The 42476-nt window shown below is 40.2% G+C and carries 34 protein-coding genes; 16 read left to right on the top strand and 18 right to left on the bottom strand.

The window, feature by feature from the left end; translation table 11 throughout:
• Positions 1 to 659: 659 nt before the first annotated feature.
• The 6 genes from ACRD69_RS22965 to ACRD69_RS22940 all read left to right on the top strand — a co-directional run bounded on the left by ACRD69_RS22965 (position 660) and on the right by ACRD69_RS22940 (position 6145).
• Positions 660 to 1403 carry a polyphosphate polymerase domain-containing protein gene (locus ACRD69_RS22965; protein ID WP_430817500.1) on the top strand — a complete coding sequence of 248 codons (744 nt, stop codon included), beginning with the start codon at positions 660 to 662 and terminating at the stop codon, positions 1401 to 1403.
• Between the two features lie 14 nt (positions 1404 to 1417).
• Positions 1418 to 2116, top strand: coding sequence for a DUF4956 domain-containing protein (locus tag ACRD69_RS22960; protein ID WP_430817499.1), 699 nt, complete (start codon positions 1418 to 1420; stop codon positions 2114 to 2116).
• 1 nt (position 2117) lies between these two features.
• Positions 2118 to 2765 (top strand): DUF2490 domain-containing protein, encoded by a 648-nt coding sequence (locus ACRD69_RS22955; protein ID WP_430817498.1) that lies wholly within the window; start codon positions 2118 to 2120, stop codon positions 2763 to 2765.
• Positions 2766 to 2776: 11 nt separating this feature from the next.
• On the top strand, positions 2777 to 4201 hold the full coding sequence (locus ACRD69_RS22950) for a CotH kinase family protein (RefSeq protein WP_430817497.1): 1425 nt from the start codon (positions 2777 to 2779) through the stop codon (positions 4199 to 4201).
• A 127-nt stretch (positions 4202 to 4328) separates the two neighbouring features.
• A complete protein-coding gene (locus ACRD69_RS22945; RefSeq protein WP_430817496.1) occupies positions 4329 to 5435 on the top strand; it encodes a sensor histidine kinase in 1107 nt (368 codons plus the stop codon).
• Complete coding sequence (locus ACRD69_RS22940) at positions 5432 to 6145, top strand: LytR/AlgR family response regulator transcription factor (protein ID WP_430817495.1); 714 nt, start codon at positions 5432 to 5434, stop codon at positions 6143 to 6145. Before ACRD69_RS22945 ends, ACRD69_RS22940 begins: the two co-directional genes overlap by 4 nt.
• 8 nt (positions 6146 to 6153) lie before the next feature.
• On the opposite strand, the gene mnmL is transcribed toward ACRD69_RS22940, so the two are convergent.
• The 3 genes from mnmL to ACRD69_RS22925 form a co-directional block, all read right to left on the bottom strand.
• Positions 6154 to 7092 carry a tRNA modification radical SAM protein MnmL/YtqA gene (mnmL, locus tag ACRD69_RS22935; RefSeq protein WP_430817494.1) on the bottom strand — a complete coding sequence of 313 codons (939 nt, stop codon included), beginning with the start codon at positions 7090 to 7092 and terminating at the stop codon, positions 6154 to 6156.
• 715 nt (positions 7093 to 7807) lie between these two features.
• Entirely contained in the window at positions 7808 to 8893 is a 1086-nt protein-coding gene (locus tag ACRD69_RS22930) for a lactonase family protein (protein ID WP_430817493.1), read from the bottom strand.
• 8 nt (positions 8894 to 8901) lie between these two features.
• Positions 8902 to 10044 carry a hypothetical protein gene (locus ACRD69_RS22925; RefSeq protein WP_430817492.1) on the bottom strand — a complete coding sequence of 381 codons (1143 nt, stop codon included), beginning with the start codon at positions 10042 to 10044 and terminating at the stop codon, positions 8902 to 8904.
• 278 nt (positions 10045 to 10322) lie between these two features.
• On the opposite strand from ACRD69_RS22925, the gene ACRD69_RS22920 reads away from it, so the two are divergent.
• The gene (locus ACRD69_RS22920; protein WP_430817491.1) at positions 10323 to 11933 is read left to right on the top strand and encodes a dipeptidase; all 1611 of its coding nucleotides are present in this window, start codon (positions 10323 to 10325) and stop codon (positions 11931 to 11933) included.
• A gap of 181 nt (positions 11934 to 12114) precedes the next feature.
• Here ACRD69_RS22920 and ftnA read toward each other — a convergent pair whose 3' ends face one another.
• The 4 genes from ftnA to ACRD69_RS22900 all read right to left on the bottom strand — a co-directional run bounded on the left by ftnA (position 12115) and on the right by ACRD69_RS22900 (position 16044).
• Positions 12115 to 12627 (bottom strand): non-heme ferritin, encoded by a 513-nt coding sequence (gene ftnA / locus ACRD69_RS22915; RefSeq protein WP_430817490.1) that lies wholly within the window; start codon positions 12625 to 12627, stop codon positions 12115 to 12117.
• A gap of 205 nt (positions 12628 to 12832) precedes the next feature.
• The gene (locus tag ACRD69_RS22910; RefSeq protein WP_430817489.1) at positions 12833 to 14050 is read right to left on the bottom strand and encodes a cation:proton antiporter; all 1218 of its coding nucleotides are present in this window, start codon (positions 14048 to 14050) and stop codon (positions 12833 to 12835) included.
• A 113-nt stretch (positions 14051 to 14163) separates the two neighbouring features.
• Positions 14164 to 14739 carry a PhnA domain-containing protein gene (locus ACRD69_RS22905; RefSeq protein WP_430817488.1) on the bottom strand — a complete coding sequence of 192 codons (576 nt, stop codon included), beginning with the start codon at positions 14737 to 14739 and terminating at the stop codon, positions 14164 to 14166.
• A 6-nt stretch (positions 14740 to 14745) separates the two neighbouring features.
• A complete protein-coding gene (locus tag ACRD69_RS22900; RefSeq protein ID WP_430817487.1) occupies positions 14746 to 16044 on the bottom strand; it encodes a cysteate synthase in 1299 nt (432 codons plus the stop codon).
• Between the two features lie 232 nt (positions 16045 to 16276).
• Here ACRD69_RS22900 and ACRD69_RS22895 point away from each other — a divergent pair, with 232 nt between their 5' ends.
• Positions 16277 to 17770, top strand: a complete 1494-nt coding sequence (locus ACRD69_RS22895; protein WP_430817486.1) for a sulfatase family protein — start codon at positions 16277 to 16279, stop codon at positions 17768 to 17770.
• Between the two features lie 65 nt (positions 17771 to 17835).
• Here ACRD69_RS22895 and ACRD69_RS22890 read toward each other — a convergent pair whose 3' ends face one another.
• From ACRD69_RS22890 to ACRD69_RS22880, 3 genes are all read right to left on the bottom strand, one after another.
• Positions 17836 to 19548 (bottom strand): acyl-CoA dehydrogenase family protein, encoded by a 1713-nt coding sequence (locus ACRD69_RS22890; RefSeq protein ID WP_430817485.1) that lies wholly within the window; start codon positions 19546 to 19548, stop codon positions 17836 to 17838.
• Between the two features lie 160 nt (positions 19549 to 19708).
• Positions 19709 to 20728 (bottom strand): electron transfer flavoprotein subunit alpha/FixB family protein, encoded by a 1020-nt coding sequence (locus ACRD69_RS22885; protein ID WP_430817484.1) that lies wholly within the window; start codon positions 20726 to 20728, stop codon positions 19709 to 19711.
• 76 nt (positions 20729 to 20804) lie between these two features.
• Positions 20805 to 21677, bottom strand: coding sequence for an electron transfer flavoprotein subunit beta/FixA family protein (locus ACRD69_RS22880; protein ID WP_430817483.1), 873 nt, complete (start codon positions 21675 to 21677; stop codon positions 20805 to 20807).
• Positions 21678 to 22127: 450 nt separating this feature from the next.
• Between ACRD69_RS22880 and ACRD69_RS22875 the strand changes: the two genes are divergently transcribed.
• Complete coding sequence (locus ACRD69_RS22875) at positions 22128 to 22562, top strand: methionine-R-sulfoxide reductase (protein WP_430817482.1); 435 nt, start codon at positions 22128 to 22130, stop codon at positions 22560 to 22562.
• A gap of 170 nt (positions 22563 to 22732) precedes the next feature.
• On the opposite strand, the gene ACRD69_RS22870 is transcribed toward ACRD69_RS22875, so the two are convergent.
• Both ACRD69_RS22870 and ACRD69_RS22865 read right to left on the bottom strand, forming a co-directional pair.
• Positions 22733 to 24205: a M28 family metallopeptidase gene (locus ACRD69_RS22870; RefSeq protein WP_430817481.1), complete on the bottom strand. Its 1473-nt coding sequence runs from the start codon at positions 24203 to 24205 to the stop codon at positions 22733 to 22735.
• Positions 24206 to 24372: 167 nt separating this feature from the next.
• Positions 24373 to 24834 (bottom strand): hypothetical protein, encoded by a 462-nt coding sequence (locus tag ACRD69_RS22865; protein WP_430817480.1) that lies wholly within the window; start codon positions 24832 to 24834, stop codon positions 24373 to 24375.
• A gap of 200 nt (positions 24835 to 25034) precedes the next feature.
• On the opposite strand from ACRD69_RS22865, the gene ACRD69_RS22860 reads away from it, so the two are divergent.
• On the top strand, positions 25035 to 25742 hold the full coding sequence (locus ACRD69_RS22860; protein WP_430817479.1) for a (Fe-S)-binding protein: 708 nt from the start codon (positions 25035 to 25037) through the stop codon (positions 25740 to 25742).
• Positions 25743 to 25747: 5 nt separating this feature from the next.
• Here ACRD69_RS22860 and ACRD69_RS22855 read toward each other — a convergent pair whose 3' ends face one another.
• A complete protein-coding gene (locus ACRD69_RS22855; protein ID WP_430817501.1) occupies positions 25748 to 26530 on the bottom strand; it encodes a Rossmann-like and DUF2520 domain-containing protein in 783 nt (260 codons plus the stop codon).
• Between the two features lie 420 nt (positions 26531 to 26950).
• Between ACRD69_RS22855 and ACRD69_RS22850 the strand changes: the two genes are divergently transcribed.
• Complete coding sequence (locus ACRD69_RS22850; protein ID WP_430817478.1) at positions 26951 to 28663, top strand: mechanosensitive ion channel family protein; 1713 nt, start codon at positions 26951 to 26953, stop codon at positions 28661 to 28663.
• Here the strand turns inward: ACRD69_RS22850 and ACRD69_RS22845 are convergent.
• The gene (locus tag ACRD69_RS22845; RefSeq protein WP_430817477.1) at positions 28660 to 31053 is read right to left on the bottom strand and encodes a TonB-dependent receptor; all 2394 of its coding nucleotides are present in this window, start codon (positions 31051 to 31053) and stop codon (positions 28660 to 28662) included. The two genes, ACRD69_RS22850 and ACRD69_RS22845, sit on opposite strands and share 4 nt — an antisense overlap.
• 262 nt (positions 31054 to 31315) lie before the next feature.
• Here ACRD69_RS22845 and ACRD69_RS22840 point away from each other — a divergent pair, with 262 nt between their 5' ends.
• Positions 31316 to 33016 carry a chloride channel protein gene (locus ACRD69_RS22840; protein ID WP_430817476.1) on the top strand — a complete coding sequence of 567 codons (1701 nt, stop codon included), beginning with the start codon at positions 31316 to 31318 and terminating at the stop codon, positions 33014 to 33016.
• Positions 33017 to 33107: 91 nt separating this feature from the next.
• On the opposite strand, the gene ACRD69_RS22835 is transcribed toward ACRD69_RS22840, so the two are convergent.
• A complete protein-coding gene (locus ACRD69_RS22835; RefSeq protein WP_430817475.1) occupies positions 33108 to 34151 on the bottom strand; it encodes a tRNA dihydrouridine synthase in 1044 nt (347 codons plus the stop codon).
• 23 nt (positions 34152 to 34174) lie between these two features.
• Positions 34175 to 34558: a co-chaperone GroES gene (locus ACRD69_RS22830; protein ID WP_430817474.1), complete on the bottom strand. Its 384-nt coding sequence runs from the start codon at positions 34556 to 34558 to the stop codon at positions 34175 to 34177.
• Between the two features lie 275 nt (positions 34559 to 34833).
• On the opposite strand from ACRD69_RS22830, the gene ACRD69_RS22825 reads away from it, so the two are divergent.
• Both ACRD69_RS22825 and ACRD69_RS22820 read left to right on the top strand, forming a co-directional pair.
• Positions 34834 to 35397 carry an NUMOD4 domain-containing protein gene (locus tag ACRD69_RS22825; RefSeq protein WP_430817473.1) on the top strand — a complete coding sequence of 188 codons (564 nt, stop codon included), beginning with the start codon at positions 34834 to 34836 and terminating at the stop codon, positions 35395 to 35397.
• A gap of 246 nt (positions 35398 to 35643) precedes the next feature.
• The gene (locus ACRD69_RS22820) at positions 35644 to 37341 is read left to right on the top strand and encodes a chloride channel protein (protein WP_430817472.1); all 1698 of its coding nucleotides are present in this window, start codon (positions 35644 to 35646) and stop codon (positions 37339 to 37341) included.
• 429 nt (positions 37342 to 37770) lie between these two features.
• Here the strand turns inward: ACRD69_RS22820 and ACRD69_RS22815 are convergent, their stop codons facing one another.
• Entirely contained in the window at positions 37771 to 38463 is a 693-nt protein-coding gene (locus ACRD69_RS22815; protein WP_430817471.1) for a hypothetical protein, read from the bottom strand.
• A gap of 806 nt (positions 38464 to 39269) precedes the next feature.
• Between ACRD69_RS22815 and glyA the strand changes: the two genes are divergently transcribed.
• The gene (gene glyA / locus ACRD69_RS22810; protein ID WP_430817470.1) at positions 39270 to 40550 is read left to right on the top strand and encodes a serine hydroxymethyltransferase; all 1281 of its coding nucleotides are present in this window, start codon (positions 39270 to 39272) and stop codon (positions 40548 to 40550) included.
• Between the two features lie 354 nt (positions 40551 to 40904).
• On the top strand, positions 40905 to 41660 hold the full coding sequence (locus tag ACRD69_RS22805) for a sulfite exporter TauE/SafE family protein (protein WP_430817469.1): 756 nt from the start codon (positions 40905 to 40907) through the stop codon (positions 41658 to 41660).
• A gap of 520 nt (positions 41661 to 42180) precedes the next feature.
• Here the strand turns inward: ACRD69_RS22805 and ACRD69_RS22800 are convergent.
• Positions 42181 to 42476: hypothetical protein (locus ACRD69_RS22800; protein WP_430817468.1), on the bottom strand; the 296-nt coding region annotated here is incomplete at its 5' end.

Raw genomic sequence — 42476 nt, 5'->3', positions numbered from 1 at the left:
TTTAAGGTAATTCCAAAGTTCACATTCCGCTGGAGTTGCTCTGTTTCTCAATAGTTTTCTCCTATAAATCATTTCTGGCCGGTTACTTTTCATATCTTTCTTATATTGTTGAAAACTAATTTATAAAGAAGACTTAAAACCACCTCCCCTCTCCTTCGTCGAGGTACTCCTCCTTGCCAGGAGGAGAGCTGATTTACAGCTTGGTAAAAAAAAATAGTTTAGCAGTTTAATCGTTCAACTTAGTAACGCATAAACTCATAAACAATTTGACGGTTCGACAATTCGACAGTTTATCAGTTCGACAGTTTATCAATTCAACAGTTTATCAATTCGACTCCCGATGTCTATCGGGATAATCAGTTCGACAGAAAAAAGCCCTTCATTCCAATAGAACAAATGAACTGATTCGTAGATGAAAAATCCGGTCCTGTTGATTACATTCCTTACTGATGGTGCGCAAGGGTACATTTGATCTGACAAAGCCGATTTATCAGCTGTCTTTTTACTCATTTAAAAACCCGGATACGATGAAGCATTTTAGGTCACAGACAGATCGCTTTTTACGCATACTTCCTTTTCTGTATGTACTTGCGATAATCATGCTGCTAATCTGGACAGTTATAATCCACTCCTGATTTCACCACTATAATTCAACAACTATGACTTTACCTTATATGAAAAGCATTAGTCTAAAAGATATAGAACAGGTTAAATTGATGAACCGTATAGATACAAAATACTGTTTTCATGCCAGGCGGCTTAATGAAATTCTAAAACGTATCAGCAGGTTTTACTATATCCTTGAAATAGAGCAAAAGCAAATACTATCCTATTCGACAACCTACTTTGACACTTCCCTCAACAGTATGTATAAAGCCCATCATAACGGGCACCTTAACCGGTATAAAATAAGACATCGAACCTATGTTGACTCGGGTATTTCCTTTTTAGAGATAAAGCGTAAAAATAATAAAGGGCGAACAATTAAAAACAGGATCCCAACCAATACTGAGATCAATGCTTTTGACCATGATGCACAGTTGTTTCTATCCAATAACTGCCCGTTCACCACGAACGACCTGCATCCGGCCATTCGCAATCAATTTCATCGCATCACCCTGGTTAGTAAATCTTTTGACGAGCGCTGCACCATTGATTTCAATATCAACTTTCAGAATAAAGACCAGGAGATAAGCCTGGACCATCTGGCTATTATTGAGGTAAAGACCGACGGAAGCCGTGCCAACTCCGCATTAAAAAGTCTTTTATCGTCCATGGGCATTAAAAAAACCGGCTTCAGCAAATACTGCTTTGGTCGTGCTTTAACTGATGACAATTTAAAACACAATGCTTTTAAACCAAAGATCCGTCGACTCACAAAAACATTGACTATTAACAATTAATCTAAATCACACACATGGGCATTGAACAATTCATACAAACAGGACTTGCACAAGTTACTGAAACAGCTAATCAACTACCTGATTGGGAAGATAACCTGCGTTTACTGGGTATAAAACTCATTAACGTTAATGATTTCACTGAACTTCTTCTCAGGCTCGCACTAAATACCATCCTGATATTCATAGTGGTCCATTACATGTATGCCAAACGAAGCCGTCGTAAAGATTTTTATTTCAGCTTTATCGTTATTGGGGTAATCGTATTTCTATTGTGTTTCCTGCTCAGCAACGTTAAGCTGGAACTTGGCTTTGCGCTTGGCTTATTTGCCATATTTGGCATTTTACGCTATCGAACGGATGCCATACCAATCAAGGAAATGACCTACCTGTTTATTGTGATTGGCATTTCTGTTATCAACGCTTTATCAAATAAAAAGGTCAGCTATGCCGAGCTGGTACTGACTAATATGGTCATCGTTTTTGGCTTGTGGTTTCTTGAAAAACGTCTCGCTTTAAAGCAGGAACTATCGGTTCAACTTACCTACGAACACATTGAAAACATCCACCTGATGAAGCATGAGGAACTGCTTCGTGATATGAAAAACCGCACAGGAATCAATATCAGTCGATTCGAGATCAACAAGATAGACTTTCTGCGCGACGTAGCTGACATTACCCTTTATTACAGTGCCAATAATCATAAATGCCAATAGAATGAACAAATACAAGTCATATATCATTTTCATCCTGTTAATTGCTGTAATAGCTTTTGATGCAGAAGCACAGGATATTGAGAACACCTCACAAACACGCACTGAGTTTAAGCTCAGCTATAAACTAGCCGACAAATGGAAGCTGCAGGCCATACCTGAACTTCGATTTGATGAAGCTTTTTCCATAGATAAATGTATTCTTGAGCTCAGGACTGTATACAATCCTTTTAAACGCCTTTCATTGGGTGCCAGCTATCGGTTCATAGCCAACGAACGTTCAACAAAGGACACAGAATACCTCCAGCGATATGCTTTTGACATGCGGTATGAATACAAGCTCAAACGCTGGAAACCCGCTGTGCGATTGCGCTACACCAATTATTCAGAAGACGATGAAAATGGTGAATTCTTGCGTGCCAAAGCCGGCCTTGAATACAACATTCGCAAATGCAAGTTCACCCCTTTTGCCGGTGCCGAGCTGTTCAGGGACATGAATAACAATGAACTCTTTAAAGTGCGTTATTCGCTTGGAACAGATTATAAGATCAACAAAACCAATTCGATCAGCATGGGATATAAACTCGATTACTATATGCAACGATACGAAAACAAACACATTATGTACCTGGGTTATAAGTTTAAATTCTAAAATTCTCCGATATGAAAACTGCACATTCAATTACCTGTACTTTTTTATTCATCGCCACGTTTCTCTTCTTTGGGAGTTGCAGAAACGATGATAGCCTGACACCTGCCGAAGAATCGGGTTCAGATGAAGAAATAACTGACCCTGAATCGTATCCCGACTGGTCAGAAGAAACGCACAGTAACAGCGTAACACCCGATTATGCTATTGTTTTTCCTCAAAATACTGTTCAACGCATCGATATCAGTATCAGTTCCGATAACTGGGCTGTCATGCAGTCTGATCTGGCTGCTAACATTAGCAGCTCGGGTGGCGGACCCGGTGGTGGTCCTGGGGGTGGCATGCCCTCGACCAGTGATTTTGATCCGATCTGGGTACCTTGTTCATTTACCTATGACAATACCGAATGGTATCAGGTAGGTGTTCGCTTCAAAGGGAACTCCAGCTTACGTTCGGCCTATCAGTCAGGAAATAATAAACTATCCTTTAAGCTCGATTTTGATGAATTTGAAGATGATTACCCGGCATTGAAAAACCAACGTTTCTATGGCTTTAAGCAACTGAATCTCAATAACAACTTTGATGATTCTTCCTTGCTTCGGGAAAAAGTAGTGGCCGACCTTTTCCGTCAGTTTGGTCTTGCATCAGCACAAACCTCCTTTTGCGCATTATATGTTGATAAGGGGAATGGTCCTGAATATTATGGGGTTTATACCATTGTTGAAGAAGTGGATGATACGGTTCTGGATTCGCAGTTTAGCGATGGTAGCGGTAATTTATACAAGCCCGATGGTGATGCGGCCTCTTTCGCCTCAGGAACCTATAATAGCGAAGAAATGGAAAAGAAAACCAATGAAGACGTTGCTGATTATTCCGATGTAAAAGCCTTATATACGATCATCAACTCATCAACAAGAACCAACGATATAGAAACGTGGAAAGCGGAGCTGGAAAGCATCCTCAATGTGGATGGTTTTATGAAATGGCTGGCCGCCAATACCATTATTCAGAACTGGGATACCTATGGTCGTATGACGCACAACTATTACCTGTACAACAATCCTGCTGACGGCTTATTAACATGGATTCCCTGGGACAATAACGAGGCATTGCAATTTGGCAAACAAGGCGGCGCCCTAAGCCTCTCCATGGACGAAGTGGGTAATAACTGGCCTTTGATCAGTTACCTGGTTGATATACCCGAATACAAAGAGCTATACAATACTTATCTTGAGCAGTTTATCAATGAAGTATTTATACCGGCTGAGATTACAGAAGTATATAATGACTACTACACTTTGTTAAAAGACTATGCATATGCCGAGCGCCAGTCATATTCTTTCCTCAGCAGTGACACTGACTTCGACAACGGTATTGAAGAACTTAAAAGTCATGTTCAAAGTCGCAATGATGCTGTAACAGACTATTTAAAGCAATAAATCGGGAATGAAAAGAGGGTGCTTGAGATAACTTAGCTTTCTGAGGCAACTCACAAACAGTACAGCACCCTCTTATACTCAATCCTCCGTAAAGAACGAATCCCACTGATTCTATTATATTTGTAGTATGTCCAAAAACGATAAACATCCATCGCTACTCATCACCGAGCACCTCATATTTGCAACTATATGGCTTTTCATATTTGCCGCTCCGGTAATTTTCACCGATAATATTGATGTAACGATCTGGAAAAAGTTGTTCGGCACATGGTTACGACTACTGCCTTTCCTGGGCCTTTCACTGATCAATCATTTTGTATTGGTTCCCCTGCTGCTGTTTAAGCGCAAAAGATGGCTGTATTTCTTTACGGGGATACTCTGCACTTTTGCCTTTGTTATTCTCACGAACTACATCATACCCAAAAAACCTGAAAACAACAGGAGACCACCGGAGATGCACCAGCCTATGCCAGGCCAGCAAGGAGACAGACGAATGCCTCCGCCCCACCGGCCACAGGCGCGCGAAAAAGGTCCCGAAGCTATCCCTCCGCAGGTTAATTCCTTTATACTGGCTTTTTTAATCCTTGGTTTTGACTCCGGTCTACGCACTGTATTCAGGTGGACACGCCTTGAAAAGGAACAGGAAATACTGGAAAAGGAGAAGGTAAAAAGTGAGCTTGCTTTTTTGCGCAACCAGGTGAGTCCGCACTTCTTTATGAATACGCTCAATAACATTCATTCGCTCATTGATCTGGACACTGAAGAAGCTAAAGATTCCATCATACGGTTATCAAAGTTGATGCGTCACCTGCTTTACGACTCCAATGCCGAGCGCATTCCCATTAACAGGGAGGTGGACTTTATACGTAACTACATTGATCTGATGAAGCTTCGTTTCTCTGATAAAGTGGACATTCAGCTGAACATCAGCGAGCCAATGCCCGATGCTTTGCTTCCTCCTCTCTTGTTCACATCCTATGTTGAAAATGCTTTTAAGCATGGGATAAGCTACCAGCATGAATCCTTTATTTACATCAATATCCATTTCATTAATAATGAACTGGAGTTCAGCATACGTAATTCGAATCATCCAAGCAACACTATTGACGAACCATCGGGCATTGGAACAGAGAATTCGAGAAAAAGACTGGATATTTTGTATGGCAAAGAATACAAGCTGCATGAAGAAAGTACTTCAGAACATTACCTGATCAAATTAACATTACCACTATGATACGTTGTATAACCATTGACGACGAACCTTTAGCTTTAAAGCAAATGGCCGCTTACATTGAGAAAACACCCTTTCTGGACTTACGCGGTCAGTTTGAAAGTGCGTTAAGTGCCATGAGTTTTATGGCTGACAATACAGTAGACCTATTGTTTGTTGACATTAATATGCCCGATTTGAACGGGATGGATTTTGTAAAAACACTCAACAATGGTCCCAAGGTAATATTTACCACGGCCTACAGCGAATATGCCCTTGAAGGCTTTAAGGTCAATGCGGTGGATTATTTGCTCAAACCAATCGCGTATACCGACTTTTTAAAGGCAGCCGGTAAAGCAAAGGATCTGTATTTCTCAGATCCTGTGTCTGCAGAGTCTGTCGGACATGGTGATAACTTCCTGTTCATTAAATCTGAATACAAGGTAATCAGGATCAATTATGCCGACATACGTTACATTGAAGGTATGCGTGAATATGTGCGTATATTCCTGGACAATGAAGCACCTGTGATGGCTCTTATGAGTATAAAAAAACTGGTTGAACATCTTCCGCCTGATACTTTCATGCGTGTACACCGTTCATTTATAGTCCACCTCAATAAAATAACTACAATAGAACGCAGCCGAATCGTATTTGATAAGACTTACATCCCTATCAGCGATCAGTATAAGGAGACTTTCCAGGAATTTGTTGATAAGAAATTTCTAAAGTAATAGATGACTTATGCTTTATAGAGGCGTCCCTGCCAGGTATCCCTTTCTGCCAGGCGCTTTTCAACTTTAGCCACAAACTCAAAGTTCTTTAAACCCCAGCGGGGCGCTATCAGCAAATCGTGGGGTGCCTGACTGATAAATCGTTCCATCACAATCTGCGGGTTCATCAACTCCAGGAAGTCTACTATCAGGTCAATAAACTCTTCGGCAGTAAACAAATTGAAGTGAGCAGGATTTTCTTCGTAAATACCGGCAAAAGCACTGCCTTTGACAATCTGTAGCTGGTGTAGTTTTAAAAAGTTAATGGGTAATGCGGACACCTCTACGGCATGCTGCAACAACTGTTTTCTATCTTCTCCGGGTAATCCCAGTATCAAGTGCATGCCGACGGGGATTCCTGCAGCGGAAATTTTAGTCGCTGCCTCAATGGTCTCCTCATAACTATGCCCACGATTTATCTGCGCAAGGGTTTCATTGGATGTTGATTCAGCACCCAGTTCAATGGCGATATAATAGTCTTTGCGCCATTCTTTAAGGTGTTCCAGCAAATCATCTGAAATGCAATCTGGCCGCGTACCCAGTACAATACCTGTAACCTTGGGATGATCAAGGGCCTGTTGATATTGCTCCAACAGGTAATCAGTCTCGCCATAGGTATTACTGTAGGCCTGAAAATAGGCCAGGTATTGTTGTGTCTGGTATTTCGGTCTGAAAAAGGATGAACCTTTATCAATTTGCTCGGTAATACTCAGCTCAGGACCACAATAGGAGGGATTAAAAGTACTGTTATTACAAAATGCACATCCTCCTGTTCCCTTTGAACCATCGCGGTTAGGACAGGTAAAACCTGCATTTATTGAAACCTTTTGAACGCGCTCACCAAAAGTACGCCGTATATATGAACTGTAATCGTTATAACGCTTATTGTGTCCCCAGGGAAATTGCATATCGTCGAAATTTGAGGCGCAAAGATAAGAAAAGCTGATTAGAATATTAGGTGCTTAGATAGGTAGGTTATTAGATAGATAGACGGTTCAACAATAATCAATTTGACAGTTGAATAGTTTAATGGTTGAGAAGTTGAGTAGTTTAATAGTTGAGTAGTTTAGTAGTTTAGTAGTTTAACATCGAACCTACATCCCCGCATCGTACATCGAACATCCACACATCTCACATTAAATTTACTCATAATCGGGCATTTGCTATACCGGTGCATGGAACTGAAGTGCACGAAGAACAATTGCTGTTGCACCGTTTTTTTTACTTGCATTACAAACCCGGGGCGTCGCTATGCTTTGCCCCGGGCTATGATATGGCAGACCTTCAGCCTGCTATTTACAGCTTGGTTAAAAAATATAGTTTAGCAGTTTATTAGTTTAATCGTTCAACTTATAAACAATTCGACAGTTCGACAACTCGACCGTTCGACAAATGAATAGTTGAGTAGTTTAATTTTTCAACTTATAAACTTTTAAACTATCAACAATTCGACAGTTCGACAATTCGACTACACAACAATTTAATAGTTGAGAAGTTGAGTAGTTTAATTTTTCAACGTATAATCTCTTAAACTATTGACAATTCAACAATTCAACAGTCAATCAGTTTTCTCCCGAATAACTATCGGGATCGACAAATAACCGCGTTATACAGATCAATTGTTTAAAACAGAACACAAACAGGGCTAAACGCCTTCACCTCACTTACAAAGCTCAATAAACCACTCTGGCTATCACGTTTAAAAGCTACCAGGTTATTGGAATGTTGATTGGCAACAATGATAAATTCGCCATCAGGTGTTAATGAAAAGTTACGGGGCCATTCGCCCCTTACCGTTTCATGACCGATTGGTTTAATTGCAAGACCGGTAGCATCAAGCTGGTATATGGCGAGGGAGTTATGCCCGCGATTTGACGCATATAAAAAACGTGCGTCCTGAGAAACATGAATGTCAGCGCAATAATTATCTCCTTTAAAACCTTCAGGAAGGGTGGTGATAGTCTGACCTGTCACCCATTTATTTTCACTTTTACTAACAACTGTAACGGTGCTGTTCAGCTCATTGATGACATACATTACCTCTTTTTGCGGATGCATTGCTAAATGTCGCGGCCCGGCACCAGCTGCCAGCTTTAGGCTATCGACTATAGTAAGCTGATTGTTTTTGAGTTGATAAAACAACAGTTGATCGATACCCAGATCAACGGCAACAATTGCAGAATCATTCATAAACCAGGCCGAATGAGCATGTGGTTTGGTTTGACGTGCTGTAGGTCCTTGCCCGCTATGCTGGCCTGTAGCTAGCAGGTCACTCAGCTGGCCCGATTCGCTAAGCTTTACATAGCCCACATTGCCACCGGAATAGTTAGCCATCAACACATCGCCTTTACTGTTTACACTCACATGGCAGGGATGGGCCCCTCCGCTGATAGATGTCGATACAGGAGTTAATTTATTGACCGATACCTTATACGATTCCACAGTGCCTGTTCCTTCAATATCAAGCTCACCCACTGCAATCAGGGATTGCCTGTTATTGGCATAGGCCAGAAATGATGGGTTAGGCGATTCTGCAACCAGCTGCAGTGAGTCAAACGATCCGTCGCCATTGAACACGCCATGGTATATTCCTTCGCTGTCACCATCGGTATAGGTTCCAATATAAAATGGATAGGTTTTTATTTCTTCTTTTATTGTGCATGATGCGATCAACATGACAAGAGCTGCTAATAGTACATTTTTTTTCATATGGTGCTTTACTTTTCATTTTTTGATTTAAGAGCACGTGGTTTAAAGCGTGCTTTGGCTAACAAATAGCCAAGTGTAAAAGGCAGACCAAAGATAACACCAATCAAAACAATTATCACAAAAACAATCAACCACGATATCCGTCTTACAAAACGAATAAGGTTATCTGTGGTTTCTTCAATCAGTACTTTACCCGATTCAGTTAAATCGTCGCGCAATAATTTGCGTTGCTCATCAAGGTATTTCTGTAACTCCTCCCTTTCCTGCGACAGGTCATTAATACCATTGCGCATACCAGAGTTAAAATCATATACCAGCGGACTCAACTCCTCTCGCAGGCGCACTGCGATCACCCCCATCATTTCGGGAGATTCCTGCGCAACTACAGCCAGGCGGTTAAGCATTAGTGAAAGTGAATCAATACGTGCCAGGTAAGGCTCCATCAGGGTGTCATTTTCAAATGTCAGGAGTATCAGTTCTTTTTCCCAGGCCAGCTGCGACTTAATCTGCTCATTGTAGGCACTTATCCGGTCGGTAAAATCATTCATTACCTCGGCGCCGGTACCAATGGTTGATGTATACAAGGAATCGGGTATCTGAAGATATTCTATCAGCTCAGGGCGTGTATCAAACTTTGAAAACTGCCATTCATACAAGTCATCCGGAAGCGGATACTCCTTAACAAAGGTGGCCAGTTTCTCGTAATGTTTTCTGTGGTTGCTGCGTAGGGCCAGAGAATCAATTTTTTGGTGCAGTTCAACAGCGCAGCTTTGAGCAATGCCCGAATACCTGCCAAACAGATTATTAGCTCCCAGGTATTCGTCCATTTGCCTGGCCAGTAACCAGGTATCAATCAAAGCAATTTCAGCATCGGTTTGAAAAGCCGTTCGCGTGCAAGCGCCTGTAGCGGCCCCTTTCCATCTTATTGCTTCCACCTTAATAGCCATATCATCGGTAAGTGATATGATAGAATCGGCAGCCTGAATAACTGATCCGCTAAAGGATTTGTAATAGGAACGTACAGCCATCCGGGTGTTAAGTTCCTGGGTTGGCAATGCTTCGGTTGGTGATTCAAGTTGAAATTTAAGCAATGAGCATCCTGAAAGCAGTAAAACGGATACAAGAGTTGGCAATAGTATCTTTGTTCTCATGGGTTAGTTATTTGGTATACAGAATAGCTAATTTATGAATAATTGTAATAGAATGCTTTACAGATATTACCTGTTAAGATTTTAATCAACTACTTATTATTCCTTAACCACCAATTACAGAAATGGGTAGTTCTTTCATACGGAACTATTTGTGTCAATCAGTGGAATTTGTGCTTGCTTTTTATTGCTTAAAGCTTTTTCCCTGATGATTGTTAGCTTCCATAAGGAGACGTTTTACTATTTTTACCTCGAATGATCATGTTTAAAAGTAAAATCTCATGAAGAAACATTTCTTATTACTTGTTCTTGCGCTTGGATCTATCGCAAGCCTGCAGGCACAAAGCATATTTGAACAAAAAAACGACCCGTATTTCGGTGAAAGCTGTACCAGCATAATGGTCGCTAAAGGTGCTACAACCGATGGTTCGGTTATTACATCGCACACATGCGACGGTCGCTATCGTACATGGCTAAGCATTGAAAAAGGTCAAACATTTGACAATGACACCACAACGCCGGTATTCAAAGGAAAATTAAGAACTGAAACCCCCTGGGACATGCGTAAGGTGGAACAGGTTGGTACCATTCCACAGGCGAAGCAAACTTTCAGCTTTTTAAATACTGCCTATCCATGCCTTAACGAAAAGCAGCTGGCCATTGGCGAAACAACTTTTGTTGGCCCTGAGGAGTTGGTCAATGAAGATGGCATGTTTTTGATCGAAGAGTTGGAACGCATTGCCCTGGAAAGATGCTCAACGGCCCGTGATGCCATCCGACTAATTGGTGAGCTTATTGAAGAGTACGGTTATGGTGATTGGGGCGAATGCATTACCATTGCTGACAAGAAAGAAGTGTGGCAAATGGAAATCGTGGGTGAAGGACCCGATAAAATCGGTGGTGTATGGGCTGCTCAGCGTATCCCTGACGGTCATGTAGGTATATCGGCAAATATATCGCGCATTGGTGAAATTGATTTTAAAGACAAAGATCATTTTATGGCGTCGAAAAATGTAAAATCGGCCGCCAAAAAACTGGGTCGCTGGGATGGCAAAGAACCATTTAAGTTTTGGAAAGCCTATGGTGATACAGAGAAACCTTTTAAAATTCGTGAGTATTTTATCTTAAATGCATTAGCTCCATCATTAAACCTTGATTTTGAAGCTGATGAGATTCCTTTCTCAGTTAAGCCCGATAAGAAGGTGTCTGTTCAGGATGTAATGGCTTTGTATCGTGAAACATATGCGAACACAGAGTATGACATGACTCAAAACCTTATGGTTACCAAGAAGAAATACAACGATAATAAAGAAGAAATAGGCGTTGACACGATTAAATCACCTGTTGCTAATCCATGGATGGGCCGTGGAGAGCGTAACCTTTATAACCAGCTAAAGGAAGGTAGTGTTGAATTTCAACGTACTGTGGCTGTTTCATGGTGTTCTTACTCAGAGATTATTCAACTGCGTGATTGGTTACCTGATGAAATTGGCGGAATTGCCTGGTTCAGTTTTGATAACCCTGGTCAGTCACCACGCGTACCAATCTATTCGGGAGCAACAGAGTTACCTGAGAGTTTTAACTTCTGCGGACAAAAGCGCTACCGCGAAGATGCTGCAATATGGCAATACCGTAAAGCCAATAAGTTAGCTACATTGGCCTGGCAATCAACAAAAGATGACTTTTTAAAAGAAGTGGCTTATTTTGAAGAAAAGGGCCAGACTGAAACCAAAGAGTTAGAGGCACGCATTGAAAAGCTGATCAGTGAAGGTAAGCAAGAGGAAGCTAAAGAATTACTGAACCGATACACCAAAGACTTTGCCGGGGCAACCATGCTTCGATGGAAAGAACTGGAAGACATGTATTGGGCCCGTTTTGGTTTAGGATTCTAAAACAAGGCTGGAATATTAATATTTAAGAGGATGTCATAAATTAAGTTTCCCGCAAAGCCCGTTAAGCAAAGTGCAAAGCCAGCAAATAACTGAAATGTTAACTTTAATAATTTGCCAGCTTTGCATTTGACTCTTTTGCGTGCTTTGCGAGAACTTTTTTTTACTGACAGCCTCTTTTGTTTTATGCAGGACCTTGTGATGCAACAGTGCTTAACTTACCTATTTCTTTATCAACCATATAAAGACCACGACCATCAAAGCCTATCACGTCCATACGGTCCAGAATACCTAAAAACAAAGCTTCTTCCTCATGTTGTTCGGCCACATACCATTGTAAGAAGTTAAAGCTTGAGAAATCCTTTTCGGCAAATGCCAGTTCTACCAGGTCATTTATGCGGGCGCTTACAAGTTTTTCATGTTCAAATGTCTTTTCAAACACATTGCGCAAATCTTTAAACTCTGTTTGGGGTGCATCAATCGAACTCACCAAAGCCATACTGCCTGTTTCATTAATGTAGTTGAAGAGTTTATGCATATGCATCATTTCTTCGGCACTGTGAGCATATAAAAAACGGGCTGAACCATCAAGGCCGTTCACTTTACACCACGATGACATGGCCAGGTACAGGTTAGCTGAATAATGCTCCAACTGTATCTGCTCATTTAGCTTCTTTAATACATTGTCTTTTAACATACCTGCTTATTTTAATTATTACTGTATGCCCAATAAGTTAATACGATTCAGGCAAAATGTACAGAAGCAATTTCAGGCAAGATCATAACCTGTTTCATTAAAGCAGGCAAGCAGGGCAATCATTCAGCCCTCGATGTAATTGAAGAACTTAACAAATAGTCACATAGAATTAGTGGCGGCAAACTGATAAGCCAATAAGGTAAAGCTAGTTTTTTGAGAGTAATTTAGGGCCGAACGCCTTAATGCCAATTGCTCCCAGCGGTGCGGTAATAACAATACTCAGCACAGCCATGGCTAATATGACCTGGCCTGTTTCCATGGTAGTAGCCCCCAGTTTTCCAGCTTCAATAAGGGTTAATGGCACAGCGCCAATAGCGGCCTGAACTGTCGCCTTTGGCCAGTAGGCAATAATGCTAAACAGTTTTTCTTTAGTATTCAGATCAGAGCCCAACAGTGAGATCCATACACCGATACTACGTGCCGTTAAGCCAAGTAATAAAATTAGTAATCCACTGCCAACCAGGGAAGCATCCAACTGATTGATCTGAACCTCGGTACCAATATAAACAAAGAGCAGTATTTCAGACAAGACCCATACTTTATTAAACTTGGAAGACAATCGTTTAGCCAGTTTGCTGTACTTTTCAAGGATGATAAAACCTATGGCCATGATACCAAGTAAACCTGCCAAAGGAATTATCTCTTTAAGACTTTCCATCTCGGTTATCTCGTAAAAAACAACTGCCACAATCATAAAGATGATAACCTTTTTAGTATCACGGATATGAAACTTCCTGAAAAACCATACCAAAGCGAAACCCAGAACAAGCCCCAATAAAGCACCTAAAATAATACCGGCAGGCACGCTCCATAAAATATGCCCGACATTAACAGACGAACCGGCTGCCAAGCCTGTAAAAACACTGAATATGGTGATTGCAAACACATCATCAACTGATGCTCCGGCCAAAACAAGGGTTGGTACTTCCTTTTTCTTTCCAAATCCCTTGTCTTTCAGTTCAAGCATGGTTGGTACAACAACTGCCGGAGATACTGCTGCAATGATAAAACCAAGCATACCTCCTTCAACCCACGAAAAGTCGAAAATATAATGGGCTATGGTCATCACAGTAAGGCCTTCAATAACACCGGGAATAAAACTCATATTAATAGCCGGTCGCCCCACCTTGTGAAGGGTTTCACGGTTTATACCTAATCCGGCACGTATCAAAATGACAATTAACGCTGCTGTTTTCAATTCTTTTAACAGGATAGCCACTTCAGGATCAACAACATTCAACACACTGGGCCCAACAAGAATACCCGCCGCTATTAAACCCAGGATACCCGGTAATTTAATCAACGAAAACACGTAATAAAGCACCAATGCCAGGGTGATGATTAAAGCGATATTTAGCAGCATGTATAAGGCGTTTAGGGGTTGGAGCATTTAGGAGTTGAAAAGCATAGTGATACAGGAAAAACAGATGCTCCCTTTTAAACGCTTAAACTTCTCAACTACTAAACAATCAATATTTAGTTTTTCTTTACGTATTTGGTCAGGATATAAATGTGCTGACCATTTACTTTTCCTTCAATGTGTTCCGGATCACCGTGGGATAAAATGATGTTACGAACCGCTGTACCGCGTTTGGCCACAAAGCTGGTCCCCTTCACATTCAGGTCTTTGATCAACACCACTGTATCGCCGGCTTTTAACTCAGCTCCATTGCTATCGATGTACTTATCCACCTCATCATCAGACAAACCATCACCATCAGCTTTGGCCCATTCCATCGTCTCGTCGTCAAGGTAAAGCATATCCAGTAAATCCTGGGTCCAGTCAGCCTTTAAACGGTTCAGTAATCGCCAGGCCATTACCTGAACAGCGGGCTCAGTACTCCACATGCTGTCATTGAGGCATCGCCAGTGATTGGCATCCATTGAGTCAGGATTATTTATCTGCTCATGGCAGGTTGAACAGGTCAGTATGCATGCAGCTGCATCAGCACTTCCTGCAGGAGGAACCTGGTAAACACTTAATCCATCTTCACTCCCGCACAATTCACATTTTGACCCGCTGCGGGTCATCAATGTTTTTTCTACACTCATTAAAGCTTATTTATTAAATAACTGGCCTAATACCTGTTTAACATCTTCCATTTCAGGTGTGATATCAAACACGTGAGCCGGTTTCAGGTAAATGATCTCTTTATCGCTTTTAAAACGCTTCTCACCACCACCGGTGATATTCAGTATAATACAGTCATCCTTATCAACAACACCGTCTTTGACAGCTTGTATCAGGGTAGCGGTTGCCACAGCTGCTGCCGGGTGAATATCGTTACCTTCGGTTTCTTCAAAAATTTGAGCAGCTTCTTCTGCTGCCTGGTTATTAGCAGCCAGCACATCACCCCCTGCTTCTTTCATTGCATCGTATAAGCCACCAAATACAGCATAAGGAGGTTTACGGTTCGATAGCACTTTGGCATCAATTTCTTCAACCTGCTTACGCGCCACATCATCTTCCAATGGCAGCATTTTACGTGAATTGGCTTTCCAGGCATCGTGAATAGGTAAGAAAGGTATATTCTGAGATACCATCAGCTTCATATAATGATTACCAAAACGGCCGTCTTCGATCAATCGCTTGTTAGCTTCCCAGGCTGCAATGGCGCCTGTTCCACTTCCTACAGCCTGGAAGTAATACTTAGGAATACGTCCTATGGTTGTTACAGCCGACAAAGTGGTGGTTCCCATACCGTCACGGCGGGCTACATTTCTAGCTCCGCCCTCAGCCACAAAACCATCCAGTTCGCATGCCATATTTGATAAATGGATCGCATCAAAATAATCGCTGCCCGATTTGGTGACAACCAGTTTCACATTATCCTTGATTGGCTCATCAAACCACATGGCGTCAATGTTATCTTCAGGCACGCACAATAACAATGGAATATTATTGTCGGAACACACACGTGCAAAAGCACGGGCTGTATTACCTGCAGAAGCCACCACTAAAACAGTACCTCCATCGTTTTTTAAACGCCCGCCTACTGAATAAGCTTCCGTTTCTTTAAAGGAACATGTGCGGAAGTTAGCGCCTTTCTCGGGCCAGTATCCACTAAACGTAATGTGCAGATCAGACAGACCAAGGTATTTGGCTAAGCCTTCACTTTTATATGTAACAGGAGCCGATGAGCCATCCAGCATTTTGTGAACTGGTAACCAGTCGGCAAAACGAAAAACGCCATAAGAAGCATCTTTCACCTCAATTTGTTTCTTGTCATAAATAGCCCTTACCAAGCTGCATTCATGCTCATTGGGAGCATCCAGGGTCCATCCTTCATCTTCAAATTGATTACCGGTCTTAACAGACTCCAACTTGTATGAAGTGGCATTGAATTCTTTAGTCATAGTAAACTAGTGTTCTTTGAGCCACAAAAATAGAAGTTTTGCCCGGCTTGAAGAAAGATAGAGAAGAAAAACATAGTGTTTTAATAGATCAAGCTTTAAGAATCCTGATTAAGTGTCTATTAAACCCACGATGCGATGTATCAAAAATTAACAATGACACCCAATGTAATACACCAGTATACCACACCTTCAATCATCCTTGTGTAATTTTACCTTATAAAACATTTGTAAGATGAACCTTAAAATAGCCACACTTTTAGTTGTAAGCCTGCTCATTTTTGGCTGCCAAAAGAATAAGCATCACCAGCACCCTAACATTATTTACATATTGGCCGATGATATGGGATATGGCGATGTAAAAGCCCTTAATGAGGCCTCAGGAATACCAACACCCCATCTTGATAAGATGATTGCCAACGGCCTCTGTTTTACCGATGCCCACAGTAATTCTGCTGTCTGCACACCAACCCGTTATGGTACCTTAACAGGGCGCTATTGCTTCAGAAGTCGTTTAAAAAGCGGAGTGCTTGTCGGGCATGAACCGGCTTTGATCGAAGACAGTGTAACAACGGTAGCACAACTATTGAAAAGGGCCAGCTATCAAACCGCCTGCATCGGCAAATGGCATTTGGGCCTGAACTGGGTCAGGAAAGACACCGCTCTGCCGTTGTTTCATGGTGGAAATCTTTGGGATATTTTCAATACAGATAACGTTGATTATGCAAGGCGTGTCAATGGAGGGCCCTGTGATCTTGGCTTTGACTATTCATTCATCATCCCGGCATCTCTTGACATAGCGCCATATGTATACCTTGAAAATGATAAGGCAACAGCACCGGTCAGCAGGCAAGTACCCTTTTATAAAGATGAATCAGCGAGAGGCATCTGGTATCGACGCGGCGATGTGGCTGAAGATTTTGACCACACGACTGTTCTTCAGACAATAACAGAAAAGGCGGTGCATTACATTGAAAAAAGTGATGATCATCAACCTTTCTTTCTGTATTTCCCTCTCACATCACCACATACGCCATGGTTTCCTGCTGAGGAATTCAAGGGTCGCTCTGAAGCAGGTGTTTATGGCGATTTTGTATGCATGACAGATGCTGTGATTGGACAAATTATGAAAGCCCTCGAGTTAAAAGGTATTGCAGACAATACCCTGTTGATTTTCACCTCCGACAACGGCTCACATTGGCTACCTGCTGATATTGAACAGTTCGATCATAAAGCCAATGCCACATTCAGTGGTATGAAATCAGACGTATGGGAAGGTGGCCATCGTGTTCCGTTTATAATTCACTGGCCTGATCAAATAGCATCACCTCGGAAAAGTGATGCCCTTATCAGCTCTACCGACTTTTTAGCCACGTGTGCCCAACTAACCGACCAGGCTATTCCTAAAACAGCATGTGACAGTTATTCCTTTTTAGCCGGTATTACTGGAGAAAAGCATACTGAGGACGTTCGCCAAACGATGGTGCATCATTCTGTCAACGGAACGTTTGCCATACGTGAGGGCCATTGGAAACTCATTGACGCCAAAGGTTCAGGGGGATGGTCACTACCCGAAGACAAGTGTGATGCTTGCCCGCCTCAACAGCTTTACAATATGCTGACTGATGCTGAAGAGAAGAAGAACCTGTACCATGATAAGCCTGAAGTAGTGAGCCGCCTGAACAAGCTGCTGAATCCATACAAAAAGGGTAATGAGGTGAAGAGATAGATACTCACATATAAAAAAAGGCCATTCTAAACTGAATGGCCTTTCCTATCTATATCTAATCGCTATTAAGCGTCTGCTAAATCAGGCTTATAAAATCCAAGATCATCAATAGATGAGTTAAAGATGAAACCTGCTTTTGCATGGTTATCAGCTTTACCACGGGCGATGAAGATCTCTGCAGATGTTTTGAACGAATCATTACGCTGAGTATCGTGTAACAATAAGTACCCCATAACAATGTTACCAGCCATTTCCACCATACGGCGCGCCTGATAATCTACATACTCCAGGTCTTTAACACCAACAACAGTCTTAACAACACGTTCGTACTCATCGGTCATACCAATTAAAGTGCGACGCAATGCATGTAACTCAGGCTTTAATTCCATCATTTCGAACTCACGGATACGGTCAAGGTAACCACCGGTTGTTACACCGCGGATAGCAGCCACAACCTGCAACTGAGTTGTTCCTTCGTAGATAGAAGTAATACGTGCATCACGATAAATACGCTCAACCGGGTAATCCTTCATAAAACCAGAACCACCATGAATCTGCACTGCATCGTAAGCCAACTGGTTACTGTACTCTGAAGTCATACCTTTTAATAGTGGCGTAAAGAAATCAGCCAGCTTCTGGTAACGCTTCATCTCTTTGCGCTCTTCCGGCTCAAGCTTACGCTCTTCTGAAATATGCATGTATGTTTTGTAGATGTCAACATAGCGCGATGTTTCATACAATAATGTACGACCAGCATCTAACTTAGCTTTCATTGTTGACAACATTTCGTAAACTGCAGGGAACTGAATAATAGGCTTACCAAACTGCTCACGCTCTTTAGCATACTCCAAAGCCTCGCGATAAGCAGCCTCACACACACCTACCGACTGGGCACCGATACCTAAACGGGCGCCGTTCATCAAGGCCATTACGTACTTGATCAATCCCATTTTGCGGTTACCAACCAACTCAGCAGGGGCGTCTTTGAACACTAACTCACAGGTAGGTGAACCTTTGATACCCATTTTGTTCTCTAAACGACGAACGATAACCGATTTGTGATTACGGTCGTAAATAAACATTGATAATCCGCGACCATCTTGTGTACCTTCTTCTGAACGGGCCAATACCAAAGCAATGTGTCCGTCACCATTGGTAATAAAGCGCTTCACACCGTTCAATACCCATTTACCATCTTTCATTTCAGCTTTTAACTGAACAGCCTGAAGGTCAGAACCAGCATCTGGCTCAGTCAGGTCCATTGCCATGGTTTCACCATGCGATACACGAGTTAAGAAACGCTCTTTCTGATCCTCATCAGCGAATTCGTTGATTGTCTCAGCACAATCCTGTAATCCCCAGATGTTAACAAAACCAGCATCGGCACGTGATACAATATCAGCAGCCATGATATAAGGAACGATCGGAAAGTTCAAACCATCGTACTTACGAGGTAAAGTGATTCCCATCAAACCGGCTTTCACCAAAGCATCAAGGTTTTCTTGTGTTCCCTTGGCATAAACCACTTCATTATTTACAATTTTCGGACCTTCCTGATCCACACTTTCAGCATTTGGAGCAACGATATCGCCACAAATCTCCCCTACAATCTCCAATACTTTATCATAACTATCCATGGCATCTTCAAAATCCATGGGTGCATAGTCATACTTATCTTTGTCAGCAAAATTGCGCTCTTTTAAAGCTACAATCTTCTTCATCAACGGATGTTCCAGGTGGAATTTCAAATCCGGGTTATCTGTGAAAAAATTTGCCATTTTGTTTTTTATTTTGATTCCCTCGCGGGATTCTGATCCAACAATTGTTTTAGTTTTTGAGACTGTTAGATGATCGATGATCAGACTTTTAGAGAAGAACATATTTTCTCCTGACTAGTGGTCTCTTATCTACATGTCTATTTGTCTCATGTCTATAAGTCTATTTCGTGTTCTGCTTATAGAACTTGATTAATTTAGGCACCACTTCACCAACATCACCAGTAATGGCGTAATCAGCGATCTTATTGATCGGTGCATTCGGATCATTGTTAATGGCAATGATCATAGACGACTCTTCCATACCTGCAGTGTGCTGAATCTGACCAGAGATACCACAAGCGATATACAACTTAGGACGAACAGTAACACCTGTCTGACCAATCTGACGCTCATGAGCAGCATAACCGGCATCTACAGCAGCACGTGAAGCACCTACCTCACCGCCAAGCACTTCAGCCAATTCTTCCAACTGAGCAAAGTTCTCTTTAGAACCTACACCGTAACCACCGGCTACGATAATTGAAGAGTTTTTGATATTCACCTTTGATTTTTCCATGTGGCGCTCAATAACCTTCACCACTAAATCTTCTGGTTTTAATACTTTATCTACATCAATGTTGTTAACTTTTCCTTTGTAGTTAGCATCGTAGATCTCCTTCTTCATCACACCCTCACGTACTGTTGCCATCTGTGGACGACAGTCGGGGTTGATAATAGTTGCTACAATGTTACCACCAAAAGCGGGACGGATCTGGTACAATAAGTCTTCGTACTTCTTACCGGCTTTTTTGTCTTCGTGTGGACCAATTTCCAAAGAAGTACAGTCGGCTGTTAAACCACTCACTAAAGCCGAAGATACACGTGGACCCAGGTCACGACCAAAAGTAGAAGCACCTAACAAGGCGATTTGAGGCTTCTCTTTTTCAAATAAGTTAACAATGACACTTGTGTGTGGCAATGTTGTATATGGATCCAAACGCTCGTCGTCACCAATGTGAACCACATCAGCGCCGTATGGATACAATTCCTTTTCTACTCCTTTTAAGTTGTGGCCTAACACCAAGGCCTCCAACTTACAGTTTAATTGATTAGCAAGAGAACGGCCTTTCGTCATTAATTCCAACGACACATCGGCTACTTTTCCCTCATCTATTTCGCAAATAACAAATACGTTGTTCATTTTCTTAATTTTAAGTGAATCAGTTAATCTGGCAACAAGTGGCTTTTATCCACCTATTTACTTCTGCCCTATCAACTTAACCAATAGTGTGATTAGCAATTAATTCTTTCATTAACTCATCAATCTCTTCGTCGGCCGGCGTTAGTCGCTTAGCTTCCTTAGCCTGGAACACAACGTTTTCGATTTTCTTAACCTTGGTAGGTGAACCCGATAGACCTAACCAATTTGTATCAGTCTCAATATCATTAACACTCCACTCTTCAATGTTCAGATAAGGACGATCTGCAGTTAAGTCGATATAATCTTCTGACTCACTTTGACGTTCAGTAATTGTTTGCGCGTGCTTGAATTTCATTAATAACTTAGCATTACGCGGACGACAATCAGGTGCACTTGCATTAACAGTTATAACACCTGGTAAAGGCATTTCAACAGTTTCAACACCACGCTCTAAACGACGCTTAATAACGATTTTCTTTTTATCAGCTGAAAGAACTTCTTCAGCATAAGTTACCTGAGGTAATCCTAATTTTTCGGCAACCTGAGGTCCTACCTGTGCAGTATCACCATCAATAGCCTGACGACCAGCGATGATTAAATCACATTTTTCCATCTTCTTAATGGCACATGATATAGCATAAGAAGTTGCTAAGGTATCAGATCCAGCAAAAGCGCGGTCTGTTAATAAATAACCATTATCAGCTCCTCTATATAAACCTTCACGAATGATATCGGCTGCACGCCCCGGTCCCATCGTTAAAATAGTTACTTCTGTACCCGGGTACTTATCTTTCAATCTCAAAGCCTGCTCAAGTGCATTTAAATCCTCTGGATTGAAGATAGCCGGCAATGCCGCACGATTCACTGTCCCATCAGCTTTCATGGCATCTTTGCCTACATTTCGGGTATCAGGTACTTGCTTCGCAAGAACTACAATTTTTAATCCCATTGCTTCAATTTTTGGTAAAGAATTATTATCGGTTGACAAATATATAAAATCGGTTCAATTAACAAAGTTAAATACATCGTTCTGATATCCTGTTCCTTACAAACAAGTGTTCAACATTAAAACAGTAAGGCAATTGTTTGGCATACACTCTAAAACACCTCTTACTTTTCACATTTACTGCACATTACATCCCATATCATATCGATTTCGACCCAAAAGAGTGATACAAATCAAGTATGAACAAATATCACGCAGAATTGCTCTATTTAAAATGAGTTTAAGTAACAGTGGCTAATGATAGTTATATATGGTAATGATACACATACCTCAAAAAAGCGAACATTAGCCTCAATGACTTAAATAAGCATTTAATAAATAGTATAAACGATTTGACAAGCGACCAATTTACTACCATTTTGTAGTACAAGTCAATATTAAATACCAGAAGATATGAGGTTGATTATATTATTATCAATTGTATTTTTAAGTAACAATGTTATGTCACAGGATTCAACAAAAATAAAACTCAACCCGCTGACTGAAGAAGAGAAGCGGGTGATCATCAATAAAGGTACTGAATACCCCTTTACGGGCAAGTATACTGATCACAAGGCCAAAGGTACATACGTATGTAAGCAATGCGATGCCCCGCTTTATCATTCGAATGATAAATTTGATTCCAATTGCGGCTGGCCGAGCTTTGATGATGAAATCGAGGGTGCTGTAAAGCGTGTACCTGACATTGACGGTCGACGCACAGAAATAATATGTGCACGTTGCAAGGGTCACCTGGGGCATGTTTTTATAGGCGAAGGCTTCACCAATAAAAACACCCGCCATTGTGTTAATTCTATTTCTCTGAAATTTGTTCCAAAGAATAAATAAGGCAATACCTTGTCAAAGGGTTTTTGAGAATCTCTAAAATTTAAGCTTCACGCAAAGGCCGCTAAGAAACATGCAAGGGTCGCAAAGTTTTTACCTTTTCTTTAGAAACTTTGCCTGCTTATTCTTTTGCGTTCTTTGCAAGAAATAGTTTTAGTTCCTGCCCCTGTTAATTACTTTCCATTGACTGCTGTCAATTGTTCATTGCTTTTTGTTTGTTGACTTATTAAATATGCACTCATCATATTCACATATTCCGTCAGCTTTTTATAATTGATTTTTTCAGGTGTGTCATTATGTGTGTGATAATCCTTGTGTAAACCGGTATAGAAAACAGACGTATTTGATTGAGGCCTGAAACTTGCCTGGTCAGAAGGATACCCCATCAATAAAAGCAGGAAATCCATATCATATCGTCGAATCTTCAAGGACTCTGCCTTGTCCTTGCAATATTTATCAAAACCTTTGGTAAAAGCCTTACCTGTATCTCCCTTTGCTTTGGCAAAAATGATATTATCGCATCGTTTACGATCCTTCTTATTACGACCAATCATATCCATATTGATAACCAGGTCAACATCGTGGCCGAGGGTTCTTGCAAAATGACGTGAGCCATATAAGCCAAGCTCTTCAGCGTCGAACAAGCAGAAATAGATTGTCTGTTCCGCTTGATAGCCGGCTTCTTTTAAACTCTTTGCAATTTCAATTACAGCTGCAGTACCCGAAGCATTATCATCGGCACCAGGATAATAATTACTCAGCTTTTCCCCTTTTGTTTTGCGTGAGTAGGTTGAATCAACATGGTCATAATGGGCGCAAAACACAATAGCCGCTTTGTCTGCTTGCTTACCTTCAATTTTTGCTATTACGTTACGATAGTTGGTCACAACAATGGAGTCTTGTTTTTCTGTGAAATCATATACCTCATCCATACCGGCATTTGACAGTCTTAAGTTTCCAAAGAGCTTACTGTTGGCCACCAGAACATTTAAATGCTCAATCTCCTGCAGGTAATCATCACATGCCTTTTTATCGTGCGCGTAATGCAAGTAATTAGTCAGAATATAAACCTCATATGCATCATCAGCCTTTTTCAGGCTTTTCAGATTAATGCGAAAACTCTTCTGTCTTTTCTTGTCAGGCATTAGCAGCATATAAGGATTTACTCCCTGATTTGCAGCATGGTGCGTTTTAATTTTTTGAATCCCTTCATCCAACGATACTGCATCGATCAATACACATACATTCGAATCATTTTTCAGCGTTTCATCCAGCTGTTCAGGCCTCACAAAACTGAAGGATGCTTTTTCTGTAAAGTGACTCGCTTTATTTATATGTGTTACCCCAATGGTATCGTTCCCCAAAACCAGGGTTGACGGACTTCCAAACTTACGGCTTCGTATAAAATTCTGATAATAGTTTGTTGTATCTGAAAAAACGGTCAATCCTGTTGATTGAAACTGTTCGGCAATATAGTCTGCTGCCAGACGCCCCTCTTTTGTTCCGGCTATTCGTCCGTTTAAACCTTCTGAGGCCAGGTAGTAAACGTGATCTTTGAGGGTTTGCTCTGTCACCTGTGCAAAAGCAGGTTGTTTGCCCAATAGAATAACAAATACAATTGCCAGAGCAATGTGAATGGTTTTCATATAGTATAAAGTTAAATTAGGTTACGCAGCAGCACTGCTTATGCGAAAATAATAAGTCTGGCAGATACTAAACAATAAAAACCCTTATTTATTATTACATACACAAAAAATCCCTCCCGGCATATACCGAAAGGGACTAATAATAACCTATAACTAACATCTATAATTTATGCTCTTTTCCTGATCGCACAACAAACACGCTGTGAATTATAATTCATACACAACTCGTGCATAGGGCAATACTGAGGCAAATAATCACACATTTCCACATCCACTACCTGGTCCTGAACCGGAAATACCTGGTGATTCAATGCGTGGCGAAAATGACCATATTTGACTTTGGCTGTTACACAAACTTCAAAAATGGGATTTAAGCCATATGCCTCAAACACTCGATAAAACTCATCAACGACTTCCTCTGCTTCTGAATCAGTCAAATAATCAACATTCGGAAAGAAAAGCTTTTCCATTCCTATCAAATCACCAACCTTTATTCCACTATGGTCATCATTATGATACAATTCATAATCATGCATTTCAGGAACTTTAAAAAATAAAGATAAATTCTGTTTTGATTTTGACCTTGCTTCGACCAGATCTTCTATCAATTGTTCTAAGTATCTTTTCATCATTCCTATTTTTCCACCCTAAGGCATACAACGAAAAAAATTGTATACAGTTACAAAAAGGTGCGGTTAATATTCGATTAATTTTCAGATCCTTAAATCCATTTATTATGCCAAAGTGCAGTTATTAGAATTAATTGCCATTTGTTAACATCCATTAAGTGAGTAATTTTACACAAGAAATTTGATAAAATTATACTCCGATGCTTATTGATCTATTTGTGCCTTGTTTCATTGACCAGCTTTATCCTGACACAGCATGGAACACTATAAAACTCCTGGAAAATGCAGGTTGCCAGGTCAATTACAATCCCAATCAAACGTGTTGTGGCCAGCCACTGTTTAATAGTGGAGATATTAAACACTCACAGAAACTGGCAGCCAAGTTTGTCGTCGATTTCCCATATGACCGCCCCATTGTAACACCTTCAGCATCGTGTGCAGCATATATCAGAAACCATTATAGTAAGATGGTCGGCAGTAAAGATGCACAGCGTCTTCAGCAAAACACTTTTGAATTATCAGATTTCCTGGTTAACCAGCTATCGAAATCTGATTTTGGCGCTGTATTTCCACACAAGGTAACTTACCATGATGCATGTTCGGCTCTTCGTGAATACGGATTAAAAGATGAACCGCGCCAATTGTTAAAGAATGTTAGTGATATAGAGCTGATTGAAATGCCCAAGAGAGACGAATGTTGTGGCTTTGGAGGGACATTTATGATCAAATACGCACCTGTTTCAACAGCTATGACAGAGCAAAAGGTAGAAAATGCACTTTCAAGCGGTGCTGAGTACATTGTTTCAAGTGAAGCCTCTTGCCTAATGAATATCCAAAGCTATATCAATGAGCAAAAGTCAGCTATTAAAACAATTCACCTTGCCGATATACTGGCCAGTAATCTTTAAGAAAATCATTCAACTCGTTTAATAATACTGTCAGTTAATATTTTATAGATTGCATGCAATTCCGATCCTGATTCAAGAGCATTAAGATGTTTATTGATGACCTTGTGATCTTTTCGTGATGCAGGACCTGTTTGAGTGGTTGATGGTGAGGCTTTTTGAACCTTAGATGCCGTTTCCGCTATCAGGGGATGCAGCAGATCAAAAGATAGTTTGCTTTTATGAAGCATATCTTCAGCCAATCGATACATATGGTTAACAAAGTTACAGGCATATACTGCTGCAATATGCAGGTCACCCCTTTGTTCTGAACTTGCCTGAATGACATGATCACTCAGCTCACGCCCCAGCTTCATAAGGGTTGATACAATTGTTTCAGAACTACTTTCAACAAGGATGGGGATATTTGAAAAATCAATCTCCGAATCCTTTGTGAAAGTCTGAAACGGATAAAATACTCCATGATTCCTGAAGCAATGTAATACATTAATGGAAATGCTTCCTGCCGTATGTACAACAATGCCCTTTACATCGGGCATTTTTTCAACCACATCGGCTAATACATCATCTTTAACAGAAAGTATATACAAATCGGCATGTACATTAATATCTTCCAGATTACAGATTGCATTGGCGTTTACCACATCAGCCAAAAGTTTGGCATTTTCAATACTTCGGCTATACACCTGAACAAGTGAATGATTTGCCGCATGCAGAACTTTTGCCAGATGACTGGCTACATTTCCCGAACCAATTAGTACTATTTTCATAATGTTTGTTTTACCGAAAATACAAGCTTGCTTTATACTTCTCTTCTTCTGTCAAGAATATTGATTGACCAAAATTAACGATTGTGATAAAACCATTTCGTCCTTTGATCACAACCATCGTTTTTAATCTATCAAAATTTCGCTTCTTCGCCAATATTAGTTCAGAGGCAGCATAAAAACAGTGTATTGACATAGCATATCTTAGCTATAACTTTGATATTCAGTACGTAAATCCAATGCGATCAGAACCACCATTAAGCTAATAACATAGAATATTTATAACTGTTAAAACTACTCAAATTTACTGATCCGGAATGATCATTAACCTGGAACACTCCTATTAATTACAGATTAGCAATGAATTACACCACCCTAACACAGGCATTCTAAAACCTTTTTTCTTAACTTTCATTAAAAAACAGAATGTAAGAATATCAAGCCATGCTTAAAATTACATATCTTATCGTCATCTCCTATATGTTTGTTGCCATTAATGCTCAAGATACTGATTCATTATCTGAAACACATTACAAACAAACAGTCAAACTCATTGATTCGCTTAAAAATGAACACCTGGTTTATCCTGTGACCATAGAGAACGATACGGTTTTCAATATTTATGAGAAGGTGAATTCCAGCTCAATGAGTGAACATGCAATTGTATGTCAACAAAGAATTAAAAGCTTACTTGAGTACGATTTCTTTCATGAAGACTCGCTAAAGCATGAAGATAGCCTTGATTACATCCTGGTCAAATACGGTGATTTCACCATAACAGAAATAAGTAAAATAACTACCGATAAGCTCAAATCAACGAATGCCCAGGTAACCAAAGCCTACAAGCGAAAAATAATAACATACCTCAAGAAGCAACAACCCTTGCTGCTTAGAACTAAAATATATAAAACTCTTATATACATCGGTTTATTTACACTGGCATTAATACTGATTCGCTTTTTTTTCTCATTTCTGAATAAACTGATTATCCGAAATGACAATCTAATATATCGTATTACTCACCTGATTAAGATATACCGCCTGAAGGAAGAAGATAAAAACCGTGCGGTCAATACGGTCTTACAAATCACAAAATGGCTTAAAGTACTCACTATAGGACTGTTAATATATATTGTCATGCCTGCCATTTTAAGCAATTTCCATTATACCAAAGCAGTTGGTAAAAAACTGTTCAGTTATTTCCTCAATCCCTTCTTTGATTTTATTCGTTCATTTATCGACTATCTTCCTTCACTAATAAAAATAATCGTCATTATCATCATATTCAGAGGCTTTATAAAACTGGTCAATTTTTTAATTGACGAAGTAAAACAAGGCAATATACATCTGACAAGCTTTTATAAGGAATGGGCAGCACCAACAGGTAATATTATTAAATTTCTGTTATATGCATTTCTGTTAACTATTCTGTTCCCTCTGCTACCGGGCGCCGATTCTGAAACCTTCAAAGGCGTTACTGTATTTATTGGCCTGTTATTATCATTAGGCTCAACATCGGTAATTGCCAATGCCTTAAGCGGCCTCATAATGACCTACATGCGTCCTTTTAAGATAGGTGATCGAATTGAAGCGGACACTGTTACCGGCATTGTTGTTCAAAAAAACTTATTGATTACCCGAATACGAACGCCCAAAAATGTAATTGTTACCATTCCCAATTCTAAAATACTGTCAGGACACAGTAAAAATTTCACAACAGCGGCAGAACGCTCAAATCTTATCATTCACTCTACAATTACCATTGGTTATGATGTTGACTGGCGTATAGTTCACAAACTACTATTATTGGCAGCCCAAAACACTGAAGGCATTATTGAGCAAACAGGTAAAGAACCCTTTGTATTGCAAAAGAGCCTGGATGACTTTTATGTAGCTTATGAGATAAATGCATACACCTCACAGGCAGACAAATACGTATCAATTCAATCGGAGTTGCATAAGAACATTTTAGAGGCATTTAATAGAGCCGGCGTTGAAATAATGTCGCCACATTACAGAGCCAATCGCGATGGAGAAGCAACTACAATTCCTGATAATGAATTGAATACCCCCATCTCAAACAATACATCCGACAGCAGTAACAACAATAATGAGCTTGATGGGTCAGGCAGTACCAGCAGCTTAGAACAGGATTAAAACTCTATCATCAGCCCAATGGTTGGTAAAATGGTGCCCGAAGTTGTGTTTATCTCCTTCAGTTTATACCGTTGCTCTTCAATGGGAGCACCCGGGTTTATAATGATGGGCATATTATTCTCATCGAGTTCCTGAATTAATTCAGGCGCCTGATCTGCTTTAAAGTTGTATAAATTCTGAATATCAATATAAAACCCCAATGTCATTTTCTTTAAATACCAGGATTTATCAATACGTAAATCCAATTGGTGAAAATTATCCAATCGCTTGGCATTAAATTGCGAATAATCAAGATACTGCCTGTTTTGAGCATCCCAGGCCAACACCAGTGACGACTTTTCCAGATCATAGGGTGTATAAGGCAAGCCTCCAACAAAACGCCATTTAACTCCCAGATCCCAATTTTTACCTAAGCTTTGATTTCCAGTAAAGGTAAATAAGTGCCGGCTATCCCATGATGATGCAATATAAGCATCCTCCCAATTGGTAAATTCACTTCTTACATAAGTGTAGGCCGCAATCACATTCAGTCCTTTTGTCGTACGTGTTCGAAATAACAGCTCACCACCGTAGGCTTTGCCCTTCGATACAGGCAGTACTTCTTCATCTCCAAATATTCCAAAATCGCCACCTTTACTTGCCATTGAGATAGAATCTTTAACTGATAAAGGATAATCATCATATACTTTATAAAATCCTTCAAGAGTAATGCGAGTATGCTTATTTGGCCTGAATTCCAAACCTCCGACCAGGTGATCAGATTGCAAATATTTTAATCCATTCGTTTTATTGACCAGCTCACCATCATTATTACGATAGCCCATGGTCGTGTATGCGGGATTCTGGTAATAACGTCCCACATTCATATTAAAGTACACATCAGGCAACAGCATATATGATGCAGAAACCCTCGGACTGAATTGATCAAACAAATTATTCATATCTGCTGAATAGCTGTTGGCATCCATCCGTAAGCCTGCTGATAATGTTAATCGATTATTAAAAAACGGATGTGAAACAGAGCCAAAAACTGACCATTTCACAAAATCCAATTCAGATGAATAATCAATTTCCGACGGCATATTATTTTCAAAAACCTTGAAATAGGTATCATTAAAATATTGCACATACTGGGTTCCAAACCCTACATTAATAGTGAAATCATTGGGTCGGGCAGTATATTCAACCCTGAATTTGTTTTCTATCTCATCTGATGAGTAATCGGTCAGCAGATTCTCAGGAATTTCAATATTGTCCTGGTATTTATAAGCTTCGTTATTTAAGTGGTTACGACTAAGAAATGTGGAAATATAACTACGCCCGAAATAATGTTTATAGGCGGCTCCAATGGTATAATTCCATTGGTTATTTACTGGTAGATAGTCCAGGATATAATTATTTTCCTCTGTGGGTTCGGCATTCTTGTTCAGTTTAAACTTATCAATGGCCCCAACTCCTAGAAAAGTAATTTCATTTTTATCGTCTATGCGCGTTCTGGTTTTAAACTGGAAATCGGTGAATGTAGGCAAAAACGGTAATCCCAGGGCATCAAATAAAAACTGAAGATATGAACGCCGAACTGAAACGATCATTCCTGTTTTATCGCTTAATGGAGCAGTCGTTGTCAGTGATAACTCCGAAGCACCAACCGTTCCCTTAAAATGAGGCGTATCATCCCGCACGTCTATCTGTTTAAATTCGAATACAGAACTTAGAGCGTTACCCTTCGAAACAGGAAAGGCACTTGAATAGAAGTCAACCTCACGAATAAAATCAACATTGAGAATACCTACCGGTCCCCCTGATGCTCCCTGCGTGGCAAAGTGATTGATATTAGGAATCTCAATGCCGTCAATGAAGAAGCGATTCTCTGAGGGGCCTCCTCCACGCACAAATAAGTCATTTCGAAAAGAACTGGAGCTTCCGACTCCGGGGAAAGACTGAAGAACTTTTGATATATCACGGTTTGCACCAGCACTTTTCTCGATCTGATCAATACCAATCCGCCTTAGAGAAACGGGCGCCTCCGCCTTAACGGCAAAAGGAGATGCCGTTATCTGTACTTCATCCAGTGCCTCGGTGGTACTCTCCAATGCTATTTCAATGTAATTTTTTCGTATTTGGGAAACGTTGACTTCCTCAGTGATCAATGGCTTATAGCCAATGGAAGACAACTGCAACCGGACAAAACCAGGTGAAAGATCGCGAAGTTCAAAGCGACCCAGGGAATCAGAAATAGTTCCTGTTGTTGTTTCAAAAACAACGATGTTAACAAAAGGCAAAGGCTCATTTGTATACGCGTCCTTTACCAAACCTGTAATACTGCCCTTTTGAGCAGAAACCATACCTGAATAAGCAATTAATAGTGTTAGAAATAGTATGCGGTTCATTTGTTGAATTTCTGAATTATAAATTTAAACACAATGCTGTGTAAATAGTTTATGCAAACATCAAAAAAATACAATTGAATAGCTTATCAGAAGGATGACATTACTCATTTATCGTTGCATTAACAATACATAGTTTAGCACATTAGAGACTAACTCTACATTTTTTGTTACCTTGCTAATCCAATACATGAAAATGAATCGAAAATCCCTCTTCCGACAGTTTTTAGTGTGGCGTTTAAGGCATGTCAGTAATCGCCAGTTCATGATGATATTAAGCATATTAGTAGGAATTGGCGCAGGTCTGGCAGCTGTTGTGATCAAGAATTCGGTGCATTTCATTAGTGATCTGGTTCACCACTATACGCAAAGTGGTAAAGGGTATTTATACCTTATCACCCCCTCAATTGGCATATTCCTGTCGGTATTATTTATCAAATATGTTATTAAGCGTCCTGTACGACATGGAATACCCAATGTACTCTATGCTATTTCAAAAAATCAGGGCCAGATGAACCGGCATAATATGTTCTCATCGATCATAACGAGTGCCCTGACTGTAGGATTTGGTGGTAGTGTAGGACTTGAGGGCCCTACTGTTTCAACCGGAGCTGCTATAGGCAGCAATATCGGTCAGCTTTTCCGCTTAAATTACCGGCAGATAAAACTGTTGCTCGGTTGTGCTTGTGCGGGAGCAATGGCTGCTATTTTCAAAGCTCCCATTGCAGCTATTGTGTTTGCCCTGGAGGTGATCATGCTTGATTTAACACTTGCCTCACTCGTGCCTATCTTAATGGCTTCCATATCGGCCGTTGTTACCTCCTATCTTTTTATGGGACAGGAAGTGGTTTATCCTTTTGAGGTTACAACTACTTATGAAATGATTGACCTGGCCTATTACGTGGTATTGGGCATTTTAGCAGGCTTTGTTGCCACGTATTTTACGCGTGTATACATATTAATCGAACAATGGTTTGAGAAGTTTAAAAAAAGCCGGATGCGCCTGTTGGTTGGTACTCTGCTACTGGGTTCACTGCTTTTCTTTTTCCCCTCTTTATACGGAGAAGGATATGAATTTATAAACCAGGCTCTTGCCGGCGATACCAGCCATGTATTCGATGGTTCTGTTTTTGCCTCGTTAACTGATAACTTCGCTGCCATGATCTCTATTCTTAGCATTATTATATTGCTTAAGGTAGTTGCTGCATCATTAACCTTTGGAAGTGGCGGTGTTGGAGGTATTTTTGCCCCTACACTGTTTATGGGTGCCAATACGGGGCTTTTGTTTGCCTCAATAGTCAATAAACTTGGCTTTCATCAGTTACATGTTCCTAACTTTGCTCTCATAGGCATGGCCGGACTGATAGCTGGAGTTTTGCAGGCTCCGCTGACAGGTATATTCTTAATTGCCGATCTATCTGGCGGTTATGAAATGTTCTTACCACTAATGATCACCGCCACAGCCTCATTTGCCACTACAAAAACATTTGAAAAGCACTCTGTATATACTCATCAGCTTGCTAAACGTCGCGAATTGATCACACACGATAAAGACCATGCCGTATTAACCATGATGGAAGTTAAAAACCTGATTGAGACAGATTTTGCAAAGATCAAACCCGAGGCAACACTGGGCGATCTGGTGGAAGTTATCTCAGAGGCCCATCGCAACCTGTTTCCGGTTGTTGACAGTGAAGGCCAATTACATGGTATGATCAAGATGGATGACATCCGTAAGATAATCTTTAAACCGGACCTTTACGAAACCACACTGGTAAAAGACCTGATGTACATGCCCGAATACTATATCAGCCCCGATGATACCATGGAGGACCTGGTAGAGATGTTCCGTAAATCGAGTCGCTTCAATATTGCTGTTATCGATAAGGGTAAATACCTTGGATTTATTTCACGTGCCAATGCATTTACCGCTTACCGCAATCAGTTAAAGATGTTTTCAGAGTAGTGTTTCAAGTTCGGAATCCGGAGCACCAGGCATTGTGCACTGCATACTAAATACCAGCTCTTCATCATACTAGGTTAAAGATTCAAACGACTTATTCACTCTCTTTAGCGAGTCGTCGCTGCTCTTGTTGCTTCAAAAAATCGCTTAATATCTTTTCCACTTCATCAAAACCATTGGTTTCCATGAGTTGAGCACGCAACTGAACTGCCCCCGGAAAGCTATTGGTGTAAATTTTAAAGAAACGCTTTAAGATAGCCCAAGGCTTTATGCCTTTCCATGTTTCAGAATATAAGCTGGAGTGCATTCTTAGAGCTTCCACCCTTTCTTCCATTGAAGGAGAATAGGCAGGGTTATAGAACCAGGGATTATGAAATATTCCACGACCAATCATCACACCATCGACTCCATATTCCATTACTTTATCCAATGACTCTTCAATGGACATCACATCACCGTTACCCAATAGTTTGATATCCGGATTAATCTGATCTCTGAGCTGTACCGATTTACCGATCTCATTCCAGTCAGCTTCTCCTTCAGACATCATTTTTTGGATACGTCCATGCACTATAACAGCATCAGCCTCTGATTGCAATAAATTGGATATCCATGATTCGGTAACCACTGATTTAAAACCCACACGAGTTTTTACACTCAAAGGGAGATCACTTGCTTCATGCACAGCAGTTATTATTTCACGTGCCAACTCTGGGGTATTAATCAGTGCGGAACAGGCTCCTTTCTTAATAATGTTTTTCATGGGACAGCCCATGTTAATATCAATGCCATCAAACACTGTTTCATTGGCTATATATTGGGCTGTTTTGTAAAACTTTTCAGGATCTGTTCCCCATATCTGCGCCACCAGCTTTACATTATGGCGCTTTACCAGTTCCAGCTCACTTTCATTTATATGAAAGCGGTGCACCACTTTATCTTTACCAACAGGATGACAAAAACCATCAGTTGATAAAAATTCACTGAAAAGTAAATGCAGGTTACCAGGACTGGACAGGCGCATCACTACTTCGCGAAAAACAGTATCAGTAACATCCTCCATTGGTGCAAGGGCCCAGATTGGTCCTTCGCTTTCTTTCCAGTAATTAGCTTTGTTCACTATTATTCTATCTCCCATTATAATCGTCTATCTCTTTTCCCTTATTCAAATAATCCTTCATCTCTGATCACCATTAGCACAGCCGACTGTGAAACGATGACATATTTTTCTTTCTTATATTCAATTTCGTATCCGCCACTTTGCAGGTAAATAGCCAGATCGCCTTCTTTGGGTTGCAAAGGTACATACTTAATTGCCTCATCCTTTTTTTTCCAAAGTTCATCACTTTCAGCTGCAGATGGAATAGGGTAACCAGGTCCAACCTTTACAATATAACCACTGTGTACTTTCTCTTTTTCCTGAACACTTGGCGGTAAGTACAAACCTGATTTTGTTTTACTTTGCGGCACTTTGGGCTTAAGCAATATACGATCGCCTACCAAAATAAACTTCTCAAGTTCCTTATCATCTATACCTAACGACATTGTAATAACATTTTGGCTGCAAAGATATGAAAATGCTTATAAGTAGTATAATTTAACACTTACTGCTAACCTACGCCAATCGTTAGATTCAGGGGGCTTAACTTTTTTTAACAACACTAAAAGTCAGAATGTTATTGAATAGCAAATTCCTTTTTCATATTTTTGCTGTTACTTTTTAGCAGTTAGTAGATTCTCTACATACCTCTCAGGAAAGTGTTAACAAAAAATGTATTGGGTAGCATTAATCTAATTTTCAACCTTTAACCTAAAGTGCAATGAAACCAAACATGAACGAACGTAAGCTTAGAAAAATTGATGATGAACAGTGGAAAGAGCTGACGTTTACAGACAAAAAATACGAAATAAGCAATTATGGTCGCATAAAAAGCTATTGCTATGATAAAGTAAATGGCCGAATTGTTAAGTTAGGAAATATTAAGGGCTTTTATAATGTTAGCCTGCGTGTTGAAGGCCAGAAGAAATCTTTTCTGGTTCACAAACTAACGGCTGAATATTTCGTTGATAAAACTGCAGAAGACCAGGATGTGGTTATCCACCTTGACTGGAATAAGCAAAACAACTATTACACCAACCTTCAATGGGTTACTAAAGCGGAGAGTTACAAACGCATGCATAAGGTACTGCAGGAAGCTCGCAAAAAGGCAGGTAAAGTAGTTACCAGTTCGAAGTTATCGAAAGATGACGTTGCTGTGATTAAAGGTATGCTTGAAAAAGGCGTAAAACAAAACCTGATTGCAAAAATGTTTTGCGTAAGTGAAATGCAGGTAAGTCGCATTGCCCGAAAAGAAAACTGGGCCGAAATTGAACCAAAGATTTAAACTTCAATAAAGTTGATTAAAAAAGAGGAAACAATTGTTTCCTCTTTTTTAATGCCCTGAATTGTGCAATTTTAGCATCCTCTATCATCGCTTTCTATTAACAATCGTTAAAAATCAAATTGCCACAAAGCCTTCTAGCTTAAATTGTATTACTTTTGCGCCATTATGAGCAAGCTTAATAGAATCATCGGGAAAATTCTCATTTGGAGAGTAAAAAACATAAGCCAAAAGCATTTTATTTTAATATTGAGTTTACTGGTTGGGGTGTTTAGCGGACTGGCAGCTGTCATCCTGAAAAATACAGTTCACTTTACCCACCATATGCTCACCGAGAATTTCAACCTTGAGAACCGTAATTATCTCTACCTGGCTTATCCGATGATCGGTATATTAATTACCATTCTCATTATTAAGTTCTTTATCAAAGACAGTCTGGGCCATGGTGTCAGTAAAATATTATATGCCATATCGAAGCGTGGCGGACATTTGAAAAGTCATAATAATTATTCATCCATCATTACCAGTACTTTTACCATCGGATTTGGTGGTTCGGTCGGAGCCGAGGCCCCTATTGTCCTGACAGGAGCATCCATTGGCTCATCACTGGGACGTTTGTTCAGGATGAATTACAAGACCATTATCCTTTTAATGGGTTGTGGAGCGGCAGGTGCCATAGCCGGTATCTTTAAAGCGCCGATCGCAGGCTTGGTTTTCACCCTTGAAGTAATGATGCTGGACCTGACAATGGCCTCTATCATTCCTTTGTTAATATCTGCGATCACAGCATCTACCATTGCTTATTTTTTCCTTGGCAAAGGTGCTGAATTTGCATTTACCCTCGAAGCTCCATTTTTGCTAAATAACATTCCTTATTATGTGTTGCTGGGTATTATCGCCGGATTTATATCGCTGTATTTTACGAGAGGCATCATGCAGACTGAAAAGCAATTTGGCAAAATGAAAAATCCATTCTCCAAATGGATCGTTGGTGGTTTATCATTGAGTCTACTCATCTTTTTATTCCCCCCACTATACGGTGAAGGTTACCAAACCATCATTGCATTGCTTAATGGCAACAGCCAGTCGGTCATGGGTGAAAGTTTCTTTTATGGATGGCATGACAATGCATGGGCACTAATAGCATTCCTGGTTCTGTTGATCATCTTTAAGGTATTTGCCACAGCTGCAACAACCGGCAGTGGTGGTATTGGTGGTATATTTGCCCCTACCCTTTTTATGGGAGGTGTAACCGGATATCTGTTTGCCAAACTGATCAACATGTTTGGTTTCTCAGATGTTCCCTCATCACACTTTACCCTGGTTGGAATGGCAGGTATGATGGCAGGTGTGATGCATGCTCCATTAACAGCTATTTTCCTGATAGCTGAAATTACCAATGGTTATGGTTTGTTTATTCCCCTGATGATCACCTCTACCATTGCCTATTTAACCATTATGTACTTTGAACCTCACTCACTGTACACCAAGCGACTGGCTCAAAAGGGCGAATTGATCACACACCATAAAGACAAGGCTGTTTTAACACTTATGCGCCTTGAAAAGGTTCTGGAAACAGACTTTAAAAGTGTTTATCCAGAAATGACCTTAGGCGAATTGGTCAAAGTGATCTCAGCCTCTAAACGCAATATTTTCCCTGTGGTCAATCATCGTAACGAATTGCGAGGTATCCTTCTGCTGGACGATATCCGTGAAATAATGTTTAACCACGATTTATACAATGAAACCACTGTACAGGAATTAATGTCTTTGCCGCCTGCCATGATCGAGATTGACGAAAACATGGACAAGGTCATGCGTAAGTTTGAAGAAACCAGCGCCTGGAACCTTCCCGTTGTAAAAGACGGAAAGTACCTTGGCTTTGTTTCCAAATCAAAGATATTCTCCGTTTACCGCAGAGTATTGATTCATTACTCAGACGATTAAAGTGTATATATTGATAAAATGATTAACTGTCGAACTGATTATCCCGATAGACATAAGGAGTCGAATTGATAAACTGTCGAACTGATTAATTGTCAAATTGTTTAGTTGTTTAATAGTTTAAGAGTTGATGAGTTGAAAAATTAAACTACTAAACTTCTCAACTATTCAACTATATTATTTAACCAAGCTGCAACCGCCAGTCTAAAGTTTGCGGAAACTTCCTTGCAGCGGAATGAGCAGGGGTTGATTGTCGAATGGATTAACTGTCGAATTGATTAACTGTCGAACTGATTATCCCGATAGACATCGGGTGTCAAGCCGTCAAACTGTTTATTACATTAAAAGTTGATTAGTTAAACTGCTAAACTTTTAAACTGCTAAACTTTTAAACTGCTAAACTTTTAAACTGCTAAACTTTTAAACTAAAACCTACTTCGCTAAATAGATACCTAAACGAAATCCTCCTGAAAAGTTAACACCCCAGAAATTACCTTCATAGCGCTGACTATCTGACCATAGCCACTCATCCCAATCGCCACTGTTATCCGGATTAGTAACACCACCTATAACATCGACATATTCACGTTCAACCAGGCGGACCCCAACACCCACATATGGATCAAACACCATCCGTGAGCCCATTCTGAGGCTAACGCCAAACTTATAATGTGCACCAAATTTTGCCTTCGTATAGGTCGCTTCATCAAAATCAATTCGTATTTCTCCTTTATCCTTGTAGTAATAATCATCCTCCAGCTCTTCCTCCAGGTAGATGTAATAAAATTCAAGTGCATTATAAAGGCGAGCTCTGTATTTATCATTAAAGAAGAATTTTATCTCTGGTCGTACCTCAAAGACGCTGTATTCCCGATCATCCCAGCCACCTGCATAGCCACCCCATTCATAATTGGAAAGGTTAAAACCAACATCAAGCCCCACACTGGCGCGTTGCGACACACCAATTTCAGCACCTAAACGAAGACGCGAATAGCTGTCAAAGGCCGACAGTGGCGCCCAGTTAAGAATAAAGCTTCCTCGGTAATCGTGTTCAACCTCCTGCTCTTGCGCATTGGTTAAGACCACAGCAAAAAGTAATGTCAGGGATAATAATAATTTCTTCATGTCATAATTAGTTAGTCTAACCATATGACAATTGGATTAGACATTGGACGCATTGCTTTTTTGAAATTTGTTGATTAGTTCCTTCTCAACTTCCTTGTAGCGGAACGAACAGGAGTTGATATATCGAACTGATTATCCCGATAGACATCGGGAGTCGAATTGATAAACTGTTGAATTGATAAACTGTCGAACTAATTAATTGTTGAGCTGATTAACTGTCTAATTGTTTAAGAGTTTATGCGTTTATAAGTTGAAAAATTAAACTACTAAACTTTTCAACTATTCAACTATTCAACCACTAAACGATATAACTGTCGATAGCGATCAGGAGCTGATTTGTCAAACTGTCGAACTGATGAACTGTCGAACTGATTAACTGTCGAACTGATTAATAGTTTAAGAGTTGATGAGTTGATGAGTTGATGAGTTGATGAGTTGATGAGTTGAACGATTAAACTACTAAACTTTTCAACTATTAAACTACTAATGAGCACTAAAACTAAGCACTAATGAAAACATGAATAATATCAAGTCTGTATTATATCATTTTTGCATTTCAGGAAAAGTTATAAACTGCAATGTTTTTTATTATCGGATGGTTGATGTAAATTTGTGTTCCTCCGCATAAAGATTAAACAATTTGAAGATTTACATATTACCCAATCTTCGCAATTACAGACCGCAACGGCGGCCCTCGTTAGAATAAAATACATTAATAAATAATCATAATCAGTTTGTATTTAGTGCACTATCAATTCAATCAATTGGTGTATTAATACTCACATCTTAAAATTATACTAAATAAGATGAAACGCGATACTGTAATTTTCGACCTAATTGAGAAGGAATTCGCTCGCCAGAAAGAAGGTATTGAGCTAATCGCTTCAGAGAACTTTGTGAGTGAGCAGGTAATGGAAGCTCAGGGTTCATGTTTAACTAACAAATATGCTGAGGGTTACCCGGGAAAACGCTACTACGGTGGATGTCAGGTAGTTGACCAGACAGAGCAATTGGCCATTGACCGTGCCTGTGAATTATTTGGTGCTGAGTATGCGAATGTACAGCCTCACTCAGGTGCTCAGGCTAACGCAGCAGTATTTTTCGCTGTTTTAAAGCCAGGTGATACCTTTATGGGCTTAGACTTAGCTCACGGTGGTCACTTAACACATGGTTCGCCTGTAAACTTCTCAGGTGTAACTTACAACCCGGTTTGCTATCACGTTAAAGAAGATACCGGGTTGGTTGATTACGATGAGATGGAAGCTATTGCTCGTGAGCACAAGCCTAAAATGATTATTGCAGGTGCTTCGGCTTACTCACGTGAGTGGGATTACGCGCGCATGCGTCGTTTGGCTGATGAGATTGGTGCTTTATTATTGTGTGATATGGCTCACCCTGCCGGTTTAATTGCCAAAGGTCGCTTAAACAATCCTGTTGAGCATTGTCATATTGTAACAACTACTACTCACAAAACATTACGCGGACCTCGAGGTGGTATGATTTTAATGGGTAAAGATTATGAAAACCCATTTGGTTACAAAACTCCAAAAGGAGAAACTAAAATGATGAGTGCTGTGTTGGATTTCGCTGTATTCCCGGGTCAGCAAGGTGGTCCTTTAGAGCACGTTATTGCAGCAAAAGCAGTTGCATTTGGTGAAGCTTTATCTGAAGACTTTGCTACTTACGTTGACCAGGTGCGTTCTAATGCACAAGCTATGGCTGATGAGTTCATTAAGTTGGGTTACAAGATCATCTCTGGTGGAACTGACAACCACTTAATGTTGATCGACCTTCGCACTAAATTCCCTGATATTTCAGGTAAGAAAGTAGAGAACACATTGGTAAAAGCTGATATTACCATCAACAAAAACATGGTACCATTCGATACACGTTCACCATTTGCTACATCTGGTTTCCGTGTGGGTACTTCTGCTATCACATCACGTGGTTTAAAAGAAGATGATATGCGTACTATCGTTGGTTACATTGACGAAGTTATTTCTAACATTGACAACGAAGAATCAATTGCTGAAACACGCAAAAAAGTAAATGCATTGATGGCTGATAATCCAATGTTTGCATGGTAGATTATAAGCTCATCTTATAGCTGCTGCTATTTGAATGATGTTTAAACTAAGATACAGAGCCGCTTTCTTTTGAGAGCGGCTTTTTTTACCTGGAGATAGCTGATTAACTTAGCGAATCTTGCATTACCGTTGTTACTATCCGGATATTTCACTTCCCATTGATTAAAAAATACAACACCACAAACCTCACGAATTAACACGAATAGTTCTGTCATGCTTAACCAGTATATGAGTAAGAGTGCAATTTGCGCTTGAAAAAAAGATAGAATTATCAATGGGTATTTTAAGAGCTATATCCATCTATTGCTTCCCTTAGTCATTAAAGTTTCTAAATGAAAACCATACATTTGCAGTATGGACATCTCACTATTAGACGCAAGCTTACTTATCCTGGCCGGCCTCTTTGCCGGATTCATTAACACACTTGCAGGCAGTGGCTCACTTATTACCCTGCCCTTATTGATGTTTTTAGGCCTGTCTCCTCACCAGGCCAACGCTACCAACCGGGTGGCGATCTTTTTCCAGAATGTGGTGGCGGTTCGCAACTTTAAACAGCAAGGCTTAATCAATTACAAGAGCAGCTTGTTCCTGGTTATTCCAGCCCTGGCTGGCTCTGTGGTTGGCGCTTCTATTGCTGTTAATATTGATGAGCAAATACTCAATTTGTTTATTGGTTCCTTATTATTCGTCATGTTCTTTGTTATCTTGTTTAAACCCGATAAATGGGTCAAAGAGCAAGCCGGACAAGTGCATGAGAAACCGGCCTTCTGGCAGGTTGTCATTTTCTTTTTTATTGGGGTATATGGCGGTTTTATCCAAGCTGGTGTAGGTTTCTTTTTACTGGCAGGATTAGTACTGGGTGTGGGTTATGACTTAATTAAAGCCAATGCCATTAAGGTGTTTATCGTATTAGCCTATACAGCTGTGGCTTTAGGTATTTTTATATGGTCAGGTCAGGTTAACTTTCTGTATGGCATTATCCTGGCAATAGGCAATGCCAGTGGGGCGTTTATTGCCTCGAAATATGCCCAACAAATTGGCGTCAGGTATATACGTTACATACTATTATTGACTGTCTTTGTAGCCGGTATTAAGGTTTTGTTTTTGTAGAGCAATTGCCTCTGAACATATAGAAGAAACAAATGCAAGGTATGCATATGATTGAAAGAAAGCTAATGGCAGAGAAATAGTTAATTGCACACATTAAATCAATTCTTTAGATCCAAACATGTATTCAATGACCCTCCTTAAGTTTTTTCAACTGATTTGACTTTAATATTCTTCTTAACAAATATTTTTTTTTTGAACTTTCTTTGATACAGCTTCGGTAATTCATTGGGACTCCTTCGGTATTTCTTCGGTACCGCCTCGGATCAACCTCGCTCCCGGCGAGGTTAATCCCGAACAAGGTCCCTTTTTGTTACCCGGCAGGGTGTTTGTTGAATATGTCAGGCTATATGAGTGCTATTTACTGATTACGCAGCCATTTTATAAATACGCCATTTAAGGTATTTTTAAGGGCATATCTTTTTTTTATCGACATCTCCTACACAAAACTTTTTTAAGTGGAAATTCTTTCGAACATTACCGAACGAAAATCGCGAGTTTTTTAGCTGGTTGATATTGCTTGTCATTTATGGTTGTGACACGCTTGATAATGGTGGTCATTTGCAGCTACTAATAAACGACCTGTCCTTACAGAATCCCAAAGATGCGACGGATGTAATGTCATTAAGTTAAGACTGAATGGAAAATCGAGGAAGTCAAAACCTTTAACATCAAAGCCTGGGGCAACATCCCACGAGTGTTCGAAAAGATTCAAACATTCACATATATAGTGTTTTGCAAGCTGTAAATCAGCTCTCCTCCTGGCAAGGAGGAGTACCTCGACGAAGGAGAGGGGAGGTGGTTTTAAGTCTTTTTTAT

It is taken from the genome of Carboxylicivirga agarovorans (assembly GCF_050589845.1).
GTDB classification, from domain to species: Bacteria; Bacteroidota; Bacteroidia; order Bacteroidales; family Marinilabiliaceae; genus Carboxylicivirga; species Carboxylicivirga agarovorans.
The sequence above is the reverse complement of the archived record's forward strand: the minus strand, read 5'-3'. Positions and strand labels throughout refer to the sequence as shown.

What these genes read in the sequence shown, in the direction of transcription:
- ACRD69_RS22965 (WP_430817500.1), top strand. Translation starts at nt 660, where the DNA reads ATGACTTTACCTTATATGAAAAGCATTAGTCTAAAAGATATAGAACAG.
- ACRD69_RS22960 (WP_430817499.1), top strand. Translation starts at nt 1,418, where the DNA reads ATGGGCATTGAACAATTCATACAAACAGGACTTGCACAAGTTACTGAA.
- ACRD69_RS22955 (WP_430817498.1), top strand. Translation starts at nt 2,118, where the DNA reads ATGAACAAATACAAGTCATATATCATTTTCATCCTGTTAATTGCTGTA.
- ACRD69_RS22950 (WP_430817497.1), top strand. Translation starts at nt 2,777, where the DNA reads ATGAAAACTGCACATTCAATTACCTGTACTTTTTTATTCATCGCCACG.
- ACRD69_RS22945 (WP_430817496.1), top strand. Translation starts at nt 4,329, where the DNA reads ATGTCCAAAAACGATAAACATCCATCGCTACTCATCACCGAGCACCTC.
- ACRD69_RS22940 (WP_430817495.1), top strand. Translation starts at nt 5,432, where the DNA reads ATGATACGTTGTATAACCATTGACGACGAACCTTTAGCTTTAAAGCAA.
- mnmL (WP_430817494.1), bottom strand. Translation starts at nt 7,092, where the DNA reads ATGCAATTTCCCTGGGGACACAATAAGCGTTATAACGATTACAGTTCA.
- ACRD69_RS22930 (WP_430817493.1), bottom strand. Translation starts at nt 8,893, where the DNA reads ATGAAAAAAAATGTACTATTAGCAGCTCTTGTCATGTTGATCGCATCA.
- ACRD69_RS22925 (WP_430817492.1), bottom strand. Translation starts at nt 10,044, where the DNA reads ATGAGAACAAAGATACTATTGCCAACTCTTGTATCCGTTTTACTGCTT.
- ACRD69_RS22920 (WP_430817491.1), top strand. Translation starts at nt 10,323, where the DNA reads ATGAAGAAACATTTCTTATTACTTGTTCTTGCGCTTGGATCTATCGCA.
- ftnA (WP_430817490.1), bottom strand. Translation starts at nt 12,627, where the DNA reads ATGTTAAAAGACAATGTATTAAAGAAGCTAAATGAGCAGATACAGTTG.
- ACRD69_RS22910 (WP_430817489.1), bottom strand. Translation starts at nt 14,050, where the DNA reads ATGCTGCTAAATATCGCTTTAATCATCACCCTGGCATTGGTGCTTTAT.
- ACRD69_RS22905 (WP_430817488.1), bottom strand. Translation starts at nt 14,739, where the DNA reads ATGAGTGTAGAAAAAACATTGATGACCCGCAGCGGGTCAAAATGTGAA.
- ACRD69_RS22900 (WP_430817487.1), bottom strand. Translation starts at nt 16,044, where the DNA reads ATGACTAAAGAATTCAATGCCACTTCATACAAGTTGGAGTCTGTTAAG.
- ACRD69_RS22895 (WP_430817486.1), top strand. Translation starts at nt 16,277, where the DNA reads ATGAACCTTAAAATAGCCACACTTTTAGTTGTAAGCCTGCTCATTTTT.
- ACRD69_RS22890 (WP_430817485.1), bottom strand. Translation starts at nt 19,548, where the DNA reads ATGGCAAATTTTTTCACAGATAACCCGGATTTGAAATTCCACCTGGAA.
- ACRD69_RS22885 (WP_430817484.1), bottom strand. Translation starts at nt 20,728, where the DNA reads ATGAACAACGTATTTGTTATTTGCGAAATAGATGAGGGAAAAGTAGCC.
- ACRD69_RS22880 (WP_430817483.1), bottom strand. Translation starts at nt 21,677, where the DNA reads ATGGGATTAAAAATTGTAGTTCTTGCGAAGCAAGTACCTGATACCCGA.
- ACRD69_RS22875 (WP_430817482.1), top strand. Translation starts at nt 22,128, where the DNA reads ATGAGGTTGATTATATTATTATCAATTGTATTTTTAAGTAACAATGTT.
- ACRD69_RS22870 (WP_430817481.1), bottom strand. Translation starts at nt 24,205, where the DNA reads ATGAAAACCATTCACATTGCTCTGGCAATTGTATTTGTTATTCTATTG.
- ACRD69_RS22865 (WP_430817480.1), bottom strand. Translation starts at nt 24,834, where the DNA reads ATGAAAAGATACTTAGAACAATTGATAGAAGATCTGGTCGAAGCAAGG.
- ACRD69_RS22860 (WP_430817479.1), top strand. Translation starts at nt 25,035, where the DNA reads ATGCTTATTGATCTATTTGTGCCTTGTTTCATTGACCAGCTTTATCCT.
- ACRD69_RS22850 (WP_430817478.1), top strand. Translation starts at nt 26,951, where the DNA reads ATGCTTAAAATTACATATCTTATCGTCATCTCCTATATGTTTGTTGCC.
- ACRD69_RS22845 (WP_430817477.1), bottom strand. Translation starts at nt 31,053, where the DNA reads ATGAACCGCATACTATTTCTAACACTATTAATTGCTTATTCAGGTATG.
- ACRD69_RS22840 (WP_430817476.1), top strand. Translation starts at nt 31,316, where the DNA reads ATGATGATATTAAGCATATTAGTAGGAATTGGCGCAGGTCTGGCAGCT.
- ACRD69_RS22835 (WP_430817475.1), bottom strand. Translation starts at nt 34,151, where the DNA reads ATGGGAGATAGAATAATAGTGAACAAAGCTAATTACTGGAAAGAAAGC.
- ACRD69_RS22830 (WP_430817474.1), bottom strand. Translation starts at nt 34,558, where the DNA reads ATGTCGTTAGGTATAGATGATAAGGAACTTGAGAAGTTTATTTTGGTA.
- ACRD69_RS22825 (WP_430817473.1), top strand. Translation starts at nt 34,834, where the DNA reads ATGAAACCAAACATGAACGAACGTAAGCTTAGAAAAATTGATGATGAA.
- ACRD69_RS22815 (WP_430817471.1), bottom strand. Translation starts at nt 38,463, where the DNA reads ATGAAGAAATTATTATTATCCCTGACATTACTTTTTGCTGTGGTCTTA.
- glyA (WP_430817470.1), top strand. Translation starts at nt 39,270, where the DNA reads ATGAAACGCGATACTGTAATTTTCGACCTAATTGAGAAGGAATTCGCT.
- ACRD69_RS22805 (WP_430817469.1), top strand. Translation starts at nt 40,905, where the DNA reads ATGGACATCTCACTATTAGACGCAAGCTTACTTATCCTGGCCGGCCTC.